Annotated in this window: 51 protein-coding genes (2 of these 51 cut by a window edge); 12 read left to right on the plus strand and 39 right to left on the minus strand. The window is 45.5% G+C overall.

Going from position 1 to position 57,671, the window contains the following annotated elements:
* The 3 genes in view from FHS16_RS07810 to FHS16_RS07820 are tightly spaced (at most 39 nt apart) and all read right to left on the minus strand, a layout consistent with a single transcriptional unit that may run on beyond the window.
* Window positions 1–1,078, minus strand: partial view of an extracellular solute-binding protein gene (locus tag FHS16_RS07810; protein WP_183560656.1) — the 5' portion only. Its footprint begins 266 nt before the window's first position; only the first 1,078 of its 1,344 coding nucleotides appear in the window; the start codon lies at window positions 1,076–1,078; its stop codon lies beyond the left edge, outside the window.
* Between the two features lie 39 nt (window positions 1,079–1,117).
* Entirely contained in the window at window positions 1,118–1,948 is an 831-nt protein-coding gene (locus FHS16_RS07815) for a carbohydrate ABC transporter permease (protein WP_183560658.1), read from the minus strand.
* Complete coding sequence (locus tag FHS16_RS07820) at window positions 1,945–2,907, minus strand: carbohydrate ABC transporter permease (protein ID WP_183560660.1); 963 nt, start codon at window positions 2,905–2,907, stop codon at window positions 1,945–1,947. Before FHS16_RS07820 ends, FHS16_RS07815 begins: the two co-directional genes overlap by 4 nt.
* Window positions 2,908–3,138: 231 nt before the next feature.
* On the opposite strand from FHS16_RS07820, the gene FHS16_RS07825 reads away from it, so the two are divergent.
* Window positions 3,139–4,044: an RraA family protein gene (locus tag FHS16_RS07825; protein WP_183560662.1), complete on the plus strand. Its 906-nt coding sequence runs from the start codon at window positions 3,139–3,141 to the stop codon at window positions 4,042–4,044.
* Between the two features lie 84 nt (window positions 4,045–4,128).
* On the opposite strand, the gene FHS16_RS07830 is transcribed toward FHS16_RS07825, so the two are convergent.
* Both FHS16_RS07830 and FHS16_RS07835 read right to left on the minus strand, forming a co-directional pair.
* The gene (locus FHS16_RS07830) at window positions 4,129–5,298 is read right to left on the minus strand and encodes a helix-turn-helix domain-containing protein (RefSeq protein WP_183560664.1); all 1,170 of its coding nucleotides are present in this window, start codon (window positions 5,296–5,298) and stop codon (window positions 4,129–4,131) included.
* Window positions 5,299–5,343: 45 nt separating this feature from the next.
* Window positions 5,344–5,991, minus strand: coding sequence for a GntR family transcriptional regulator (locus tag FHS16_RS07835; RefSeq protein WP_183560666.1), 648 nt, complete (start codon window positions 5,989–5,991; stop codon window positions 5,344–5,346).
* Between the two features lie 348 nt (window positions 5,992–6,339).
* On the opposite strand from FHS16_RS07835, the gene FHS16_RS07840 reads away from it, so the two are divergent.
* Complete coding sequence (locus tag FHS16_RS07840) at window positions 6,340–7,527, plus strand: ROK family protein (protein ID WP_183560668.1); 1,188 nt, start codon at window positions 6,340–6,342, stop codon at window positions 7,525–7,527.
* A gap of 97 nt (window positions 7,528–7,624) precedes the next feature.
* Here the strand turns inward: FHS16_RS07840 and FHS16_RS07845 are convergent, their stop codons facing one another.
* From FHS16_RS07845 to FHS16_RS07900, 12 genes are all read right to left on the minus strand, one after another.
* Window positions 7,625–8,062, minus strand: coding sequence for a DUF1801 domain-containing protein (locus tag FHS16_RS07845; RefSeq protein ID WP_221226291.1), 438 nt, complete (start codon window positions 8,060–8,062; stop codon window positions 7,625–7,627).
* 10 nt (window positions 8,063–8,072) lie between these two features.
* The gene (locus FHS16_RS07850; protein ID WP_246431661.1) at window positions 8,073–8,453 is read right to left on the minus strand and encodes a zinc ribbon domain-containing protein; all 381 of its coding nucleotides are present in this window, start codon (window positions 8,451–8,453) and stop codon (window positions 8,073–8,075) included.
* A 305-nt stretch (window positions 8,454–8,758) separates the two neighbouring features.
* Window positions 8,759–9,784 carry an acyltransferase family protein gene (locus FHS16_RS07855; protein WP_183560670.1) on the minus strand — a complete coding sequence of 342 codons (1,026 nt, stop codon included), beginning with the start codon at window positions 9,782–9,784 and terminating at the stop codon, window positions 8,759–8,761.
* Window positions 9,774–10,625, minus strand: a complete 852-nt coding sequence (locus tag FHS16_RS07860; protein WP_183560672.1) for a D-alanyl-D-alanine carboxypeptidase family protein — start codon at window positions 10,623–10,625, stop codon at window positions 9,774–9,776. Before FHS16_RS07860 ends, FHS16_RS07855 begins: the two co-directional genes overlap by 11 nt.
* Window positions 10,577–11,749 carry an alanine racemase gene (gene alr / locus FHS16_RS07865; protein WP_183560674.1) on the minus strand — a complete coding sequence of 391 codons (1,173 nt, stop codon included), beginning with the start codon at window positions 11,747–11,749 and terminating at the stop codon, window positions 10,577–10,579. Before alr ends, FHS16_RS07860 begins: the two co-directional genes overlap by 49 nt.
* 6 nt (window positions 11,750–11,755) lie before the next feature.
* Window positions 11,756–12,832, minus strand: coding sequence for a D-alanine--D-alanine ligase family protein (locus FHS16_RS07870; RefSeq protein WP_183560676.1), 1,077 nt, complete (start codon window positions 12,830–12,832; stop codon window positions 11,756–11,758).
* A gap of 107 nt (window positions 12,833–12,939) precedes the next feature.
* On the minus strand, window positions 12,940–14,157 hold the full coding sequence (locus tag FHS16_RS07875) for a VWA domain-containing protein (RefSeq protein WP_183560678.1): 1,218 nt from the start codon (window positions 14,155–14,157) through the stop codon (window positions 12,940–12,942).
* Window position 14,158: 1 nt separating this feature from the next.
* Window positions 14,159–16,480: a DUF5682 family protein gene (locus FHS16_RS07880; RefSeq protein ID WP_312890801.1), complete on the minus strand. Its 2,322-nt coding sequence runs from the start codon at window positions 16,478–16,480 to the stop codon at window positions 14,159–14,161.
* Window positions 16,477–17,568 carry an ATP-binding protein gene (locus tag FHS16_RS07885; RefSeq protein WP_183560680.1) on the minus strand — a complete coding sequence of 364 codons (1,092 nt, stop codon included), beginning with the start codon at window positions 17,566–17,568 and terminating at the stop codon, window positions 16,477–16,479. Before FHS16_RS07885 ends, FHS16_RS07880 begins: the two co-directional genes overlap by 4 nt.
* On the minus strand, window positions 17,544–19,352 hold the full coding sequence (locus FHS16_RS07890; protein WP_183560683.1) for a hypothetical protein: 1,809 nt from the start codon (window positions 19,350–19,352) through the stop codon (window positions 17,544–17,546). The genes FHS16_RS07885 and FHS16_RS07890 overlap by 25 nt, the downstream gene beginning before the upstream one ends.
* 21 nt (window positions 19,353–19,373) lie before the next feature.
* Entirely contained in the window at window positions 19,374–20,813 is a 1,440-nt protein-coding gene (locus FHS16_RS07895) for an SWIM zinc finger family protein (protein ID WP_183560685.1), read from the minus strand.
* 227 nt (window positions 20,814–21,040) lie between these two features.
* Window positions 21,041–22,045: an aldo/keto reductase gene (locus tag FHS16_RS07900; RefSeq protein ID WP_183560687.1), complete on the minus strand. Its 1,005-nt coding sequence runs from the start codon at window positions 22,043–22,045 to the stop codon at window positions 21,041–21,043.
* Between the two features lie 180 nt (window positions 22,046–22,225).
* Here FHS16_RS07900 and FHS16_RS07905 point away from each other — a divergent pair, with 180 nt between their 5' ends.
* Window positions 22,226–23,026, plus strand: coding sequence for an AraC family transcriptional regulator (locus FHS16_RS07905; RefSeq protein ID WP_221226292.1), 801 nt, complete (start codon window positions 22,226–22,228; stop codon window positions 23,024–23,026).
* Between the two features lie 44 nt (window positions 23,027–23,070).
* Here the strand turns inward: FHS16_RS07905 and FHS16_RS07910 are convergent, their stop codons facing one another.
* A complete protein-coding gene (locus FHS16_RS07910) occupies window positions 23,071–23,493 on the minus strand; it encodes a GNAT family N-acetyltransferase (protein WP_183560690.1) in 423 nt (140 codons plus the stop codon).
* A gap of 225 nt (window positions 23,494–23,718) precedes the next feature.
* Between FHS16_RS07910 and FHS16_RS07915 the strand changes: the two genes are divergently transcribed.
* Both FHS16_RS07915 and FHS16_RS07920 read left to right on the plus strand, forming a co-directional pair.
* Window positions 23,719–24,558: a sugar phosphate isomerase/epimerase family protein gene (locus tag FHS16_RS07915; RefSeq protein ID WP_183560692.1), complete on the plus strand. Its 840-nt coding sequence runs from the start codon at window positions 23,719–23,721 to the stop codon at window positions 24,556–24,558.
* A 101-nt stretch (window positions 24,559–24,659) separates the two neighbouring features.
* On the plus strand, window positions 24,660–25,460 hold the full coding sequence (locus FHS16_RS07920; protein ID WP_183560694.1) for a hypothetical protein: 801 nt from the start codon (window positions 24,660–24,662) through the stop codon (window positions 25,458–25,460).
* Window positions 25,461–25,555: 95 nt separating this feature from the next.
* On the opposite strand, the gene FHS16_RS07925 is transcribed toward FHS16_RS07920, so the two are convergent.
* The 6 genes from FHS16_RS07925 to FHS16_RS07950 all read right to left on the minus strand — a co-directional run bounded on the left by FHS16_RS07925 (window position 25,556) and on the right by FHS16_RS07950 (window position 34,460).
* Window positions 25,556–26,485, minus strand: a complete 930-nt coding sequence (locus FHS16_RS07925; protein ID WP_183560696.1) for a tyrosine-type recombinase/integrase — start codon at window positions 26,483–26,485, stop codon at window positions 25,556–25,558.
* A 165-nt stretch (window positions 26,486–26,650) separates the two neighbouring features.
* Window positions 26,651–27,865: a Ger(x)C family spore germination protein gene (locus tag FHS16_RS07930; protein WP_246431662.1), complete on the minus strand. Its 1,215-nt coding sequence runs from the start codon at window positions 27,863–27,865 to the stop codon at window positions 26,651–26,653.
* Window positions 27,840–28,958 carry a spore germination protein gene (locus FHS16_RS07935; RefSeq protein WP_183560698.1) on the minus strand — a complete coding sequence of 373 codons (1,119 nt, stop codon included), beginning with the start codon at window positions 28,956–28,958 and terminating at the stop codon, window positions 27,840–27,842. The genes FHS16_RS07930 and FHS16_RS07935 overlap by 26 nt, the downstream gene beginning before the upstream one ends.
* Before the next feature lie 19 nt (window positions 28,959–28,977).
* The gene (locus FHS16_RS07940) at window positions 28,978–30,432 is read right to left on the minus strand and encodes a spore germination protein (protein ID WP_183560700.1); all 1,455 of its coding nucleotides are present in this window, start codon (window positions 30,430–30,432) and stop codon (window positions 28,978–28,980) included.
* Between the two features lie 337 nt (window positions 30,433–30,769).
* The gene (locus FHS16_RS07945) at window positions 30,770–32,710 is read right to left on the minus strand and encodes an ATP-dependent DNA helicase (protein ID WP_183560702.1); all 1,941 of its coding nucleotides are present in this window, start codon (window positions 32,708–32,710) and stop codon (window positions 30,770–30,772) included.
* Window positions 32,711–32,852: 142 nt separating this feature from the next.
* Entirely contained in the window at window positions 32,853–34,460 is a 1,608-nt protein-coding gene (locus FHS16_RS07950; protein ID WP_183560704.1) for a glycosyltransferase, read from the minus strand.
* A 98-nt stretch (window positions 34,461–34,558) separates the two neighbouring features.
* Between FHS16_RS07950 and FHS16_RS07955 the strand changes: the two genes are divergently transcribed.
* A complete protein-coding gene (locus tag FHS16_RS07955) occupies window positions 34,559–34,909 on the plus strand; it encodes a DUF5658 family protein (RefSeq protein WP_183560706.1) in 351 nt (116 codons plus the stop codon).
* A gap of 82 nt (window positions 34,910–34,991) precedes the next feature.
* Window positions 34,992–36,221, plus strand: a complete 1,230-nt coding sequence (locus FHS16_RS07960) for a voltage-gated chloride channel family protein (protein WP_183560708.1) — start codon at window positions 34,992–34,994, stop codon at window positions 36,219–36,221.
* Between the two features lie 38 nt (window positions 36,222–36,259).
* On the opposite strand, the gene FHS16_RS07965 is transcribed toward FHS16_RS07960, so the two are convergent.
* Window positions 36,260–37,102, minus strand: coding sequence for an undecaprenyl-diphosphate phosphatase (locus FHS16_RS07965; protein WP_183560710.1), 843 nt, complete (start codon window positions 37,100–37,102; stop codon window positions 36,260–36,262).
* A gap of 222 nt (window positions 37,103–37,324) precedes the next feature.
* Window positions 37,325–38,200: a radical SAM/SPASM domain-containing protein gene (locus FHS16_RS07970; protein ID WP_183560712.1), complete on the minus strand. Its 876-nt coding sequence runs from the start codon at window positions 38,198–38,200 to the stop codon at window positions 37,325–37,327.
* Window positions 38,201–39,312: 1,112 nt separating this feature from the next.
* On the opposite strand from FHS16_RS07970, the gene FHS16_RS07975 reads away from it, so the two are divergent.
* Window positions 39,313–39,885 carry an RNA polymerase sigma factor gene (locus FHS16_RS07975; protein WP_183560714.1) on the plus strand — a complete coding sequence of 191 codons (573 nt, stop codon included), beginning with the start codon at window positions 39,313–39,315 and terminating at the stop codon, window positions 39,883–39,885.
* A gap of 369 nt (window positions 39,886–40,254) precedes the next feature.
* Here FHS16_RS07975 and FHS16_RS07980 read toward each other — a convergent pair whose 3' ends face one another.
* The gene (locus FHS16_RS07980) at window positions 40,255–40,731 is read right to left on the minus strand and encodes a hypothetical protein (RefSeq protein ID WP_183560716.1); all 477 of its coding nucleotides are present in this window, start codon (window positions 40,729–40,731) and stop codon (window positions 40,255–40,257) included.
* Between the two features lie 326 nt (window positions 40,732–41,057).
* On the opposite strand from FHS16_RS07980, the gene FHS16_RS07985 reads away from it, so the two are divergent.
* Window positions 41,058–42,470 (plus strand): chymotrypsin family serine protease, encoded by a 1,413-nt coding sequence (locus FHS16_RS07985; RefSeq protein ID WP_183560718.1) that lies wholly within the window; start codon window positions 41,058–41,060, stop codon window positions 42,468–42,470.
* Between the two features lie 464 nt (window positions 42,471–42,934).
* Here FHS16_RS07985 and FHS16_RS07990 read toward each other — a convergent pair whose 3' ends face one another.
* The 8 genes from FHS16_RS07990 to FHS16_RS08025 all read right to left on the minus strand — a co-directional run bounded on the left by FHS16_RS07990 (window position 42,935) and on the right by FHS16_RS08025 (window position 48,704).
* Window positions 42,935–43,567, minus strand: a complete 633-nt coding sequence (locus tag FHS16_RS07990) for a response regulator transcription factor (protein WP_183560720.1) — start codon at window positions 43,565–43,567, stop codon at window positions 42,935–42,937.
* The gene (locus FHS16_RS07995) at window positions 43,564–44,904 is read right to left on the minus strand and encodes a sensor histidine kinase (RefSeq protein WP_183560722.1); all 1,341 of its coding nucleotides are present in this window, start codon (window positions 44,902–44,904) and stop codon (window positions 43,564–43,566) included. The genes FHS16_RS07990 and FHS16_RS07995 overlap by 4 nt, the downstream gene beginning before the upstream one ends.
* A 145-nt stretch (window positions 44,905–45,049) precedes the next feature.
* Entirely contained in the window at window positions 45,050–45,265 is a 216-nt protein-coding gene (locus FHS16_RS08000; RefSeq protein ID WP_183560725.1) for a cold-inducible protein YdjO-related protein, read from the minus strand.
* A gap of 46 nt (window positions 45,266–45,311) precedes the next feature.
* Complete coding sequence (locus tag FHS16_RS08005; RefSeq protein ID WP_183560727.1) at window positions 45,312–46,397, minus strand: lactonase family protein; 1,086 nt, start codon at window positions 46,395–46,397, stop codon at window positions 45,312–45,314.
* 108 nt (window positions 46,398–46,505) lie between these two features.
* On the minus strand, window positions 46,506–46,919 hold the full coding sequence (locus FHS16_RS08010; protein WP_183560729.1) for a VOC family protein: 414 nt from the start codon (window positions 46,917–46,919) through the stop codon (window positions 46,506–46,508).
* A gap of 3 nt (window positions 46,920–46,922) precedes the next feature.
* On the minus strand, window positions 46,923–47,138 hold the full coding sequence (locus tag FHS16_RS08015) for a hypothetical protein (protein ID WP_183560731.1): 216 nt from the start codon (window positions 47,136–47,138) through the stop codon (window positions 46,923–46,925).
* Window positions 47,139–47,160: 22 nt separating this feature from the next.
* The gene (locus FHS16_RS08020) at window positions 47,161–47,880 is read right to left on the minus strand and encodes a DsbA family oxidoreductase (RefSeq protein WP_183560733.1); all 720 of its coding nucleotides are present in this window, start codon (window positions 47,878–47,880) and stop codon (window positions 47,161–47,163) included.
* Window positions 47,881–48,047: 167 nt separating this feature from the next.
* On the minus strand, window positions 48,048–48,704 hold the full coding sequence (locus tag FHS16_RS08025; RefSeq protein WP_183560735.1) for a cell wall hydrolase: 657 nt from the start codon (window positions 48,702–48,704) through the stop codon (window positions 48,048–48,050).
* A 317-nt stretch (window positions 48,705–49,021) separates the two neighbouring features.
* Here FHS16_RS08025 and FHS16_RS08030 point away from each other — a divergent pair, with 317 nt between their 5' ends.
* Both FHS16_RS08030 and xerS read left to right on the plus strand, forming a co-directional pair.
* A complete protein-coding gene (locus FHS16_RS08030) occupies window positions 49,022–49,651 on the plus strand; it encodes an NAD(P)-dependent oxidoreductase (protein ID WP_183561360.1) in 630 nt (209 codons plus the stop codon).
* Between the two features lie 211 nt (window positions 49,652–49,862).
* Window positions 49,863–50,957, plus strand: coding sequence for a tyrosine recombinase XerS (xerS, locus tag FHS16_RS08035; RefSeq protein WP_183560737.1), 1,095 nt, complete (start codon window positions 49,863–49,865; stop codon window positions 50,955–50,957).
* Between the two features lie 25 nt (window positions 50,958–50,982).
* On the opposite strand, the gene FHS16_RS08040 is transcribed toward xerS, so the two are convergent.
* The 3 genes from FHS16_RS08040 to FHS16_RS08050 form a co-directional block, all read right to left on the minus strand.
* Complete coding sequence (locus tag FHS16_RS08040; protein ID WP_183560739.1) at window positions 50,983–52,794, minus strand: ABC transporter ATP-binding protein; 1,812 nt, start codon at window positions 52,792–52,794, stop codon at window positions 50,983–50,985.
* A gap of 15 nt (window positions 52,795–52,809) precedes the next feature.
* Window positions 52,810–54,555: an ABC transporter ATP-binding protein gene (locus FHS16_RS08045; protein ID WP_183560741.1), complete on the minus strand. Its 1,746-nt coding sequence runs from the start codon at window positions 54,553–54,555 to the stop codon at window positions 52,810–52,812.
* Window positions 54,556–54,871: 316 nt separating this feature from the next.
* Entirely contained in the window at window positions 54,872–55,414 is a 543-nt protein-coding gene (locus FHS16_RS08050) for an ADP-heptose synthase (protein WP_183560743.1), read from the minus strand.
* Between the two features lie 213 nt (window positions 55,415–55,627).
* Between FHS16_RS08050 and FHS16_RS08055 the strand changes: the two genes are divergently transcribed.
* Window positions 55,628–56,632, plus strand: coding sequence for a YpdA family putative bacillithiol disulfide reductase (locus FHS16_RS08055; RefSeq protein WP_183560745.1), 1,005 nt, complete (start codon window positions 55,628–55,630; stop codon window positions 56,630–56,632).
* 94 nt (window positions 56,633–56,726) lie between these two features.
* On the opposite strand, the gene FHS16_RS08060 is transcribed toward FHS16_RS08055, so the two are convergent.
* Window positions 56,727–57,671 carry the 3' portion of a DUF4129 domain-containing protein gene (locus tag FHS16_RS08060; protein WP_246431681.1) on the minus strand. The gene runs 381 nt beyond the window's last position, so only the last 945 of its 1,326 coding nucleotides appear in the window; its start codon lies off the right edge, out of view; its stop codon occupies window positions 56,727–56,729.

The raw sequence follows: 57,671 nt of genomic DNA on the forward strand, positions 1-57,671 counted from the left end.
ATAAGCCAAGTGCCTGACCGGCTTCTTTGTCCGTAATAAACCATCGTAGGAACTTTTTCGCTTCGTCCTTGTTCTTCGAATTGGCGCTAACGCTTAGAAAGATCGTTGATTGCGCCCAGCCGCCGCCTGAAGGGCCAACCGGCAGGTTGACGACGCCAACTTTGCCTGGCATTAGCTGCTCCAAGGCACTGACCGAGCCCGTTGTTGCGCCGCGCGTCATGACGACACCGGAAGCCATTGGATCTGCCTGGGGATCGTTTTCGAGGAAAGCGGCTGCTTTCTCGGCTGGCGGAACGATTTTGGCTTTGCGGAATTCCTCGTAGGTTTGGTAGAACGTCATGAATAGTTCTTTGTCGAGCGTAAACGTCTTGCCGCCATCCGACATCACCGCGGGTTTCCCCATTGATGTTTGATAATAGTTATAGCTATCCCAAGTTGTTGTATCGCCAATCGGGTATTTCCCTTCCGGAAGCTTGGCTCTTGCATCTCTGGCCCATTGGAAAAACTCATCATAGGTCCAATCCTTATGCGGAAGCGGGATGCCATATTGCTCTAATTCCGGTTTGTTGAATGCAAGGCCTTGCGCGTTCTGGCTAAGCGGAATGCCATAGAGCTTCCCATCAATTTGCAGGTTGGATATGACCGTCGGATCAACTATGCCGGTTAAATCGATATCAGAGAGATCCTCTAATTGACCGCGTGATACGTATTCTTGAAGATAAGCCGCATCCATTTGGAGCACATCCGTGATCGATTTGGATGCCGCAAGCGTCGGGAGCTTCTGCCAGAACGCATCCCATGCCATGAATTCCGGCTTGAATGTTACGTTTGAATTTTGCTTCGTGTAAATGTCCAGCGCTTTTTTGGTCGCCTCGTGACGGGCGTCAGGACCCCACCACATGATGCTGAGCGTCGTTGCAGCGCCCGCACCCTTATCGCCCTCGTTACCCGGCTTTTCCGTGCTTTGTTCACCTTCATTTGCCGGCGTATTGCTGTTGCTTCCTCCGCTGCAAGCTGTCAGCACTAACAGCATGACCAACATCAACAATCCAAAGCTCTTTGACCAACCTTTGACCATTCGCATTCATCCCCTTTATATGGTTGAACTGTGAAACCTTCATCCTTTTAAGCCGGTCGTAGCGATTCCTTCGACAAAGTGCTTCTGCGCCAAGAAAAATATAACGACAGATGGTAAGATAGACAGCAATGACATGGCTAGCAGCTGCCCCCATTGAATATCGAACTGGTCAATGAACATCCGCAGCGCGAGTCCAACAGTGAATTTGTCTACTGAGCTCAAATAAAGCACCTGGGCGAAAAAATCATCCCAGCTCCATATGAATGTAAAGATCGCAACCGTCACGAGCGCTGGCTTCAGCAGCGGAAGGATGACGCGTAAAAAGATGCCATATACGCTCGCTCCATCGATCGTTGCGGCTTCGTCGAGATCTCGCGGAATGCCCCGTATGAATTGCACCAGAAGAAAAATGAAGAATGCTCCTCCGCCAAAAAAATGCGGAAGTACAAGCGGAACATAGCTGTCTACAAATCCTAGCTTGTTGAACAAAATATATTGGGGAACGACAGTAACCTGATTGGGAAGCATCATCGTAAGCAGCAATATGGAGAACCAGACACCGCGGAATTTGAAGTTCAATCTCCCAAACCCGTAAGCGACGATTGCAGCTGTAGCTACCCCGCCGAGCACATTTCCAAGCTCCATCAGCAGTGTGTTGCCGAAGAAATGAGCGAAGGTATACTCCGAAGAGAAATGCCAGCCATTCCAGTAATTGCTCCACATCGGCTTCGATGGCCACAGCGTCGGAAGACTAAGCTCCTCCGTCTTTTTGAGCGATGCCCCTACCCACCAGATGATGGGATACAGCATGAGGAAGGAAAACACGGTTAAATACAAATGGCTCGACAGTCTCGCGCGCACCGAATTCATTTGGTCTTCCCTCCATCCGACTCATAGAACACCCAGTATTTCGATGCCATGAAATTAATGATTGTAAGAAGCGCGACAATCGTAAGCAAGATCCAGGCAAGGGCTGAAGCATAACCCATTTGGTAATGCTTAAATGCTTTTTCGTAGAGGAACATGGCATACATGTACGTGGAGTTGATCGGTCCGCCCTTCGTAATAATAAAAGCGGACGTAAAAGTTTGGAAGGATCCGATAATGCCCAGCACAAGATTGAAGAACATGACAGGCGAGAGCATGGGCAGCGTGATGCTGATAAACTTTCGTACCTTGCCTGCCCCGTCTACAGAAGCAGATTCATAAAGCTCCTGCGGCACCTGCTTAAGGCCCGCTAGAAATATAACCATCGTTGATCCGAATTGCCAAGTGTTAAGTAGAATCAAAGTACCTAGCGACGTATCGGGATTTGAGATCCAGCCGACGCCTTCTACCCCAAACCAAGCGAGTACTTGGTTGATATAGCCGTCAATTCCGAACATATTGCGCCATAACGCAGCAACAGCAATGCTTCCGCCGATTAATGACGGGAAGTAAATAGCCGTACGATAAAGGTTCATCCCTCTAATGCTTTTGTTCAATGCCAAGGCGACCATTAATGAGAAAAACAGCTTCAGCGGCACGGAGAACAGAACGAACATAAACGTTACACTGAGCGATTTCGTAAATGTCGTGTCGCTTGCGAATATTTTGGTATAGTTGTCTGCTCCTGTCCATACGGGATCCTCTAGCAAAGAGTATTCGGTAAAGGACAAATAGAACGATTGTGCGATAGGCCAAAGCGTAAGCAGCAAAAAGCCGATCAGCCATGGCGAAATAAATAGATAGCCGGCAACATGGTGTGTCCCTTTCTGCTTTTGCCTAGGTTTCGTTGGTTTCGTTGCTTGCAATGAAGGAATCGCGGTTTCTGTTTTCACCCGAATCATCTCCTCCCCTTTCATAGATAATGTTCCCTTACTTTATACGAAAGCGGTTACATGGTTGAAGGGGAATATATTATGAATTCGTTTGTTTTTATATAGGGTGAAAAATTCATACTGCGTCTAAAAATGCCTTAAGAAAGTCGCATCGACAAAATAACGATTGTCCTTAACAATAGACGTATGATGCAAGTCATATTTGGACTTCCACTCTACATTGCGAAAGAGGTGCTCTTGATGAAATTTGATAATCCGGAAGACATTATTCAGCTTACTCCCCAATGGGATGGTGAACGGTTCCCTAACGGCCGCCCCAAAGTATCCGAGGACGTTCTTCGCCGCATGCGTAAAATTACGCTCGAGGAGGCTTGGGGCCCTTTATGGAATAGAGGTTATGCATTCCAATTTGAAGGCGATTTCAAAATCATACACCCGCAAAAAGTGATGGTCGGACGCGCCGTCACGGCCGTCATGGTCCCTAAACGTCCGGATCTGCATGAAACGCTGCTCAAACACGGCCATGAGCAGGAAGGCAGAAAAGGATTTTTTAATCAATGGGTCATTGATGAGCTCGTGGAGGACGACGTTGCCGTTGTCGACATGTTCGATAAGGTCCATTTGGGCACCTATGTTGGCGGGAATTTGTCGACAGCAATCTCTACCCGCACCAAGCGCGGCGGAGCAGTCATCTGGGGCGGCATACGCGACAATCAGCAGGTTGTTGAGATCGATAACATTAACGTATTCTACCGGGGAAGTGATCCGACAGCCATCGCAGATGTGACGATGGTAGGCATGAACGTGCCGACACGCATCGGAAAAGCAATATGCATGCCGGGCGATGTCGTCCTCGGCACGCCTGCTGGCGTTATATTCATCCCTCCCCATTTGGCCGAATTAACGGTTGTGCAAGCGGAAAAATCGCAGGTTCGTGACGTCTTCGGCTTCGTTCGCCTCCGCGATAGCGTCTACTCGACGGCTCAAATTGATGCTGCCTGGGATACGGCGCTCTGGACCGATTTCTTGGACTGGTTCGAGAACGATGGTGCTGCAAGCGACTACCGTCATCTCACTTGGGAAACCGAGCTCGCTGAAGCGAAAAAGAATGAACGAAATGGGCCGCAAAGCGATGTTCGTCTATAACTAGAAATTCAAAAAGCATAATGCACAACAAAAAAAGGACTCCAATTGGCAGCAGCTAGCCGATTGAGTCCTTCTTTCTTCCCGTTATCGTCCGATGGATTCCCTATATTCGCTTGGCGAGAGGCCCACCTTTTTCTTGAAGATTTGACTGAAGTATCGCGGATCCTGGTAACCGACCTTCTCGGCTACTTCATAATTTTTGAAGTGGGTGCTTCTCAGCATATCCTTCGCCTTATCGATCCGTATGTCCGTCAGATGCTCGATAAAGGTTTTCCCCGTATTTAGCTTGAACAGAAGGCTCAAGTACGTTGGGGTCATATACACCTTCTGAGCAACGCTTTGCAGAGAGGCATACTGGCATTCCTGTTCCATGTGATGAATGGTTTTTTTAATGATGCTGCGATGGCTCTCTTTCTGGCTATGTGAAAGCACATCCCTCAAACCGACCAGGAAATGAGCCACATATTTTTTCGTCTCAGCCAATGTTTCAAGCTTTACGATCGACATCACGTCGAATCGCTCATACGCAATGACATTTTCCGTTTCGGTGAGCACCCGCTTCTCAATGCCGACGAGCAGCCTGACCGTCAGGTCATAGACGCTTTGGGCGTCTAGCGGACCCTTCTGCAGGATTCGTCCATAAAACTGTTCTACGCAGATCTGAATCTCTTCTATTGTCTCCGAAGCTTTGAAAGCATCATACAAATCCTTCTCATGCTCAGACGGATACTGCTTAAGCGATTCGAAGCGACCAAGCTCGCCATAATAAATAATCGAGCCTGTACCGCGGTAAAATTTGAATTGCAAAGCTCTTGCCGCTTGCCGGTAGGAATGGACGACATCGCATAGATGACTGCAGGGCTTTCCGACTCCAATGTTGACCTGCAGGTGCAATTGCTCTTTCAGCATGCTTTGAATCATCTGAATTTGATCCTTTGAAACCCAGGAAAACAGGAGCCCTACTCGTCCTTCTTCATCTACGAACACAACGCTGCCATTTGAAATGTTTTTCTGCAAGTGATCGCGCATCCGCTCCAAGTACAATACCTTCTCATGCTCGTCGGAGAAATGGGCTGTAGGTTCTAACAGTGCCATTGCGGGGAACGTATAATAAGGGTTTAACTGAAGCTGAGACAAGCTGTCCTTCAAATCCATTTTAACCGGGCTTGCTGAAGCCACTAGATTCCGAAAAAAACGATCCCTCATCCAAGTCATAATCACATCTTCTTTGAACAGTAATCCCTCGCTACGCATACTCCACTTCCCCTTTTGTAAGGTTAACTTGCGAGATGCATGACACTAATTCAGATGAATGCTTTTGTAAGAATGCATGTGCTCGATAAAGGTTTTCTCCGCCAATTCCGAATTGCCCTCTCGAAGCACCTCGACCAGCCTAAGATGCCAATCAGCAAGCCCATCCGTTGAATAATGGCGGTTGGAGATTGCCATGAAGCGCATAACCTTCATTCTCATCCGTGTCCAGAGCTCAAGAATCATATGATTGTCGCAGCGCTTATAAAAAAATCCGTGGAACTCCATATCCAACTCCAAAATGTTCAGAATATCCTTTTGCTCGTGAGCCGCGTGCATGTGCCGAATGATGCGTTCCAAATAGCAAAAATCGTCCTCGTCTAGAAATTGCATCGATTTTCTAACCGCGAATCCTTCCATAATTTCTCGGAGCTCGAATATATCCTTGATTTCCTTGGACGTTATCGTGGATACGACTGAACCTTTATTCGGTATGCTCGTGATATAGCCGGCAGATTTCAAGCGCTCAAGCGCTTCTCGAACGGGTGCTTGGCTAATATTGAACTTCTTTGCGATTTCAAGCACGAGCAATCTTGCGCCTGGCTGCAGGTCTCCAGCGAGTATGTCTTTCTTAATTGCGGTAAATACCTGTTCACTGATGGAGCTTACTGATGTTATCGGAATATTGTCCAGCATCTCGCTCACGTCCTCATTTGATATTATCGATTATCGATAATGTCTATTAAAAAAAGAAAGCGTTATCATATGGAGTTAAAAAAACGTTATTTCCCTCCTCGCTTCGGATTATCGATAATGCAGCTCATACCGTCATTATAGAACTTCTTTATCCATCTGACAACGGTGTTAATTGTCGAAATTTAGGAAGTTATCTTATGAAAAGCCGTTTTTTCACAGCAATCCATATTTCGAAACCGTTTCTTTCTTGAAAATTCGCTCCTTAACTAGTCATGCCACCGTCAAAAGCATATAATAGAGAATGATCTATATCCGATATAATTACTTGGACAAAATGGAGATAATAGAATGAATATGAAGCATCCTACAATAAAGAAGCAGGTTTTTGAATTTATAATTCGCAATGGTTTGGTGTCCAAGGCCGCTTTAATGGACAAGATGACCGTCACGAGCACCAGCTTGTCCCGCCTGCTTGAAGAGTTATTGACCGACGGCTTGATTCTCGCATCTGAGTTAGGACTCTCTACCGGTGGGAGGAAACCGATTCTATACCGCGTAAATCCAGACCATCGCGCGGTGTTCGGGTTAGAAATTTCACGTTTCTCCTCTTCCATCGGCCTGTATGACTTGAATCTTAAACCGCTCTCTTTCGAGCGCTGGAAGATGGACGAGAAAATGACGCCTGAGGCACTTGTTGCCAAAATTACGAAGCTTGCCGAACAAATGCTCATGGATTGCGGAATTGACCGGGAAAAGGTTATCGGAATTGGCATCGGCGCTGTAGGCCCGCTTAGCCGCGAAGACGGCATTATGCTGAAGCCGCGTTATTTTCCAGCTGAGGGATGGAGCAATGTTCCAATTTGCGAGTGGCTCGAGCAGCGTTTAGGGCTGACTGCCCTGCTCGATAATGGTGCCAATACCGCCATTATCGGGGAGCATTGGGCGCTTCGCAATGAGGAAGTTAAACATATGCTCTACGTTCACGCTGGGGTCGGCCTTCGAACGTCCATGATCGCGAGTGGTCAAATCGTTAGAGGTGCTGTAGATATGGAAGGCTCATTCGGCCAGATGATCATACAAACGGATGGACCAAGGCTGGGAGATGAGGGCAATTATGGCGCGCTTGAAGCGCTTGTCTCCATCCCTGCTCTTGAGAAGAAAATACGTTCACAGCTCAAGCTAGGCCGTGCAAGCTCACTCTCCGGCATCCCGCCGGAGCAAGTACAGTTCGATGCGCTGCAGAAAGCCTACCGTGCAAAGGATGCATTCATTACCGAGCAGTTTCTGCAGACTGCCACTTATTTGGGAATCGGAATAGCCAATCTGATCAATATCTTGCATCCCGAAGCAGTGATCCTAGGCGGGCCGTTAGTAAATGCTCACAAATCCATTTACGATACTGTTATACAGGTAGCCCGCAGCAATATTTATTACTCACCTCAATATGAGCCAAAGTTTACGCAAGGCCAGTTGACCGAGGATGCTGTAACGGCTGGAGCTGCACTGATGCTTCTCCAGGAATGGGAACTTAATTAGAATAGAAAAGCCAAAAAGCGATGCACAGGACTGCATCGCTTTTTGGTTGTATTTGAAACTTTTATAGATTGAACTTTACGGTGTATCGTCTCTTCTGTTACTTATTTGCTGCAGCGAGCCAAGCGGCAGCCACTTCCTTGAGCTGCTCTTTCTTCATTTGTATATCATTCCAATCCGTCAGCTTTATAATTGCTCTATCATTTGCAGCCCATTCCAGCAAGCCTGTTTTATCGTTAATGATGCGATCATTCTTCGGTTGCGACTTTACCTTCGCTCCACAATGAAAAACAATTCGAAAAAACCCTTTTCCTTGCAAATTAAGCGTTATACGATCCTCCTGATTGTAGCAGAAGCTTGGCGCATTCCATTTAATATGCTCCGTAATGGATTCATCCACACTCAATATGAGCTTCCGTACCTCCTCCACTTCCTTCTTGAGCGGATGCTCAAGCGTACTCAAAAAATCGATGACCTGCTGATGGCCAGCCTCTATGTTTTTGCTTTCTTTATCTGAATCCATTCGTTTTACAGTCATAAGCTTTAAATTAATCCTCCTCGTTCACATGATTGCCGCCAGTCAACTGGGACAAATACATGGGGTTATATATTTCGACATAACCGCATTGCGTGCAGGACACAAATAAATAATGATGATATTGAACATTGAACAATTTGCTTAAACCAGCGCCGGTAGTCGCTATTTCATCGATATCGCATTCCGTGTGCCGACATTTTACGCAAGTATAATGATTCGCGATTATGGTCTCTTTACCTAAATCCAGAAGATGGATATCAGAATGATTCAAGGATTGGTCTTGATCGGTTGCGTTTGAATCCAAATGCTCAGGCATTACCTCATGTTTGCATTCCGGACAGATGGTTCCATCCAATATGACTTGATTGCTGCACCACGGGCATTCGATCATAAGGCAGCTCCTTTCCTGTATCCATATTTGTATCGCTTGTCCTATACATTCGCTGAAAGACAATCATTTCCTTTATATGCGACTCATTTCAAAACAAAAAGGCAAAACACCGCTAGGATGCTTTGCCTTTCATCATTACGAATCTTTTGATCGGTTAGCCATATCGATGATCATTACGATAAGCATGAGCAGTTGAATGAGCAGTTCGACACTCATTGCAATCCCTCCCAGCTGCAGGTAATGCTCCTTCGCCTTGGCTTCTCCTCTCGTTTTTCTTGCTTAACGAACATCTCCCACTATCATATCTATGGCCGAAGTTTGAATTTTATGACGGATATTCGCACAGCGGCTACAGCCATTATAATGGATGCCACACAGACAGCGGTGAAATGAATCAAATGATTGGTTATCAACCATTTTTCAAGATGCGCTGCTTCCGCTGTTCCACGGACCAGCACAATCGCTAGCGGATGGAGGATATATATCCATACGCGCCATTCACGGTATTCCTTGTTAAAGTTCCATTTCCAAGTCAGTGCCCATTGAAACAAATAATAAGTTGCCGGAATCGCAAAAATATACATGCTATCATGACGAGGGAAATCGGCTTCATGCAGCAGAATGGCTTCGGCAAACATGAAACCGAGAAAGACGAGAAACAGCCCCGCTGAAGCAATCGGCTTTCTTTCCGGCTTCGGATGTTTCGCTGCCCATGCGCCAAGAATAAGAAATATAGGTGCGTAAAATAAACCGTTGCGGGTATAATCGAACGCTTGGAACATGGCGTCATACATTAGCTTTAAGCCAGCTGCATTTTCGGTTACCGCATAATAGCTGTCACCCAGCAGACCCAGTATAAATAGCAAGGAGCCGACAGCCGCCAGCCATCGTATGGAGAGCTTTTGGTACAGCACATAGACTAGGCATAGACCGACAATAAGCGCAGGCAAATACCACAAATGATAGAATGTACCATCAAAAACGAGATCCTTCATAAAAGAGTATACCGTGAAATCTTCCAAAAAATAACCGTTATATACGTTCAATGGAACATATAACAAGATGGAAATTCCATATAAATAAGCGATTTTTTTCACATATTTCATGAGTGCTTTCTGGTCGACTGCTGGATCGCCGGTTAGCTTTCGAAAGAAAAAATAGCCGGAGGACATGAAAAAAACGGGTACGGCTACGCGAGATAAAATGCCGCTAAATAGATAATCAGCATATTCGTCAAATGACAGCAGCGGACCCGTATGATTGGCGATAACGAACAATGCTGCCACGAATTTTAACCAATCCAGACCGCCTTCGTTTCGCTTATTGTTCACGGACTTGATGTCCCTTTCCAGTAAACGCCGAAATGATAAAACCGTCACTGTTATTGCCGGAAATTCGATATAGATCGCAGCTTGTGATCGGAACAGTCGTCGATGGCGCATCTTCGGCAGGTACGTAATAGATGGCAACCTGCAGCGACTCATTTTCATATCTGAATCGTTCACCGGCATACGAGTAGCTTCTAATCCATTCGATGTACTCCTCTAAGCAAAAATCATTTTTCTCCATGATTTCCGCATGCGGAAAGCCAACGTAACGAAAATGCCAGGGCTCGCAGGAAATGTTCGTTATCGATTCTTTCCCTTTTTTATAACGCTGGATAAAACCGAATTGTGCCGCTAGTTGCTTGAAATGCTGATAAACCCCGCTGTCTGGGAATGATGGCGCAATGAAATCAACAAAGTTGTCACGTTTTCCAACGTCGATGGCAAGACCGGTCTGATGCTCGCTTTGATCGGGTTTTGCCACATAACAAGCCGTATATTCAGGACCGTTCTCTATGAATGAGCTGGCATAAATCTGTTCTTGTTCATCCTTAGATCGGTAGCCGCTTACCGCTACGATGTCTTCTAAGCCTTTGCAGGCTTCAAGAAGGGCGACCAATTGCTGGAGACAGTTTTTCTCGAGTAGCATGCCATCATGCAGCTCGTTGAGATTCGGATATATGCTTAATGCCTGCAGCTTGTCCGTTGAGAGTGGTTGCTGAATCGGATTGGTGCGATTCACCAAGACGAGCGAGCCTTCATGTATTTCCCTCCGGCTTGCTTGTACCGCGGAATGCTTTACATAAGGACGTTGTTCGATCTGTATGAAAGGATTTCTTTGCCCCATCTGGCTTCCGCCTCCTTTTTGCCTGTGTATTCTCTAGTAACTCTTGCTGTTAATGACGTTGATATCTCCTGTGGAACCGAACCGATGTGGGCAGCTAGCTCGCTGAATGTGATTTCCTCATCCCCTTGCTTGCCAATCAAGGTTACCTTTGCGCCTTCTTCGCAGTACTCCGGCAATCTCACCATGAGCTGATCCATGCAGATTTTCCCAACGATCGGAGCACGCTTTCCTTCTATGAGCACCTCGGTCTGTTGCATGCGCTGCGACCACCCATCCGCATATCCAATAGGTATGGTGCCAATCCATTCGTCCGCTTCAGCTTGATACAAATTGTCATAGCCTAGGAATTCGCCTTTCATCAGCCTTTTCACCTGAATCAGTCGACTGTGCAGGCTAAGCGCCGGTTCAAGCCGCAAGTGTGAAATCAGCTTTTGAGGATAAAAGCCGTACATCGCTGCACCGATACGCACCATGTCAAGCGCTAAATGCGGGAAACGCAGAGCTGCGGCGCTGCCTGCACAGTGGAAATGATTAATCCGGATACTTGAGCGCTCGCTCCAAGCCATCATCGTCTTGAACCGATCTGCTTGCTGGTCAAGAAAAGCCGTTTCCTCTTTGCCAGCGGTTGCGAAATGCGTGTAAAAACCATCAACCACCATGTCTGCCGCACGGAGCCATGGCACTATTTCGTCCCATTCCTCTTTCGTTTTGATGCCGATTCTACCGAGTCCCGTATCCATTTTCACATGCACTTTCAGCTTTGAGCAGGATGCTTCCGCTTTAAAGGCTCTCATTGCTTTGAACCATGCGGCGCTTGTAACCGTCAGCATCAAATCAAAGGCGATGGCCAGCTGTACATCATCAGGCTTTATCGGAGTCAGAATAAGAATCGGGAGTATGATTCCTTCTGTACGCAGATGAATCGCCTCTTCCAAATAAGCAACGGCTAGATAATCAGCGCCTGCTAGCTCTGCGCTGCGAGCAGACTCGACATCGCCATGGCCATAACCGTTTGCTTTCACGACGGCCATGAGCTTAACCTGCGCGGGCAGCGTTTGGCGAATAATCGTCAAGTTGGCACGGATTTGTTTTAAGTTGATCTCAGCCCAAGTATCTCTGTACATCTGGCATCACCTCTGATAAAGAATAGATTCTTTTTCTGCATGGCGTGTGAAAGCATAATCAATGAGCTTCTCAATTAAGGCTGAATAAGGGGTACCGTCCGTTCGTTCCCACATGACGGGATACATGCTTTGATTCGTGAACCCGGGCAGCGCGTTAATTTCGTTTACGTACAAACGGCCTTCTACGTCTAGAAAACAGTCTACGCGTGCAAGGCCGCAGCAGCCATGAAGCTGATAGGCTTGAATGGCTATTTTTCTAATTTGCGAGGTCAGCTCTTCGGAAATTTGTGCAGGAATCGACATGACCAGCTGCTTGTCCAAATATTTGGAATCAAAATCAAAAAATACATGTTCATGTATGAATTCACCAGGCAAAGAGGCTAACGGCTTCTCATTGCCCATTACCGCTACTTGAATCTCCCTGCCGGCAACCTCTTTCTCAAGCACGAGCTTGTTGTCATATTTGAAAGCTTCGGCAATTCCCGCCGCTAGCTCATGCTTATCCATGCATCTGCTTATGCCAATGCTTGAACCAAGTGAAGCTGGCTTCACATAGCAAGGAAATGCCAAACTCTCTTCCGCCCTTTCAAGCAGCTGTTCACGATCCTCAAGCCACTGCTCATAGCGGAAAACAACATAATCGGTTTGCCGAATGCCTGCTTCAGCGAGCAGCTGCTTGGAAATCGCTTTATCCATTGTAAGCGCAGAAGATAGTACGTTATTGCCTACATACGGAACGCCTAGAAGCTCTAACAAGCCTTGAACGGTTCCGTCCTCCCCGTTCGAGCCGTGCAGCAGCGGCATGACGACCTTTCGCCCTGGCAAAGACAATTGATTCATGAGAATTCGTCCCATGGATTCCGAAATTTTGGCTGCGCTTGGCTTTGCGATTAGATCGTCCGGCTGCAGGTTGCTCAAGTCCAATTTTTCAGGCACGGACCAAATGCCTTCGCGCGAAATATAAACAGGGAAAACCTCAAACTTGGATTCATCTATGGATTTAATGACGGTATATGCCGTTTTCAGCGAAACCTCATGCTCGACGGATTTGCCGCCGTATAGGACATACAGCTTTGTTCTCACAAAAAAACCTCCTAAAGTTGACTCGTTATCTATTACTAAAGATAACCTTCAACGTTTAAGAGGCTTGTAATTAAAGTTTAAATAAGTCTTAAGAATCCTTAAATTGTTTATATGCTTTTTCTGCCCGCATTCGTAATGGCTCCGGCAAGCGCAAGCAAATCCTGCCCTTGAAGCGCTCCAGCAATAAGCTCGGGAAGCCGGTCCGGCGTACAGCCGAAGCATGGAATGCCTAAGCTGGAAAACCGCTTTGCAAGCTCTGCATCGTAAGAAGGCACTCCGCCATCGGACAAAGCGAGCAAGCATATAACACTAACGCCGGATTGGCGCATATTTTCCATACGCCGAATGAGCGCGGATTGGTTACCGCCTTCATATAGATCAGAAATTAAGATGAACAGCGATTTCTTCGGATCATGGATGAATGGCTCACAATACTGAACGGACTTATTAATATCTGTACCGCCGCCGAGCTGAATGCCGAACAGCATATCGACAGGATCATTCGCGCACTGCTCGCTTAGATCTGCAACTTCCGTATCGAAGGCGACGACATGCGTATCAAGTGACGGCAGACTGGCAAATATAGAACCAATGATCGAAGCATAGATAACGGAATCAGCCATAGAGCCGCTTTGGTCAATATCGAGGATGACAGTCCATTCCTTGCTGCACTTCGCGCGTTCGAAAAAATAAAATTTGTCCGGAATGAGCAGCTGCCGTTCTGGGTCATAATGCTTAAGATTGCGCCGAATCGTCGTTTTCCAATCCAATCCGGAAATGGAAGGCAGCGGTGAATGCTTCCGACGATTGAGAGCGCCTGTAACGGCACGACGGATTTCATGGGCAAGCCGCGCTATAATCTCATCCACGACCTCACGAACGAGTATTCTTGCCGTATCCTTTGTTTTCTCAGGAATTCTTCCCTTTAGCGAAAGAAGCGTAGCCACCATTCGGATGTCCGGTTTTACCTGACTTAATGTTTCCGGCTCGAAAAACAACTGCGTCAATCCCTTTCGTTCAATGGCATCGGATTGAATGACCGACACGATATCAGAAGGGAAAAAGCTGCGGACATCCCCGAGCCACTTAGAAAGCTTGGGCGATGAGGAACCAAGGCCAGCCGACCTTGCCGAATTTCTCCCGTTGTTGTTGGATACGTCATCCGTTGTATCATCATAAATGGCTGCAAGTGCTTCATCCATCAACGTTTGCTCTTCGTCAAGAAGCTGCCGTCCATTGCCCATGCCAGTCAGCTTATCATTTGCCGCTTGCCCCAGAATTAGCCGCCAGCGCTTTAATTGCTCGAATTGCTCTTGATCTCTCATATCATAGGTCTCCAAAGTCGAACTCATTGAGCTCTTCCAATTTTTGTTGCTCCTCGCCGGTAAGCGGGCGCTGCAAGGCATCTGCGGATTCCAATGCGCCAAATCCCCATACATCGCCAAGCAATTCGGCGATCGCATTCTTCTCCCTTGGCTCGAAGGCTGCAAGGGCTCTTCTAAGAAAGACTAGTGAGCGACGGAATTGCTCATCATCCAGCGATGCGGTGTAATGATTGAGCTGCTCCCATAGCTGCCTGCGAGAGAGCAGCACGTAACGGTTTCTTAAGGACAAGCCTTCAAACCATCCGGCTCCGATATCCGCGGGTATGCCTGGCGATAGCCTGCGGGATACTTCCCTCGCCAAACGTTCATTATCGATTAGGCTTCGCTCAAGTAGCAGTGCGAAAGCTAGGCCGGACAGCTTGGCATTTCGATCATCGCGGTAAGCGAGCTCCTCTAGCTGCGTTATCCATCTGACATCATCCACAACGTCATAATGCTGCTGTGCTACGGCATGCATATCGATGATGGCACTCGACATTTCCACTGCAGCATCGTCGCTGCATGCAGCAGAATCAACGAGCAGCAGCGTTCCTCTCAGAAACAGCTGCTCAAGCAGCGGGACTAAGATCGCCGTGTCCATTTTTCGTACATCGCCAAATTGCACCAGAAGAGACAGCTCCCTCAATGTTCTGGCAACCTGCGCATAATCTCCTGCATCAATAGCCAGCTCTTGCAGCATCTGGCGTGCATCCTCCATGGAGGATGGGAGTCCGCAGTGCCAAGCTGCTTTGACAAGCTCAGCCGCTTGAAGTGTATTCTTACACTGCGACAGCGATTCTTTAATAAAGAAAGCTGCGGCCAGCTCTATCGTCTCGCCTTTCATGATGGATTCAACTACTTCGATTTCAGCTTCAGGCGTCCATCGCAGCACCCAGATTTCAGCCCAGGTTGCTCCGTCCTGCCTGACTGCCCGTTTTTGGGCAAAGCTTATTGCCAGCAATTGAAGTCTCTCCAGAAAAAAAGACCTTCTCAGATCAAGGAATGCTGCCTCCTCGGATTTCACTCTGCGGTTTTCCCGCAGATCCAGCTCGAGATCCGTCGCAACCGTTGTTTTATATTTCTCCAGCTTCAGCAATTTCAAGTTTCGATTCAGATCATCCTGAATCGGTGTTTGGCTAACCCCTTCGGGCAATGAGCCAATTGCAGTGCCTATATCCGTTCTTGCAAGTGCATCCGCTACGTTCGAAAGCTCGCCGTACCCGAGGCAGGTAATTGCAGCGTCATGAAGATCCTGTAGAGTTGGCAATCTGCCGCCATGCAAGGAAGCTAGTGATTCCGCAAGGCGAACTGCTTCAATAACAGATGCTGCCGAACGAAAGTTGCCGCTGGCTCGCATATGTCCGGCGATCGACGCCAAGTAAAGGGAAGGAAGCTTCTCGGTGTCACGGTCTTTTGCGCATTGCCAAGCTAGCTCGAAGTAGGAAGGTGCCAAATTGCCTGCACCGTATCCAGAATGAGTGGAAAGCTTATAATACGAATAAGGCATTAACGTAAGCTTCGTTGGTACGGATGGCAATGAAGCTTCTTCCGACTTCGTCATCAAAGCATGATCTGCTTGCAGCGCAGATGCATGATAAGCGCCAGTTACGACGACTATGCGATCTGCCGAAACTCCGCTAGCGATCGCTTCGGCGATTCGAGTTCGCATATAGGCCTCGCGAATTTCATTATGAGCCGATTCAAGAGGCGTATGCATCCGTTCTTCTGATTCAGAGAGCTGACGCATTTCATGAGAGAAGGCGTGAATGGCATTCCGATACGCATTGTAAGAGGTCATGTGCTCGAAATGCCGCTCCCAGTACGTGTCGTAATCAGGCTCTCCGGCTAGCGCCGCCACCTTCTTATACCGTTCATTTGATTGTTGGTAAAACTCACGTGCATTTTCTTTCTCAACCCTGACCGCTGCTCTCCTGCTGGCATGCAGACTGACAGATACATCGGAAGGTAAATCAATGAACCTTGCTTCAGCGCCATGTGCCGCTGCCCAATGAAAAGCTTGATATTCAGGAGAATATTCAGCCAGCGGGAAAACAACGGTTCGAATCGGCAGCTGCTCGGTATAGGCAAGTATGGCTATCGGCGGCTTCACGCCGCTTAGCGTTATTTGACTGATTAGCTTCGTCGCGTCTGACGGGCCCTCGACTAAAACAAGCTGCGGCTTGGTCTCATTCAGAAATTCAATTAAATGGATAGCGCCGGCTGGCGATAGATGGCGAATGCCAAAAATGTGAACGCCGCACTTTGCTGCGGCACCTACGCTCACGAACTCAGCTCACGGCAAGCTCGATATAGCCCTCTCCACTCGGCTCCCCGCTTCTTCATCACGTTTTCCAAATACTCTTTCCAAACGGAGTCATCCTTCGCTTCGTCCTTGACGACGGCGCCAAGCAGTCCTGCGGCTAGATCCTCCTCCGCAACAAGTCCGTCCCCGAAGCTGCTTGCAAGCGCCATGCTATTAATAAGCAGAGAAATTGCCTCTGCCGTGGAGATTGCACCGGAAGGCTGCTTCAGCTTTTCCTTGCCGTCGAGCGTCATGCCGCCGCGCAGCTCTCGAAATATAGTGACTACCTTACGGATTGCCTCCTCCTCTGGAACGGCCTCCCCAAGCCGATAATTGGCTGCGATTTCACTGACGCGCTTGCGAACGATCGAGACCTCTGTCTCCAAGTCCGACGGAGCCGGGAGTACGACGATGTTAAATCGGCGTTTCAGTGCAGCCGACATATCATTGACGCCCCGGTCTCTTGTATTCGCAGTCGCAATGATGGAGAAGCCCCTTTCTGCTGGAACATCTTTGCCCAGCTCCGGGACGGAGATCGTTTTCTCGGAGAGGATCGAAATAAGCGCATCCTGAACTTCTGAGGCACAACGGGATATTTCTTCGAATCTCGAGATGCCTCCCGCTTCCATCGCACGGTAGATCGGACTTTTCACCAAAGCCTCTTCGGTCGGTCCATTAGCCAATAACATCGCGTAATTCCAGGAATACCGAACCTGCTCCTCGCTTGTCCCCGCCGTTCCTTGAATGACTTTGGAGGAATCGCCATGAATAGCAGCAGTCAAGTTTTCGGATAGCCAGGACTTTGCCGTTCCAGGCTCACCGATCAGCAGCAGCGCGCGATCCGTTAACAAAGTAGCGATTGCGATTTCAACCAGACGGGTATGCCCAATATATTTGGGAGTAATGGCAACTTCGCCTGCTTGACCACCTATGATGAAATTGAGCACTGAACGCGGTGAAAGCTGCCAGCCTGCCGGTTTCTCTGCTTTGTCATGTGCCTTTAACGCCTCTAATTCATGGGCGTACAGCAGCTCTGCGGGCTGCCTTAAGATAGTTTGCTTTTTATCCATGATAGAAATTCCGCTCCTTCTTGGTTCTGCACGAATTCCGCAGGTTTTGAGGCGATATGCTCGGCTAGCTGCTTAAGCTGGTTTTTCCCGTATTCATAAGTGATTTTATCTGCGATCATGGATACCTGTTCAGCATACCTGTTTGGAAGCATGGCAACGATAAATTGTGAATCACGATCCAAGTAATAATAGGATTTCTTCGTAGCAAGCTCTAAGGCGGACAGTACTAATTCAGGTGTGTCTCTATGTCCAAGTCTGAATAAAGCATAAAAAATGTGCAGCGTGCGCGGCTTAAGAAGCTGTGGTGAAACCTTAGCCTTTTCAAGCAGATAGGCGATTACTTTTTCACTTGGCGTTTTCACAATGCGACACACCAATTCCTCTTCATTTAAATCTATAAAACGATCCACCCACCGCTCGTCCCATGAAAACGACTTGGTTATCTGGTTGTCGAAAGAAATCGAGATAAGCGGATTCTCGGCATACTGATATACGGCTTGAAGGAGATCACTGACATACTTGCTCTTTTTCGTAGTGAAATATCCTTCATACATGTTATAAACTTGGACTGAATCATAAATATGTAGAGCTGCTTTTAGTGAATATCCGATAAAATATGCCTTGTTTTCTCTCAACTCGTGAAGGTATAATAACGCATTCTTGTCATTGGAGTGCAATAATAGATTCGCGGCTTCGCCAGATAATGATTCTGTCCCTTTGAACTCCAGCTCATTGTTGTCCATGGCTTTCAATAAAAATGCGATAACCGAAGGCTGGTCAGCTCTAGGCTTGAGACCATGCAGCACGCGAGCGAGATTCTCGCGTACACCGATTACATGGCTATCGTGCACTGATTTTTCAATGAGGGATCGACCATAGTCCAGAAGCTTCTCTGTCAGCGGCACGGAATCACTCACTTGAATAGGCCATAAGGCAAACTCAGCATCCTTGCCCATTAACGCTTCCATGAAGCGATCATCGATTTCAGGCGATGTCCAGCTGGATAGTGTGTTCAGCGCTGCTTCACGTATTTCTTTTTTCCTTGAATAAGAAAGTTCAAGCAGCTCCTTCTGGAAATGAGGCGAATCCGACATTAACGAAATGGCCGACAAGCGAACGGGAAGCGCTGCTTCTTTCGCAACCGATGAGAGCAATGGCCATAGCTCTTCGGGATTATCGCTGAGTTTGTAGCGTGCAATCAAAATTCTCGCATCCCCGCTGTTTCCGTCACGATTGAATGCATGTTGTAGTACGGGGATCACTGCTTTGCCTAAGGCTGGAATTACATGCACCGCAACATAATCGGCAATTTCTGCATAACTGTCACGCAAGGCAAGGACAGCTGGAAAATATGTTCTTAGATCGGCGAATGAGCCCTCTTCCTTGCCCTGCCTTATTATTTCAAGCCGTCCAGACCCTCGCAGTGTTAACGCATCCAATAATGGTTTAAGCTTGCGATAAGTAATCGTTGTACCTGCCTGCCTGCTTTGCGTAGTTCCGACAGGAACTACCTCTCCTGGCGTATCAGTCGAGCTTTGCGTGTGAAGCACCGCTTGAAGCAGTACAGCCAGATCAAGAAGTTTGCCTGCGGCATGCTCCGGCCGTGATTCGGTAGTGCTGCTCACCTCTTCAGCTACCCGTTTGAAGATTGGCGCTTTTTCGCCCAGCAGCTGAAGCTGCGGCAATGCTCTTTTCAGACGGGTGTCGTCCATTGCCATACTTGCTCCTGCAACCATAAGCCTGCGTACATCCTCATGCAGTTCTCGCAATAGTAGAATACTCATCATTTGCTCCTTCGACTTCAGTTAATAGAATAAACGAATCGTTTCTCTCTCCTTAACAAGAGCTAGCGGCTGCGCTACCAGCTTGCCCTCTGCGATATGATCCTCGAACATCACAAGTACCGCGGCATCGATCAAGCTTTCCTGATCCAAAATGGGAAGGAGCTCCATCGTCGCATCCTTTAATCTGTTAATCGTTGCAAGCGGCAGCCGATCGCCTTGTCCATCGATAAGGGCATATCCGCTATCCGTATGGGCAAGCTGTGCGGCATGCAGCAGCATAACAGGGTTTTTGTCTGCCAGCGGGCTCTTAAGCTGGTTTTTTACTGCTTTTATCGCTGCTGCAAAGCATGGCTCCGCGAAGGAGCGTACGGCAGTCCGATCGGAAGGAAGAGGCTCCCTCATCGTCATCTCTTCCCAACGTACCCGAACGTTCATATCGCCGGGATAAGCATAGAGATCTTTTGTCTGAACGACAAGAAAGCAGCTATCCTCTTCCTTCATATGCTTAGCTGCGCGGAATGGTCGATAGTTTCTGGTGATGACGATTTCACCGTCCTGCAGCTGCAGCCAGAAGCCCTCATCTACGTATTCTCCCCGTGCTTCATCCGCATAGGAATGGAAAGATAATTGGATGAGCTCTATGTCGTTTCGAACACGTCCAACCTCACGCAGCTCGCTAAGCTGCCAAGCATGTCCAATCTTCTCCTCCAGTACCGAAATGGTATCCATTGGTTTTTCAGGATCCTCGAGTCTTGCTATCAAATGGTCTCTGCTCCGTTTGATTAATCCATGTATGGAAGCTAGCTTCTCGGCTGCTTCCGAATATATAGACTCGATTGACTCAGCGGAGACTGCTAGAATGAGAATCTCACGTACTGCGGCTTGAAGCCCCTGTACATAATGATTGCCGAGCTGCTTCGCTTGATCCTCATACATACGAATGGAACGTTTATCCAATGACGCAAGTCCAGTTTGCACGATTTGCAGCACGAGCTTGTGTGCAAGCTCGACACCTTCTAGTTGAGCGGCTAGCTTTTTGGCCAACGCATTTTTATTGACCTTCTTCTTGCTCTCCGAGCTTGCCGGGGCGGCGATCGTTTCTTTCTTTTTCTCATCCCGCTTGTCCGCCTTTTCCCGTTTGTCAGCAATATCAGTGGGCAGCTCCTCTACGGCAAATGGTTTATCGGACGCATAAGCGTACATCAAACCTAGAATATGCTTACATGGGAATTGGCGGCTCGGACAGGAGCACCGGAAAACAGGCAGCTCAGGTTTGATGAAATCCGCTGAACAGATGTAAGGTTCCTTGCCGCTGCCTTTGCATTCCCCAAAAAGCAGTGTTCCGTCCTCCGTGCAGCACAATTTTTGAAAACTGCTTTTCCGAACGAGATCATTTCCGTTTTTAATGGCCCCCGCGTTCAACGCGAGAGAATCAATATAAGCTGCAGTTAATTCGGTCATCTTTTCCCTCACCTACCCTGTTGTTTTTCAACTAATATTTCCACAATTAACGCTTCATTTCCTGCTTTTAGGAAGAGATTAAGCATTTCATAAGGTGATACGGCTATCGATGTCCTATGGGGGTACGGCGCGTTTCATTCCGAGAAATATAGATTATGTATAGCCTAAGGATTTGTATTCCTATATTTATTAAAAAAAAGCCCAGGCAGCAGCGCCTGGGCTTTGTCTTACCATGGAATATCTCCGATTTGATGCATAATTGCGTCAATCTCGGATATTTCTTGCTTCGTTAACGGTGCACCTTCGAGTGCTTTTACATTTTCTTCGATTTGACTGACGCGGCTTACGCCGATAAGAGCAGAGGTGACGCCTCCTTCGCGAAGTGCCCAGGACAAGGCGAGCTGTGACAAGGTTTGTCCTCTTCCAGCGGCAAAGGCCTCAAGACTGCGAAACTTTTGAACTCTTTGCGCGGCAATCGCTTCCGGCTTCATCGTGCTGCTCGACAGCTTGGACTCAGCTTCAATTTTATCTACGTATTTATTAGTCAATTGTCCTCTGCCAAGTGGACAATACGCAATGGAGCCAATCCCATGCTCGGTAAGCACATCCTGCAGTCCATCTTCAATCCAACGGTTGAGCATCGAGTAATTAGGCTGATGAATGAGGCAAGGTGTGCCAAGCTGCATAAGAATGGCAACGGCTTCTAACGTTTGCTCAGCGCTGTAATTAGATAATCCGACATAAAGCGCTTTCCCTTGTCTTACCGCATGGTCAAGGGCACCCATCGTCTCTTCCATCGGTGTTTCCGGGTCTGGGCGGTGAGAATAAAAAATATCTACGTATTCAAGACCCATGCGCGTTAAGCTGCGGTCTAAGCTGGACAACAGATTTTTACGGGAGCCCCATTCGCCGTAAGGCCCCTCCCACATGTAATACCCTGCCTTAGTTGAGATGAGCAGTTCGTCACGGTACGGAGTAAGATCCTTTTTGTAAACAGCGCCAAAAGTTTCTTCAGCGGAGCCCGCAGGTGGTCCGTAATTGTTCGCAAGGTCGAAATGGTTAATGCCGAGATCAAAAGCTTTCAATATCATCGCCCTTGAATTTTCAATCGGCTGATTGCCTCCAAAGTTTTGCCAAAGCCCTAGCGATATGGCTGGCAGTTTAATTCCACTTTTCCCGGCACGTTTGTATTGCATTTCGGTATAACGAGATTGACTCGCAGCGTATGGCATCTCATTCAGTCCCCTATTCATATCGTATTCAATCATGCGAATGACATGCAATGATGTCTGTTCACTTCTATGCTTGCTTACACAGTATAGTAATAAATAGTTGAGGAAGGAATGTCCGCAAGCAAGATTTATATGTCATAATGTAAGTTGTATAAAAACGAGTAACAGGAGCTGAGCTGCATGTGCGAACCTATCGACTTAATCTATTATTATCACGGGAAACAATTTTGCGAGCCTAATTACAGCTGGGGACCTGGTGTAAAGGACCATTATAAAATTTTATTTATTCATGAAGGCAAAGGCAGCTACCTTATAAATGGCATAACGTACCATTTGAAAAAGGGTCAAGGCTTTATGGTTTTTCCGAATGTCATCTGCCATATGAAAGCGGATGAGCAAGACCCATGGGTCTATTCTTGGATCGCCTTTCAAGGGACAAGCGTGGACAGCCTGATTGATCAGGTGCATCTCAGCAAAGAGAAGCCTTTTTTCACATACTCCCCTGCATCTTGGTTCGACCCTTGGCTCGATCTATTATCCAAAGCAGAGGCGCTCGAAAAGAATTGTGAGCTTATTCTGCATAGCCTGTTGTTCCGACTATTCCCGGAGTGGATTGATATGTTAACGGCTCCTCACCAAATGGGTTACATTCCGAGACAGAAGGATGAATATGTACGCAAAGCCGTTGAATTTATAAAAGCCAATTACTACACCAAAATAAGCATCACCGAGCTAGCCAAACGAATCGGAATTGACCGTATCTATTTCTCTTCTTTGTTCAAGGAGGTAGAACAGCTTTCACCGCAAATGTACCTGTTGCAATACCGAATGGATAAGGCATGTGATTTAATGCGCAATCAACAGCTGACAGTCTCCGATATCTCTCATTCCGTAGGTTACGCGGACCCGCTGCTATTCTCGAAAATGTTCAAAAAAGTGAAAGGCGAGTCCCCTTCCCTTTACCGCCGGAAACTCATCTAAATAAAGAAAAGAGCCTGTATGCACAGGCTCTTTTTTATTTAATGCTATAAATCTTTAACCATCTTAACATGAGGAATGTTCTCTTCCATAAACACGGTTGAAGTCACTTCATACCCTTGTTTTTCATAAAATGGAGCTGCTTGTACCTGTCCATGTAGCTTCGCTTGTTTAACACCTTTGTCGCGAGCGATGGCTTCTAGCTCATCCATGATCGCTTTGCCCAGTTTATGCATCCGATGGCTGGCTAGTACACAAATCCGCTCCAGCTTTGCATAGCCGTCAACGATTCTTACTCGACCTGTTCCAACTGGTTCATTCTCGAAATAAACAAGCACATGCTCAGCAGCATCTTCGAATTCGTCTAGCTCTATTTCCTCTGCTACCCCTTGCTCCTTTACGAATACGGTTTTGCGAATGCGAAAGGCCTCTTCTAGTTGTTCTTCATTCGTAATGCGTTTGGTTTCCATGCTTCTCTTTCCTTCCCTATCCAAACTCTTTTTCTCTGCCCACGAGCAGACTATACCTCTTATTATAAAGCATAATGATTATTAAGCAAAAAAAGACAGTCAACTTGATTAGCATAAAAAAACACTATCCCGTGGAATTATAGAACAATATCGGAACGTTTTTATCCTCTTTTTAATGGTATGCTAACATGAGTTGAACCATCAATATAAAAGGCGGGATGAATCATGTCATACCTATCGATTAGCACATGGAGTTTGCATAGACTGCTCGGCCCACTTCGTATGACCGCGTGGGATTCCGAATCAAACAGCCATACCATTAACGAGCAAGAACAGCCGCTGGTCCTCACTTTGCTGGAATTACCGGGAGAAGCTGCTGCAAGAGGTTATCAAGCGCTTGAGATTTGCCACTTTCATTTCCCGTCAACGGAAGCCGCTTATTTAGAACAGCTCAAAGCAGCATTTGAAGGAGCTAATATGAAGTTTGATACTCTGCTTGTCGACTATGGCGATTTAACATCCGAGAACGAGATTAAGCGCGCAGCCGATATTCAATACATCAAGAAATGGATCGATATCGCTTCACTCTGCGGCGCAAAACAAATCAGAGTCGTGGCAGGCGAAGCCTCCCCCACCGATGATAAGGCAATCCGGTTATCTGCTGCCGCCTTGACTGATTTGGCACTTTACGGGCAATCTATTTCGGTTCATGTCATTACGGAAAACTTCAGACTGCTCACTTCAACTGCCGAGAGCAGCATCAAATTACTCGAGCAAACGAACCATCAGATTGGTTTTATTACTGATTTCGGCAACTATCACGGATCAGGAAAAACGGAAGAAATCGGTGCTACTACTCCCTTTAGCGTTTCTATCCACGTGAAGCCAAACTACGATTCAAATGGGATTCCCGATAAAGATGAGCTGATCAGCTATCTTCGCAAGGTTGATTCCACTGGATTTAATGGTGCTTATGTTCTTATTTACGATGGACCGGGAGACATGTGGGAAGGGCTTGACCGAGTGAAATCGATTGTTACGCCATTTGTATTGACAGCACACTAGCACCCTCCTATACTGAAATAGTGAATATAATGATAATCATTATCGTTATTTCATATTCATAACTATAATTGATTTCATTATGATAAATGAGGAGCAAGCTAATGCCGAATCAAATGGACTTTACGCTGGTCGATATGTTTTTTCATATTTCACCGAAAGGTGCGGAGCATCCGCTGCTCGAGCTTCCGGCTACCGATTTCCGAGACCGGGAGATCGCGTATCATACTCTCATTACAGCAGGAAATATGGTTCAAGCGACTAGCATTCAATTAGCGGCATCGTTTGTGGGCATATCCTTTTTCAACCTTTGTATCACAAACCTTATTTTTGCCGCTCAATACAACCGTTATTTGGATTTGTCGCTCGATAATTTAACGTATCAGCTCGAATCCCATGATGATCACGCACATCTAGGCTTCAAAATAAAGGAGCTCCGTTGGACAGAGGTTCCCCTTGCCGTCGAAGAGCGGAAAGCGTTTCTGGAAAAAGCATTCAGCTCCTCCTTTCAGAACGAAATCAATGATATCGTTGAAGCGGTTGCAGTCGGTGCTGACGTGAAATCCGGCATGATCTGGAGCCAAGTTGGCGGGCAAATTAATGAGGTACGTCATTATGTGCTCGAACAAATTAAAGATCCAGCATTGGTCGAAGCTTTTCTCCGGGACCTGGATGTCATTCTCAGTCTTCCAGCTGAGGTTTTTAATCGCAAGCGCAACCCATTTGTCCATAAACCACGTTTTATTGATAACCCGTGGGCTCCTGAAGGCGGCCAGCTCATGCTTCGTTCTTCATGCTGTATGTATGACTGCAGAGTGGATGGCCAAAAATGCTACAATTGCCCGCGAATGCTTCCTGAAGAAAGAGACGAAAGAAGAAAGTTGGTCGTAGCCGGCGCGCATTAACAAAAAACGCTTGACAGATATCTGCTCGGTATCTGTCAAGCGTTTTTTTTGATCATTTCATTTTTTCTTAATATGTTTACATAATTATAATTACGTTATCTATTCTGAAACTGGACTGGTATTTTACTGGATATATTATTCATCGCGCTTCGAAGCTGTTTATTATCGATATGCGTATAAATTTGAGTCGTCTCAATGCTAGCATGTCCTAGCAGCTCTTGGAGCGTGCGTATATCGGTACCGCTGCGAATTTGCATCGTCGCAAAGGAGTGCCTGAGCTTATGACTGGATATGCGCTTATCTGCAAGAGCAGGCATCGATAGCTTGAGCTGTTTGATCGTTTCGTCGGCAACCGTCTGAATCATCCGAATAGACAGCCTCCGTCCGAATTGCGAGACAAAAAAAGGCTGCTCCTTGCCCTGCTTCGATTCTCTTCGGTCAGCGAGCGCTTCATTCAGCATTTGCCTTAATGCATCTGGGAGCGGTACGACACGCCATTTCCTCCCCTTTCCTAATATATGTATCGACCCGTCCTGCTGTAAATCCTGTACGTTCATTCGATGGATCTCGCCTACCCTTAATCCTGCATACGCCATCAATAATACGATGGATACATTACGGATATAATACTTCCCTTTCATCGCGTGCAAGAGCGCTTCCAGCTCATTTTCCTCCAAATATACAGGTATCCGATTTTTCTCCTGCTTTGATTTCGCTATAAGCGCTGCCGGATTGCTATCCATATGCTCCATCTCGATTAACGCTTTGAAAAAAGAGCGTAGTGATGACAGCTTTCGATTTCGCGCTTCATCCCCTGCTCCCTTCTCTCGGCAAGCAGCCATGTATCGCATAATTTCCATCTTGGAAATTTTTTTGGTTTCGGCAGGATACACCATCTGAAGAAAAAAGCTAACATCACTCATATAGGCACGGTGGGTAGATTTCGTCATTCCTTTATTTTTCATCCAAATAGAGAAGAGCTCCATTTCAAGACCGTAACAGTCGGCAACCTCATGCTGTCCCATTCTCGTTCATTTCCTCCATAAATATCCATAATTATGATGCCAATCAAGTGATCACTAGTCTAGTATATCAGCTAAAAAGTCGATATAAAAGCAAATTGCGTGAAATATGTATTTCATGCAGTTTTTAGAATCCGTTTTTGTCTAAAATGAAGGGAAATAAACGAGCTAATGTCCTTGCTTTGAGCCCGTTTCCGAAATGTTCAGCTTTACATCATACGTGATAGGCACTTGGCTAAACGTTTCATCCCAATTTTCCTTCACTTGCTTCCATACTTTTGGATGTTCGATGGATAAGCGTGAACCGAACCCGACGACATCCGTTTTGTATCTATTTTGGATTTTATTTAATCCAAGCTTAATCAGTCGTTGTACTTCTTTGGATGTCGCTTTTTCTGACCGAATAATAAACTCGTCATCGATCGTCTCGTTTCCTTCCATCCACTCCTCGATGAGCCGGCCATCCGATTCTATGCTTACATGAAAGCTAATCTTTCCACCCACCACACGAGATTTTATTTTGCTTTTCATTGATTTAAGCTCATAAGTAATCACTTGCTTCGTCTTGGGATCGTAACTTTTGACGACACCGCCTTTTCCCTCCCCAGTAAGCCATATGGTTCCCAGTAGCTCCTCTTCCGATAATCGTCCAATAAATTTCTGCGTCTTCCCGAGAATGACTGCAGCTCCAGACAATTTCACCTCACCATTGACCGCTATTACGTTTTGCAGCAAATAGCTTGCGTGTGCATTCATTTGACTCTCCAGTTTGGACAGCGAAACAGGCGGAATGATTTTTAACGTACGATAGCGGTTATCCACCATCCCGTTTAATCGAAAAGAAGGAATAATCGAATTACCTTTCGCCTCCATCACTTTCCTTGCTGTACCGCTGCTCATCATAACGAGACAGTTAAGCCTGATGTCATTATCACGCAGCATAAAGCTAAGCAAGTTATTCATGCTATATCGCCTCGACAATGCTTCATTGATAACGATCACCTTCAAATGATGCCCGATAACCGGTCTTTCCAGCCTCGTGGCAAATTCCCGTATCATTTCGAATAGCGAATCGCCCGTTTCCGATATATTCAAATAAGGTTTAGAAGTCGGGTCGTCTTTTGTATCCCCGCTTTTAGCTTCCGATTGCTTATCTACAATCTGCAGCGTAAAGGAGATATGGTTTCTTTTGCGATAGTCGGAGCCAAGCTGATCCATCTTTCGTTCCAGTACGGTTTCATATGGAAGATCGAGTGCCATTCCCACATAAATACTAAGATCTTCAATTTCGTCTTTGCTCCAGCATCCCGTTTGAAGAAAAAGAATCAAGGTGGCCATGCAACCTGTAATCCAGCGTTTATGATCCACTTTTCTCCGCCGCATCTTTATTGGCTCCTTTCCTCCACTTTGTTATGATCAACAATAATAAAGGAATGGGAACAAATAAGAAAAAAGCGGATTTGCCCAAAAAATCGCCTAAAGCAAACAAAACATCAATATTTTGAGGCAGTGTTGAAAGAGTGAATACAATAGGCAGCAGACCATATAAGCAAGTTTTAATATCGAAATGAAAGATTTGCGATAACCCTAAAGCTGATGCAAAATAAGTGATCGTAAATGTCGAATAGATTTGCATGATCCATATGACCAATAGCAATGATTCGAATCTCTCGAATATTAGCCCTGTATATTCATAGCTTCGGATAAGATCGAGTGTCGGCCACGTTCTTGTCAGCACGCCATCTAGAGATAACCCGCCAATTACAATGACGACCGTTAGCATATAGATGACAAGCGGGATGCTCGTGCCGATGACTACCGCTTTAACAGAATGATTAGGATTGCTCATGAAAGCTGTAATAACCAATATGATTTCCACGCCAAGAAACGAGAGTGCCGTTGAACGTACGCCATCCAGAACAGGCAAGATGCCTTGTCCGAGAAACGGTCGCAGGTTGTCCCATTCGAATAACTTAAGAGACATTAACATGACTAAAAGATAAATGACGATCGTTACCGGCAGGATAAGCTCAAATAATCGTGCAATCGGGTTAATTCCCCCAAACATTAAGTAAAGACTCACCCACATGAACACCATGACGATTGCCCAGGATGGCGTTCCTTCAAGTAAAAATAGCTGTGTGACTTCCGAGAGCGCACGTACCTGATAAGCTGCCGTCATAAAGAAATAGATCACAAAAGCAAGGCCGATTGTCCCTCCGATCCATTTGCCAAGTAATTTTTGATTATACTGAAAGACGGTTTTCCCCTTATGCCATTTCGATAATACCGCCATAAGAATGCCCGCTCCAATGGCTACAAAACCTCCAAGCAGTACAGAGAACCAGACATCTGGTGTTCCGACCACTTCCGCCGAAGCTCTCGGCAGCGTTAAAATTCCCGAACCGAGCAAAAAATTAGAGACGATAACGGCTGCTTGCACGGTCGTAATACGATCTTGAGCCTTTTGTGTCATGGTCTACTCCTTCCGTCTGTCATTCATTCTTTTGCCGGCGTTTACTTTCCTGGTGCATCATTTCTGGCCTTTTTCTCATCATAAATATAGGTGCCCGTACAAAAAAATCTTTCCAATCCCCTAACCGATAAGGAGCTCCTGGACTTGCATATGGTACACCAAAGCTTTTAATCCGGCATACATGCGCGCTTAACAGCAGAACAAACAATACGACGCCGTATAACCCGAATGCTGCCGCGCAGAACATGGCGCCGAACCGAAGCATGCGCAGCGCAATACCTGCGCTATACTGTGGGATAGAGAAGGATGAAATCGCTGTTACAGCAACAACGATAACTAGTATCGGGCTCACAATACCTGCTTGTACCGCAGCTTCCCCTATGATCAAGCCTCCTACTATTCCCATCGCAGGGCCGATGGGCTTGGGCAGTCGCAGACCTGCTTCCCTCAATATTTCAATAGCAACCTCCATAATCAAGGCTTCAATGAGCGAGGAGAAAGGTACGCCAATTCTTGAGCCAACAATGGATATGGCAAGCTTTGTCGGTATCAATCCTGGATGAAAAGAAATAAATGAGATGTACATGGCTGGCGTAAGCAATGCGATCATTGCGGCAAAAAATCGAAGCAGTCTTAGCAAGGAGCCGGCTAACCAGCGCTCATAATAATCCTCTGGCGATTGAAGCAGCATGCTGAAGGTAACAGGCGCAATTAGGGCGAACGGCGTGCCGTCCAGCAGAATCGCAACTCGTCCTTCCATCATGGCGCCTATCACTCTGTCTGGCCTTTCCGTGCTCTGGATTTGCGGGAACGGGCTAAGAAAATCGTCTTCAATGAGCTGCTCGACATAGCCCGATTCCGGTAAATTATCAATATTGATTTTACATATCCGTGCTGCTACCTCTTCGACTAGCTCGGGTTCAGCAATCCCCTTCATGTAGGCAATAACGAGATCCTTTTTGGCGCGTGAACCTACCTGCATGCTCATAAATACCATGCTGTCATTCTCGCCGTGTCTGCGAAGCATAGCCGTATTGTCCGATAAACATTCGTTGAAGCCCATTCTTGGTCCTCTTACCAATGCTTCTGATATCGGTTCCTCAATGTTTCTTGATTTATTTTTGGTGGTCCCGGCCAAAAGAATTTCCGGAATGCCATCAATGAGGATGGCGGTTGCGCCCATAAGCACTTTGGCAACCGTTTCTTCTATATTCGGTACCTCTGAAAGCTGGCTGATCGTTAATACCCGTTCCATCACATATGATTTTGTTAACGGCGCACAGTCTTGCCTAAGCGTCATTAATGCTTTGAGAATATGCAGATCAATTAAATCACGGTCAGCTAGACCGTTTACGAATACAATCGCTCCTTTTATTTCAGTCGCGCCAAGGGTAATTTCCCGGATGCAGACATCCGAATGAAACGACATCCGTTCACGCATTTCAGTTAATTTGTTGTTTAGCTGACTGCTCATTTAAGCTGATCATCCTTCATTTGGCGCAGCCTTTTGAAAATCATGGAAATGATTAATGGGACAAAAAGCACAACTGCAGCCTCTATATATACAAATATTTCTGGCCTATTGAGTTCTATGCTTGCTGCCATCATGCTCTCTCTCCCTATGTTGGAAATTGTCGAATAATCCATATTTTCGCCGTATAATACCCTTTATAAACCCGTTAACGAACGAATGTAAAAATAATAAAAAGCTGGTTATCAGAACAACTGCTCTGATGAACCAGCTTGATTGGGTAACCGCATAAAAAAGAAGAAGGGTTTCCCCTTCTCCTGTATCCAACATCGATCATGTATTAATGGCTAAGCGCTACGCCTTTTGGCAGGATTTGCTCCACCTGCTCACGCACATAGCTTTCATTCATCTTCTCGCCGAAAATGATGATTGAACCGCTGTCCTCTCGTCTGCGGATCAAACGTCCGATCCCTTGCCTTAAACGCAGCAGCATATACGGCATGTCTACCTGCTCGAAAGGCTGCTCGGCATCGTTCCTCCTCGCGGCGAACAATGGATCGTTCGGAGGGAACGGAAGCTCCCATACGATGACCTGAGAAAGGGATGGTCCTGGAATATCGAGTCCTTCCCAAAGGGTTACCGCACACAAAATGCTAGCCTCATCATGTTGAAATTGCTCGATCAGATAACTGATTTCGCTGGACCCTTCATAATAGAAGGTAAATGATGCAGCCGCAGCGTGCTTCGCAGCTTCAGTCTTGAATTGTTCAAGCTGCTCCATGGATGGGAATAGCAGCAGCGATCTTCCGCCGCTTTTCGTAAGCAAGCGGAAGGTTTCCGCCATCTTTTCGTTTATACTCGGAAATAAACCCATATCAGGTGTCGCGACCGTCATCTGCTGCTCGTAGTCATAAGGTGAAGGAACAGAGAAGGATATTGCGCTATCCATCCCCAGAATATCCATCATATAGTCAAAAGATCCGTTTACCGAAAGCGTAGCTGACGAAAAAACGATTGGCATTTTGCGCGAGAATACCTGCTCCTTCAACACTTCCTTTACCCATTTGGGCATGATGACAAGGGATGTGCCTTCTTTGTCTTCCGATACCCAGCTAATGGGCTTGTCTTCCTTTTTGAATAGAGAAAGCGCGAATTGGATCATCTCCAAATGCTCTTCAACGATCTTGAGCTGATACGTATCGATTGTGTATAAACCACTCTCGAATACAAGCTCCTCTTCAATGACGGAAAGCGTGTCCTGCAGGCGATTGATTTCGCGAATAAGCTCAGTGCTCCAAATGATTTCACGACGGTCGGAAGCTTGTACTTTCCGACTATGCTTGTTCATCATTTTGAATAAAAATTCGCTTTGCGTGATCGCGTCCTCGACGGCGACTGCCAAAGATTCACGTATCTCCTCTTGCAGCAGCCGCGTTACAATGCCTTCGAATACCGCATGGTTCAGCTTATAGGTTAACGCTTGCTGTGCCGCTGTTTCCAATAGATGCCCTTCATCGAACACGACAGAGCTATGCTCAGGAAGCAATGGAAGCTGACCTTCGCGCTTGCGGGCCTCATACGTCCATACATGCTCCATATAGAAGTCATGGGAGCATATCACGACATCGGCCGCTTTTCGGTAATGGTCTCGAGACAACGTCTGGCCGCAGCGGTGGCGAACATCGCAGACCAAGCAATCTTGGAATACATCCCAACCCAGCTGGTTCCACTGCTCGTCATTCAAGTTCGGATATTCCTTGCGGTTTCCGTACGGGTGGAAGCTCTGCATCGAATCCTGCTTGTGCACAAAGCTTGGGAGCTCGCGGTAGATGCTGTCAAACAGCTCGGCATCATCTTGTCCGGAACGGGCTTGGTCCAGCTTCTTTAAGCAAATATATTGATCGGCCGATTTTCCTAAACGCGCATCAATTGTAAGATCCAAGTAACGGGCCAGCTTCGCAATATCCCCTTCTGGCTTCACGAGCTGCTCGATTAACGATTCATCCGCGCATGCTATAATAGCCGGCTTTCTCGTATATCTTGCATAAGTGATCGCATATAGCAAATACACGAACGTTTTCCCGGTGCCTACTCCTGCTTCGGCAAAAATAGTCTGTTTGTCGGCATATGCGCGTTCAAGCTGAAAAGCCATATAAATTTGCTCGTCCCGTATTTCAAAACCAGCCTCGGGCAGTTTTTCGTAGAACACATCTGCGATCCAATCACTCGCTTGCGAAATAAAAGATTGTTTCGGGTCAAAATCAAACGGATATTTGTTCAAGGGTCGTTTGCCTCCATATAGTAGGCACAGCCGACTGCGTATGAATAAGCAGTCGGCTGTGAAATCTCCTTCACTTAACGTACATTCAAATATATCATTAGAATGTAAGCATAGTCAAAGTATAAATTATCCATATGCAAGGCTACTCTATCCATTTGACCAGATTCGGAGTTTCGTCGAGGATGGATTCATACTGCTCCTTCCAACCATAGACGGCATCCGGATCCAACAGCTTGTAGCGTTCATATTTGTATAAGCGGTCCTGCGGCCTCGCCCAGCCCATATGCTTGACGCGCAGATCAGACGTTTTATGAGGCACTGAATAAATGTTTTGCGGGAATCTCCCGCAATGCTGCGGAGTTTGCTTCCATTCATAAGAGTAGCCCTCGACGAATTTCAATAAGAAAGGCCGATAGACGGCATGAGCGTTCCAATACTGATCTTCGCGATAATGATCCTCTGACCAGAAATCATAGAGCCGGAACATATAAGCAAAAGTATTCGGCGCAGTCAGAAGTGCCGGCAGCTCATCCTTGAATTTTTGTTCGAAATACTCATCCGCATCCATATTGAGAATCCACTGCGGCTTCATTCGAATCGTCTCCTGCCATTGCTGCGTTCGAAGCTTAACTTCGTTATGAAATTGTGAGCTTTCATTCTTGATATAGGTTAAAGGGATGCCTGCAAGATATTCATGCACGATATCACCGGTATGATCCGTGCTTCCATCGTCAATAATGACCGCATGGTCGATATAACCCCGGTGATGCTCAAGTGTTTCACGCAAATACCGATCTGCTTCATTTTTGACGATCATGGAGAGCACAAGCTTCGGGCCGGCATTTGCCATATGAATGGTTAAGCCTTTTCCATGTGCAGGGGCAGGAGTATGAATAGGAGTATGAGTATGATTAAGGGCTACTGCCCCTCCTTCGACTAGGACTTGCGTTGTTTCCATAAACAGCTTCGCTCTTGTCAAATCTGAATCACGGTAAACATGAAATGCCGGGAAATGAGTGTCAACATGAAGTTTGATGCCAAGCGCAGCCGCTCGAATACAGAAATGCCGATCCTCCCCCCAGATCGATAAATTCGTTATCGTCTGGAACGATATTGGCTTCTCTAGCGCTGACCGATTAATGTAGGTACACGCGCCTAACCCGCCTACCTCATAAATGCCCGGCTTACGCAGCATGATAATGAAATTGGCAGCTACCTCCGCACCGAATCCATCCTTTATTGTGCCATCGGATTGAAAGGGCCAATAGGTGTCCTTAAGCCAAACCTGAGGAAGCTCCATCGTATTCGGCTGCCACTGCGTCCAAAAAATGGTCGATATAATTTCTTTGTTTGATGAAACTAAAGATTGCAGAGCTTGCGGATGCAGCAGCAGATCCGAATCGATAAGAAATAATCCGTCATAGTGCTGCTCTCTCGCCGATTGGATCATGTCATCCTTCCAATTCGCTACTTTATCAATGAGATCATTGCTCCAATAATGGGTAAACTCGTCTCTTGCGTACGGCGTTATCGAATCGATTCTTTTTAAGGTAACTTGACTGCCCTTCGAATGCTGCTTTGTCATGAAATCATTTATCAGCTGTGAAGATTCCTCATTATCATTGTCATCAATAAAATAAAAATCGATCGCTAGCGAATCGGTGAGCTGTCTCTCAAGCGAGGTTATAAAATAGCGCAAAACAGCCGGTTTCTGGCGTATGGGACTCCCAATTAAGATTCGCTTCAACATTATGCCTCCTTTTTTTCAACGGAATGGGCACAGGAATGATAATCCATATGAGGCATATGCATCTATTATGCGAAATTCTTTTGAATGGAGTGATTTCATTGATTGCAACGATTCAAAAATGGGACATGAAGGCAATGCTGCTAGGATTATTGCTGCTTTGCTTTTCGGATGCCGCTTTTACGGATATCGGGCTGCGGTTTTTTCTGATTGAAGAAATGAATCCCATTGTCAAACGCATTTATGAATGGAATATAGTTAGCTATTATGTTGTGAAGCTAGTGCTTCCCCTACTGCTTATTCTTATTTACTATCATTTGAAAAATAAGAAATGGATGAATCCATTCATTCTAGCTACTGTGGCGCTTTATTGTTTAGTAAATATTTATCATCTGATTTGGGTCTCTTTCGGCGTTCATGACGGGTGGTTCACCTTTCGTTCACTTCTTTAATGTGCTTTACCTATATAAGGAGACCTGTATAATAGCTTATAGATACATGTTTATGACATAGGTGAACAAGGAGTTTATCAGCATGGTAGAAGCTCGGAAGCTATCTCCACAGATGTTAGCGAAATACATGTTCAAATGGCTGCTGCTTGCTGGTGCTGTTGGCATACTGTCCGGATCGGCAGCCGCTCTGTTCTTAGCTTCCCTCGACTGGGTTACGGACACCCGCAGCAAACAGCCCTGGCTGCTTTGGCTGCTGCCCGCGGGAGGCGCCTTCATCAGCTTTCTCTACTTGAAGTTCGGGAAAGAAGCAGGACGAGGGAATAATTTAATTATCGAACAAATTCACTCGGGAGAAGGAGCCATTCCACTCCGCATGGCACCGCTCGTTCTCTTCGGAACGCTCGTAACGCATTTGTTCGGCGGTTCGGCTGGCCGCGAAGGGACGGCTGTTCAGATGGGCGGAAGTTTATCCGAATGGTTCGGCAAGCTTATCGGACTGAAGCCTTTGGATCGTAAAATCATTCTCATGTGCGGCATCAGCAGCGGATTTGGAGCTGTTTTCGGCACTCCTCTTGCAGGCACTGTTTTCGGCTTGGAGGTGCTCGCCATTGGCGTCATTAGCTATGAAGCGCTGCTTCCTTGTTTTATCGCCAGCTTTGCGGGACATTTGGTTACAAGCGCCTGGGGGATCAAGCATATTCATTATGCAATTGGAGAGATACCTAGCCTCAGCTGGCTGCTCGTTGCAAAGGTATTCTGCGCAGCCGTCTTATTCGGATTGGCCGCGTTTCTATTCACGCAGCTCACGCGCGCATGCAAGCAGCTTTTCAGTGAATGGCTGAAAAATCCAGTGCTCAAAAGCGCCGTTGGCGGCCTTATCATCATTGTGCTGGTTTATGCTCTGGGTACACGCGATTATTTGGGCCTTAGCCTCCCGCTCATACAGCAAGCCTTTCAAGAAGCGGCGTCTCCGCTTGCCTTTCTGCTCAAAACCGTTTTTACCGCACTAACGCTTGGCACCGGCTTTCAAGGCGGCGAGGTTACACCTTTGTTTGTCATCGGCGCCACGCTTGGCAGTGCGCTTGGAGGGCTTCTGCATGTTTCCGTTCCCTTGCTAGCAGCGATAGGCTTTGTGTCCGTGTTCAGCGGTGCGGCAAAAACACCTCTTGCGTGCTTTATTATGGGCATTGAGCTATTCGGCTCGGATGCAGCCATTTATCTATTTATTGGATGCGTCATTGCTTTTCTTTGTTCGGGGCGTATTGGAATTTACGAGGCGCAAAAACCGCATGCTTACCCATTAAACGAATAAAAATGGCTTGCTCCCTTCTACAGGAGCAAGCCATTTTTTTAGAAATAAACGATATAGATGACAGCTGCCAGCACGATTCTGTAAATTGCAAACGGAACCAGCTTGATTCGATTGATCAGCTTTAAGAAAAAACGGATAGAAAGCAGTGCGAATACAAATGCGCTTAGGAAACCTGCAATGAAAAACGGCAATGAATCAAGCGTGAAATATTCCCAGTTCTTCGCCAAGGACAGCAAGCTGGCACCTGCCATAATCGGAACTGCCATGATGAAAGTAAAGTCCGCTGCGGCGCGATGGCTCATTCCGAGAAGCACCCCGCCCGAAATCGTTGACCCGGAACGCGAGAAGCCTGGCCATAAGGACAAGCATTGAATCAAGCCGACGGAGAGCGCCTGCTTATATGTAATTTGATCAACGGTATCCACTTTGGTTTTGGCAGGTCGAAAGCGATCGGCAATAATCATAAATATTGCACCGATGACGAGACCAACCAATACGGTTTCAATCGAAAATAAATACTCATCAATGTAATCATCGAACAATAGACCGAACACGCCAGCGGGAATTAGACCGACGATTACATGCGTAAGCTTTAGCTTGCGTTGAGGCTGTGATGCGTCTTTGGATTCTGTTTGAGCGCCGCGCCGCAATCCTAGCAAGTCGATAAACCGATTTCTGAAGATGATGACTACTGCTAGAATCGATCCCAGCTGAATGACAATTTTGAATGTGTTCGCAACGTACTTCGTCAAATATTGCTCCGATTGGAGCCACATATCGTCGACGATGACCATATGTCCCGTCGAGGATACCGGAGCAAACTCCGTCAAACCTTCCACAATACCCAAAATAATCGCTTTTAAAATAGTAAAAAAGTCCATTTGTCGTCGAATCTCCTAACTCTTTTAATTGATAGCATGACGAAATAGAACGGCATGGAACAAATCATAACATAAAACAGCCCTCTCCAACAATTCACGTTGCAACTATGCTGCTCTGTTTGATAGATTCCCGAGATGTTAGAGATTTCGAACTTGCTTGGAAACGATGCAAATAAGCCTTCGCAGGAGCCGAAAGCTTATTGTGATCGTATTGGCGCATGATCACCCAAATCGTTGACGGTAGCCGCATTTCCGGCAAAGCTCTTCCACTGCTTCCCGTCTTGAGAATCCTTCATAAAGCTTAGTCGAACGTTCATTTTCGATAATGTCCGAGAAATGAGTCTCATGAATGTTACCAAGATTAATGACGCCTTCCCCGTCCAAGCAGCAAGGGATAACCGTGCCGTCAATAAGAATTCCTGCTTGATTGCGAAGCGCGTGGCAGAATCCCTTCCCGTTATACTCCGGCTCTTTCAAATCTGGCCATTTGAATTCAGGATCTTGATTTAAGTAGATGCGTTCCGCTATTTTGACGCCAGAACCGGGGATAAATTTTTCTTCGATATTATAGTCTAGATTGAATGCCTTCTCGATCATCCCAAGCAGCTCGCGATTTTTATTTTTCTGCTGGTTCGTTTCATTGTCCATTTCCAAGTTCCATAGCCGGAAAGATATTATAATATTGCTGGATGCGACCGCTTCCTTCACGAATGATAAAATCTCAGCAAGATAGCCTTCCTTGTTGGTAGAACCGGCATGCCCATCAAAACTATGCAGCGAGAAATTAATTTGCCGTAAAGCCGGTTTATTGAGCAGCTTTTCTTTGTTTTTAGTAATCAGCGTACCATTGGACGTTATGTTAACTTTGAAACCCATCTCATGGCTAATATCGAGCAGCTCATCCATCTTGGGATGCAGCATCGGTTCACCCTTTACGTGGAAATAAATGTAGTCGGTATGAGGCTTAATCTGCTCTAGCGTCTTTCTGAAATCTTCTACTTTTATAAAGCCCTTTGCGCGCAAAGTTGGCGGACAAAAGCTGCATGATAGGTTGCATATGCTTGTTGTCTCGATGTAAAATTTCTTAAACTTTTTCATGGGGTTTATACTCCGTTTCCTTCGGACTCAGCAGCCTGAGTCTTGTCAGCCTGAATCTTCTTATCTAGTCTACCGCTATTATACAACGCCATGCAAGCAAGTGACAAAAGGAATAAACGGCTTCCGCCATCTATTCCCTTCTTTCCTCACGTATTGGCTTTATCCCCACGGGTACCGCATTCGGTTTTAGCTTAATAAATTCGGCTTGAAACGAACCCTTATAACATTCCATTGTTCTCCTTGTAATCGATGTGAGACATGTATCCGTTCTTCTAAAGGAATGGAATTGATTGCGAGCCACCTCTTCATAAATTCGGTTTCTCAGTGATTGCGGTACTGCAATGAACAGGTAGCAGAGGCTCCATTGGAGTGGGTTTTGTTATTCTCTGCATCTAGCAACCATTGAACGCATTTGATTAATCCAGTACATTGATCGTCCTCGTTTCGAAGAAAGCAGTTCTTTCTTTTTAGTCTTGCGTGTATCTTCGTTTGTCAGTAAAACCGAAAATGTGTTTGGGAATTCTCTTTACAACGGAACATACGAGGTTAATGATTTGAGGAAGTGCTATTAGTGCTTAATCATATCGCATTAAAATCAGAAATTGCACTGGTATTAGGGGATTACTTTAAAGAATTAGTTCTATTTCAAATTTACGGTTTTCACATCGCAATGGAGACGCGATAATTGATCTGAAAAATTGTGCAGCCCATGTAACCAATTCAAATGATTTCGAAAGTGTTACTGTTTCAATTGAGAGATTAGTGATGTAATCACTTGCCGGAATAACATAATGATCTAAATCAGCAACCTCCTTAAGGATTTATTTACCTGTAAGAGGCGATTAGTAATCGCTTCTGCTTCGGCCGTAGTGTTTTTGTGCGTTACATATCTCAAACATGTTGTCATACCGATTTAACGTAGTCCGCGACTACAATATTAGAGTCTTTGAGTAGGTGTAAATATATACCAAAAATTACTAAAAGTGTTGTATAATTAGAAGGTCGTGTTCTGCTATTTTCCAGGTAACGAATCGTACACGGGGGAGAGAATCCAAGAAATTCAACTGTCATTAATAGCCCCTCTCTTCACAAAAATTCTTTGGGGGAGTTATATGGAACAATGGTTTAGTTTGCTGCGAAATCCAATTGGAGACTTGGACATAGATACACAGAAATGGGTTTATCGTTCCTTCTATCAGTTCGTTTATCACGATACCCTTTTTTTGACACATGACCGTACGTTGACCGAAGACATCATTCAAGATGCCTTTATCAAAGCATCTGCCAAAGGTCCCGGACTAGGTCCTGATACGCATTTGCCAGGCTGGACGAAAGCCGTGGCGCGGAATACCACCATTGATTATTTACGAAAATTAAAAAAAGACCGTAAGATATTAAGCACTTCCTCAGTTAATATAAATGAAGCTTCTGTACATGAGATCAGTGTTGCAAGTGAAATTGAAACCAAAGAGAGAAACGAACTGCTTCGTCAGGCCATTAACGAACTAAAACCAGAATATCGAACCGTTCTGATTATGTTTTATATGGAACGAAAATCCTACCGGGAAATTTGTAAAGAACTGCATATTATTGAGAACGTTCTCTCTCAGCGGCTGGTAAGGGCACGAAAAAAACTGCTTGTTCATTTTCTTAGAAAATGGACGAATGTAAATGAATTATTATAATGAGTATGAGAGTGTCATACAATAGACGTTAGTCACTGCCCTTGGAAGTTTTGACTCCCATTCCTTAACGGGTCAATCTAAACTCAAATCGATCCCGATGCCTAATTACTGAGCAGTAATTTTTTCTATGAATTGTTTTTGTTTGTCCTGAAATTAATACTTTAATATAGCGACCTTCAGGATGATGGGATTTATAGGGCTATGAACATTGAATTCTCCCATCATACCGAGGCGCTTATTATTGTCGCCGCTCGATCCGGATCAAACCAGTTCGAAGCGAACTTTTACCTATCACTGAGCAAAACCCGGATAATGCCGTGCTGCCGACTAATCCATCGTTCAACTGTAACAAACAAGCAGGTAGTCTAATTATTCATTAACCTTGATCTGCTTCCGAACCGTTTCCAATTTATAGAACTTACTGTCGTCTCCGAACTGAAGTGTAAACTCCGCAATTGCCGAAACTTCATATATACCTCTCTTTTTAAACTCATATAGATGCTTCTCAGTTATAACCTCATCCACTGACAGTGGACGTACAACCCCGACATCCGTTCTTGCAATCGTGTTAATTGCCTTCCCGGTACTGTCCCATATGACAAAGTAAAACAATGGCTCCCCGCTCATAATCTCGATTATTCGCTCAGCCTCATTTTTAAATTCAACCTTAATCGTAAAAGCCTCATTTGTCTTAACATGCTCTTGAACAGAAATATGAACGGAAAAAAGATCTTTTTCAGCACTTGACGTGATAGTCGAGTTAAGGATTGTCTTTGCTATAGATTCGGGTTCTATAGAATGACAGCTAAGCAATGAAAAAAATAGAATTATTACCAACTTTTTCAAAAATAAACACCTCCAACCAATCAGACGATAATAGCCATGCTTTTGTTTCAGTCAGGTTCATAGAGACTGAAAAGTAATTTATTAACTTTATTTTAGTGATATCGTAAGATTTTGTGATGAAGCATCGTCATATCTATTAGTAGCACCTTTAGAAAGGAGACTCAACAACTTGACCTTCATCGGCTACGACCGAGTAATTCAAAAATAAAGCAAAATAAAGACCGGAAAGGAACTGACATGGTCATACTGTCGTCTGCTTTTTTTGTGAATTTTTCCCAAACGCTACAATTTAGTAAATAGAATTACCGTGAAGGGATGATAAACGATTGATCAAAAGAAAAATTATTCTTGCAGTTATCTTGGCCGGCTCATTAATTTCCAGCTCCATCAGTACTTACTCTGTTAGTGCAGAGGGTACGTATGCTCGTGAGATGAAGGCTTTTAAAGGAACCATTTCGGAAATCGCAGCTGCGACTCAAAAAAATGAAGTGAACGAAATTCCTTTTCCGTATCATGTAGACCTTACTACACTTCATGGAGAACTGAAAAACAGTGCACTTCTTGATGATTATGCTAATAAACAACGGGTGAAACAAGACATCCCTACCATTAAAAAAATGATTGAAGAAGCACCTTCTCGATTTGCAGGCCACTATTACGACGCCGATACAGGAACAGTAACCGTTCTAATTACTGAAGATTCGGAACCCCTGAAAAAGCTTGTGAGAGAAGCAATAAAAAATAAAGATAAAGTCGAATTCAATGTGAGCAAATTCTCATGGTTGAATATTGTAGATGCAAAAGAGAAAATTAAAAAAAGTGTTAAACCTGGAACAGTACTTGCGCTCATCCCGGATATTAAAAATAACAAGCTGATTATTGCTTTAGACGAAAAATCGGATATAAAGGAGAAACTAGCCGTTTCATCCTTGCTTACCAAGCCAGATATGCTTGAATTTACAACGCTCCCCGCCTCGGCGCTTAAAGTAGAAACTGATAATACTAATTGGGGTGCCCTCATTCCGATGGGGTCTAAAATCAGCGGCAATATCCGTCCGAAACCAGGCGATCCGACAACATCAATCTATTCAATATGTACTGGAGGATATTATGGTATAAATTCATCTGACCAAGACGTTTTGGTTACATCCGGTCATTGTCAAACTGTTGGAACGGTATCTGCATGGTATCAGCCCACTTGGGTAACGAATACGATTGGTAATTACTCATTTCGAACCACTTCTCCTGGCGATGGTTCATCTGCAGTTTCCGATTCCGGTTATATTACTTTGAATTCTAATTATATAGGACGACCACGAGTGCCGTATCCCTCCTCTTCCAATATGGCAATGGTTACGGGAGTCTATACGAGCGATACGGTAGGCGATACCATTTATTTAAGAGGTGCAAATAGCGGCACAACAACTTCTGGTACAATCGAGTATGCCAATGTTGATATTTGGTGGGGAGGAGATGGATACGGCTACAAAAACAATGAGGTTATGGCTACCGGCTATACCTCAATGGGCGGTGACAGCGGTGGTCCGATATTAACGGATTATGCCTATAACAATGATCTTGAAGGTTGGACATTCGATATCGCCGGAATTCATACTGGTGTAGTTACGCTACCTGACACAGAAAGTGGAATTGAAGCAGGTACCTATAAAGTATATGAGCCAATCTGGACATCGTTTAACGATTTGAGCCTCTCCGGAATTTATCTTGTTGCCCCTTGATTTAGCTATCCTTTCATAATAGCAAATATAACTTTAACCAATAGCTCGGCTAGTACGAGCGTAGTAGACGCCTCGAACGAGTAACGGAAATAAACATGATTTTAGCATTAGCATTCATTGGTTATGTATTCACCAGTCCATCCGCCGAAAGTGCAGACAAGGAATGAGTCTATAGTGGCAAACTAATCAATAAGAAACCTCCATTTGCATAAAGTAAGAAAAACCGCCAGGGCATAAGTGAACTGCACCCCAAAAGTTAGACACCATCTAACTTTTGGAGGTGCAGTTCACAGCTGTGGCGGTTTATTGATTATTTGTGCAATATATCCGAGCTCCATTTAGGATTGTTACATCTAAGAAGAAACGTTCCTATCATTTGGAATATTGTTTCAATTGAACCTTCCATCTTCAAATAGTAACGGAGTTCCTAGTATACCCTGCATGGAATTGTGTTTTCGAACTCCCTACTCATCTTTTTGGAAGAGCCCTCTTCGTCTAACCTTCTCAACAGCTTCCTTGCTGCTGCGGACGCCGAATTTTTTCAGCATTTTATTTACTTGGTTTTTGAGTGTGCTCTCTGCCTTGTAAAGCCTCTTTTCAATTTGCGACTGTGTGTAGCCAGCTTCTATAAGCTCGAATACTTCACGTTCAGCAGGTGTGAGCAGCTGCAGCTGCTCCTCGCGCTTCAGACGAGCCAGCTCTTTGAGCAACGCTTCCATTGGTGCAGGATGATGTATCGCGCCTCGTATCGCTTGAGGCAATTCCCGGTAACGGGTTTTCTCCAAATAATGCACAGCACCAGCCGTAAATGCTTGTGTCATTGACCGCTCGTCATTTACGGAAGTTAACATGATTAGCTTTGCCTGCGTATGCTCATGCATTAATATCGCGGTTTGAATGCCATCATATTCGCTTTCTTCAAGTTGGATATCCATGAGTACAACATCTATGTGTATGGACTTGGCTATTTGAAGCGCATCTGTTGAATTTGTTGCCGTACCAACTATAAGCAGGTCAGCTTCACGGTTTAAGAAGGAAGACAACGCTTTTATCCAATCCTCGTCATCCTCAACAATAAAAACCTTTATCGGACTCACTCGGATGATCCTCCTTTAGAAAACGCAATAACTTTCCGCCTTGGCCAAATAATAGCAGCCGTTGTTCCTTCTCCAGCTTTGCTTGTCATTGTAATCTTAGCACCGCTTTTGTTGATCACATTATATACATAGGAGAGACCAAGCCCGAAATTCCTGCTGCTTTTGCCGCTGCTGAAAAACGGATCAAATACTTGGCCAAGCAGCTCCTCGGAGATGCCTATTCCGTTATCATGTACGGAGAGCTCGATGCCATACTTATGGTTTGACAATTTCACGGCAATGTTGCCGCCCGCCTGCATGGCTTCGGCTGCATTCAATAGCAGATTGCCGATTGCCTCGCTTATGTGAGTAGGATCGCAAAGGATCACCGGTTTTAGTGTATATTCAGCATGCAAAATAATGTTTTGCTTCAGCAGCAATGCTTCATGCTGCTTGAGCGTATTTTCAACTAAATAGGCCAATGAAACAGACTCCTCTTTCAATACAATATCCTTGATTTGGCTATGAATTCTTTCCATCATAGCCAGCATATGATTCGATGCGTTCATAATAATCTTAATATCCTGCTTTGCCTGTTCGTTCGAATCAGGCAGCGAGCTTTGCAAATTTTCGGAGCTAATTGCGATTTTGCCGATTTCGTTTTTAATCGTATGATTGAGCATCGATGTGCCAGAGTTTACCGCTCGCATCTTGCCCTCCATCGGATCATGTTCAATTCGAAGCCTCACGCCGAGCACGCCGTACATAAACGTACAAAGCAACGCCACAACAAGTGAATAAATCATAAACACCGAAATGTAATTGAAAAATTCGAAATCAGGCGATATCACTTTGGCAACGTAGATAAAAAATAATACGGCTAGAAGTGTCGGTACAATGATAACTGCCGTAATAAATCGGTTCCGTCTTAATCGCGAATCACGTTCTTTCCAGAACGAAATGACCAATATGTAACAGGAAACGAGATAATACGGAGCACTCCAAAACAAAAGCAGGTTAAAGAACCATTGTTGGTTGTTTGAAAGTACTGTAAAAACGAGCATCAAAAGAATGGGTAGTGCAGCGTAAAGCTTAGGCATGCCTTTTATACCGAGCAATTGTATTTTATTCGCATAAACAAGACTGAAAATAAGAACGCAATATGGCGTAACCGTATAATTTAAAAATTGCAGTCCATACGCGATTTGGGAAAAACCACTTTCATTCAATCGTGCAGCAATTCCTCCAATTGAAGCAGCAAGCAAGAAATAAGAGGCCCATCGATTCGACTCGCTTCTCGGCCGGTTGGCAAATACAATTGCGCCTGCGGTAAATAGTGCGATGAAATAAAAGAGCATGTATCCATACCTTCCTATCATTATTTGCTATGTCTATCCTAACATAAGGAAAGACACATACGCTCACACTGTCCATTGATAAAACAAAAAAAAATCTCAACCCGCGTTGAGAAACGCTGGATTGAGATTTATGAAAAACATTTCTTTAATAATCTGATTTAGGTTTGCGCGGCTGCGGTTTTGGCTTGTTTTGAACAGCTGGCAGATGACGCATGCTTCTAAGCATCGGTCCTTTGCAAATGGGGCATGCTTGCTCAGATGCTGCAAATTCATCTCTAACCCATGCTTTGCAGTCTGGATTTTTGCATTTAAATATTTTCGTCGCTTTTAATTTCGGTTTTTCGTCTTCGGTTGTAGCCACGCTTAGGTATTCCCCTTTTCATCTCTTTACTTATAGCATTAATTATTTATATCGTTAAATAAACAGGAACGACACAAACTGGCTTGGATACCTCTATACGATTTCCGGTAAAAGTCAGCTCACCGCTGGTTGAATCCACCCGGAACGTCACGATATTGTCTGAATCTCGGTTAGCCGCAAGCAAATAACGTCCGTTTGGCGTTAAAGCAAAATGGCGCGGATGACCGCCTTCTACCGAAATGTGCTGGACGAGCGAAAGCTGACCTGACGCACTAACCGCAAATACCACGATGCTGTCATGCCCGCGATTAGAGCCATACAGATAGCTGCCATCAGCAGATATCGTTATTTCTGCACAAGAGTTTTCGCCGTCAAAGCCAATTGGCAGCGTACTTACAGTTTCCAAAACATGTAATTGGCCTGTCTCATTATCATATGTAAAAGAAGTAACGGTTGAATCCACTTCATTAATGACAAAGACAAATTTTCCGTTCGGGTGGAACGTCAAATGACGGGGACCTGCGCCGGGATGCAATGCCACCTCGCTTTGGTAGACCAGCTTCTGATCGGCTGCGTCCAGCTTATACGTGACAATGCGGTCAAGGCCCAAATCGGAAACGAGTAAAAACTGACCATCTGGACTATAAAAGGAGGAATGCGGATGCGGACGATCCTGACGCTCTGGATGCAGGCTGTGTCCTTCATGCTGCTTAACATCGAGTTTTTGTCCGATCATGCCATCATCCTGAATGCTGAAGAGTCCTATCATTCCGCCGTGATAGCTGGTGACGGTCAAGAAGCGGCTTTCCGCATCGCGTTGGATGTGACAGGTTGTGGAATCTACTGTGATTTCACGATTCAACTGCTTAATTGCACCTTTTGCAGGGTCGATAGCATACGAAGCTGCCTCCCCTACCTTTTGCCCGGCATCGTTAACCGTTTCGGCGATCGCGTACAACAGGTTGCGCCCCGCATCCACATTTAGAAATGTCGGATTTTTGAGTCCTGCTACTGAGTCCGTTAAATGTAATGTGCCCGATTCCTCATCGAATGCATACACATAGACGCCGTTATCTTCTGCCTCTGCATAAGAACCGGCGAATACTAGCAATCGTTGTGATGTAGATGACAAAATGATTTCCCTCCTTAACAATTGCAATTCATTGCTTAATCAACGATACATATTCATACCGTAATCTATTATAAGTCTTGATTGCCCATCCGACAAATGGATTATTTCTTAAAGCTGATCCTCGCCAGTGCTCTCAAAAAGCTCGATAATCTCTCCATCTGGTCCCTTGAAAAAGGCGATTCGCACAGGTATGCCGCCTAGCACAGCGTCCTTCGGCTCAACCGTAATTTCCATCCCAGCCGCTCTTGCGTGCTCGATTGCTTCGGTTACATTGTTAGAGCGAAGTGCAAGGTGCAGAAATGCGCCTTCCTCTTTTTGCCCTTCCTTGCCGCCTGCGAATACTTCCAAATAGTTGCCGTCGCCTGTATCGAGCATAATCGCACGCCCATCGCCTTCGCCCCAACGAACCTTTTCCGCAAAGCCTAGAACTTCCGTATAGAATGCAACCGTCTTATCGAAATCATACACGCGAATCGCAATATGGTGAAACCCGCCCCCGCCAATTTTAGTGTTCATGCCCATTGTTCATTGCTCCTCTGATTGAGTATTAGATTCTATGGTCCACATACTTCCGGCCCAACAGACTAGATCGCCATTCTCAACCTCTGCAGCGATCTTGGATGCTGGAACCTTGATTGCTTTCCCATTAATCGAAATAGTTGCCGTTAGATGATCAAGTTCGATTATTTTGCCGGATCTTTTAATCTGACATTGCGTCTCTCCCTGGCTCATATCCTTCATGTCGAGCTCCAATCATTCGAAGTTAAGATTTGGATGAGTCTGGCGCGCAATAACCATCCGTACATAATACATCAGGATCGGATTCTTCCACTTGGATGAATGCAGGATGCTTTTCTTCCCATGCTTTATTGAGCGTATCTAAGAACACTGCAGGCGATTGGGCACCTGACACGGCATACTTTCGATCAATGACATAGAATGGAACTCCCTTTATCCCTAGTTGGCTTCCTTCCGTCTCTTCTTCCCTAACCTTAGCGGAATATTGATCCGTTTGAAGCATAGCCAGCACCTCGCTCGCATCGAGTCCAGCATCTGCTGCCAGGCTAGCCAACCGTTCGTGATTGCCGATATTCTCGCCTTCTGTGAAATAAGCTTTGAATAAACGTTCCGACAATTCTATGTCCTTACCCTGCTGTGCCGCGTATTTCACGAGGCGATGCGCATCAAATGTATTGGTTGACACTGCTAGATCGAAATGAAAGCTCAACCCGACTGCTGCTGCCTGTTCCGCAACATTACGCGTCGTTTCTTTCGCCTTTTCCACGCTCATCCCATATTTGGCGGCAAGCATGCTGTATGTGCTCACATTCGAATTCGGATCCGCGCTTGGATCCAGCTCAAAGCTTTTGAATGCTACTTCGATTTTATCTTTGTGGGCAAATTTCTCAAGCGCAAGCTCAAACTTTCTTTTTCCTATATAACAGAACGGACACACATAATCCGACCAAATTTCCACTTTCACTAAAAAACACCTCCGATAATAGTTGAAAAAAAGTGTGATGCTATCTTTGCTATTGTAACATGATTGTTTTCAACTTTGAAAACAAGTGTGCATGATTTAATCCGGAAATAAAAAAGATTCTCATGACAAGCCGCAAGCGCGACTTATGCATAAGAATCCACCCTGAACTATATGGCAAAAATATGGCGGCCGATCTTCGTCGTCTGCTTTCTCGACCAAATCCAATCCGACGTAGCTGTTTCGGGATTGAAATAATACAGCGCGCCGTTTGTCGGATCATATCCCTTCACAGCTTCCTGTGCGGCCTGGTAAGCAAGCTTGTTAGGCGTCAGCTTGTATTGACCGTCATCTACTGCCGTAAACGCCTGAGGCTGCTCAATGACTTCCTTGATGGAATTCGGGAAACTAGAGCTTCCTAATCGGTTCATCACGACCGCACCGACAGCAACCTGTCCCTTGTAGGATTCGCCTCGTGCTTCCGCATAAATGATCCTTGCAAGCAAATCAAGCTCGGTTTTGTTTACTGACACTTTTTTGAGCGTTTCCCAAGTTCGCTTCCCGGCAACGCCATCGGCTGCTAATCCGTATTCCTTCTGAAACCGTTTAAGCGACTGCAGAGTGGTCGTTCCGAAGTAGGTTGTTACGTCTGTATTGAAATATCCGATCGTTTTTAACCGATATTGTAGATCCGGAACATCAGGACCGGAACTTCCTATCTTCAAGGTAGCCGACTGTGCGGCATAAGCTGCTTCTAGTGGAGCGCTAAACACCATCATAAACCCGAGAATAAGCGACATACTATATGTGATAAATTTTATGTTCATTGTGTGGAATGAACCTCCCTTTTCATTTGCGCGTGCACGTTCCTTCGCAAATTGGAATAAGTTTGGCAACCTGTCGACTGGCTCGTTCGAGTTTAGCACAGTTACTATGGAAATGTAACCGCGATATCGGAATTACATACATTTACTAATTTACAATCATCCAAAAATCTGAATCGAATTCTTGACAATTCACCAGAGTTGTAACTATAATTGTTACACTAGCGAGTGGTCGTCACTATTTTTTTATAAGCAGTCGCAACTATCTCCATTACATCGTTATTCACTACTAAAAAATGAATCTAAAAGGAGTTATTATGATGAAAATAGCTGTTATTGGCGCAACTGGGCGTGCCGGAAGCCGAATTGTTGCGGAAGCGAAAGATCGTGGTCATGAAGTTACTGCGATCGTGAGAGATGCAACTAAAATTTCAAACGCCGATGGAATTAGCGTGCTAGTAAAGGATGTATTTGAGCTTGGTTCCGAACTGAACGCATTCGATGCAGTTGTAAATGCTTTCTCTGCCAGACAAGGTTTTGAGCATCAGCATGTTGAATTGATCAACCATTTGATTCGCATACTTAAGCAAAGCAACGATACGACCTTGTATAATGTCGGCGGTGCAGGCAGCTTGTTAGTCGATGAGAAAGGTACCAGGCTACTGGATACGCCCAAATTCCCGCCACTATTTTACCCGACGGCAAAAGCGCAAAGCGATCAACTGGATGCGCTTCGCGGCGAAAAAGAACTCAAATGGACTTATTTAAGTCCTGCGGCTCTCTTCGAACCTGGCGAAAAAACAGGCAAAGTTCAACTGGGACAAGATCATTTCATAATGAATGAACAGCATCAAAGCAAAATCAGTATGGAAGATTATGCAGCTGTTCTGCTCGATGAAATCGAAAATCCGCAATTTCTCAACCGCCGATTTACAGCCATCAATGTTTAAACTGTCTTTTCTAAAACTGCCCTCTAATCATCTTTCATGATAGAGGGCAGTTTTTTGCTCGTAGTACATGAATGGGCTGTCTTCCTTTTGATAGAATTGGTACAATAATCATGAAAGGGTTAGAGGTTTCGAATTTTGTTAACATAATAATATTTATGTTATTTTAATCACCTACATATTTTATGACATTAATCATAGGGGCTGGACAAGCATGAATATACTGAAACAAAAGGATCGCCTGGAGCTCGATAAGAAGCTCCCAGCAATGCCATGGTATATAGAAAAGTTTATCAGCTATAAGCTTCCCGATTTATCTCCTTCCTCCTTAGTGGAGTACATTCGCGATTATGAAACCTTCTTGAATTGGTTAATGGCCGAAGGATTATCACAAGCTCAGCTTATGCGGGAAGTGACATTGTTGGAGCTGGAAAAGCTTCATATGGACAGTATAGACGGCTTCCGCATGTACCTCTCCACATACAAAGCGGAACGAAACAGCAAAACCACAATATCCCGTAAACTGTCCTCCCTTCGTTCTTTATTTCATTATTTGAGCCAAATTGCAGAAGACGAGGAATTTTACCCGCTTCTCAAACGGAACGTAATGGCCAAGGTAACGATAAAACGGACGCATAAACCTAAGGATACTGCCGCAAAGCTAGAGGGCAAGCTGCTGCAAGAGGAAGAAATCACGGAATTCATGGCCTATATCAAACAGCATTACGGGACGGATGTGGCGACAAACAAACAAGCTTTATATGCATACGAGCTTAATAGGATAAGGGACGCCTGTATCATCAGCTTTATTCTTCATTCCGGCTTGCGTGTTTCAGAGCTTGTCAATTTAAACGTGGACGATATTGATTTGAAAAAAAAGCTCTCTTACGTTTATCGCAAAGGTAAAAATGACGATACGTTCAAGACCCCAGTGTACTTCCGGCAAGAGGCTGTTGAGGATTTGCAAGCATATTTAACGCTGCGAGACGTACGCTACAAGGCGCCAAAACGCGAGAAGGCACTGTTTCTGGCCATTGCCAACGGTAAAAATGAAGGCTCCCGCATGACGAAACGCGCCATTCAAGAAATGGTCATTAAATATGCGAAGCGATTCGGAAAACCTTATTTATCTGTACATAAGCTTAGGCACAGCTTCGCGACCGACTACTATTTGCGCAACGATATATATAAAACCCAAGAACAGCTTGGTCATGCTTCACCGGAAACGACGCAGATTTATGCCCATCTGACGGATAAAACGATGGCCAAAGCGATCGATCAAACAAAAAAAGAGGAAGCGCCGCAGTGATGCGGTTCTTCCTCTTTCACTTTCCTCAATTCATGTTCGTCTGCAGCATGACTGATTCCTGCATGGACAGCTGGGTATGGACCAAATTCGCATACAAACCGCCTAGCTTCATTAATTCCAAATGAGAGCCTTGCTCGGCAACCTCCCCGTTCTCAATAACAAGAATAAGATCAGCATCCTTGATCGTCGATAAACGGTGGGCAATAACGAATGCAGTTCTGCCTGCCAATAATTTCTGCAGAGCCTCTTGAATATGCTGCTCCGTCTCCGTATCTACGCTTGAAGTCGCTTCATCAAGAATGAGTATTCTTGGATCGGAGAGCAATACCCTGCCGAAAGCAAGCAATTGCCTTTGCCCAACAGAAAGCTTGGAACCGCGCTCTTCTAGCTCCGTTTGATAGCCGTCAGACAGCTTGCTCACGATTCGGTCAAGTCTGACGCTTTCTCCAGCACGCTGCAGCTCCTCATCGCTTGCCTCTTCGTTTCCATAACGCATATTGTCTTCCACGGTACCTGCGAATATGAACGAATCCTGCAGTACAATTCCCATCTGTTTCCTTAACGACTCAAGTGTTGCTTGCTTGACATCCATACCGTCTATAAGCACCGAGCCTTCGCTCGCATCATAAAAACGCATCAATAAATTAACGATGGTGCTCTTCCCGGCACCGGTTGGACCAACGAGGGCAACACGCTGCCCTGCTTTTACCTCAAATGAAACGTTTTTAAGTACGTCTGGTTTATTCTCCTCGTAGCGGAATGATACGTTTTTGAATGATACGTCGCCTCGCACTTGCGGTAATTCACGCGCCTTAACTTCATTTTTCACCTCTGGCTCCGTATCCAATATTTCAAAAATCCGCTCCGCGGAAGCCATTGCGGACAGAAGCTGGCTGTACACTTTGGACAACGCGCTAAGCGGTCCCCAGAAGCGCCATAAATAGTTGATGAACGCCATAATAAATCCAAGCGTGATCGCCCCGTCAATTACCCGCATCGCACCATACCAAACGACGATGCATGTTCCCAGCATGCCAATCATTTCAACTAAGGGGTATACGGTAGATTCCAATGTAATGGCACGCATAAAAGCTTGCTTATTACGAAGATTAATGCCATTAAATTTTTCATTGTTCTTCTGTTGGCGAGAAAATGCCTGAATGACGCGAATGCCTTGTATCGTCTCGTTCAAATTCCCGTTGATGGCTGACATCGTTGAGCGCGAACGCGACCATGAGCCTTCTATTTTGGGCCTCAGCTTCGAAACGATCAGGTACAGCAGTGGCATCATAATAAAGGAGAGCAGCGCAAGCTGCCAATCCATCCAAACGAGAATAATGACGATGCCAAGCAAATGAGTGAACTCCATGACCATCGTAATTAACCCGCCGTTAATCAACTCACCAATGGCATTCGTATCGTTCGTAATTCTGGACATGATCTTTCCGGCTGGTCTGCCGTCAAAAAAGCGAAACGACAAGGTTTGCAAATGATTGAACAGCTGCTGGCGCAGATCAAATAATATCCGTTGTCCCGTGAAATTGATCCATCTCGTATGCATCCAGCTTAGCAGCCAACCGATTAGCTTCACGCCAAACAGAACACCTGCCAATATATGAATAACGGTGAAGTCTTTCATGCCGATCCCTTTGTCGATGAGATAAGCAAGAATGATCGGTTCAGACAAGCTTAAAAGCATATTGATAAAAACAACAACAACCACAAGTGTCATTAGTTTGCGATAAGGCAGCAAATAGTGCAGCATGCGCTTCATGTATTTACCGTTAAACGGCTTCTCTTCCTGATCCTCATCAAGGTCCCACTCGGTTTGGCTCATGCTCCCACCTCTTTTCTATTGCTTCGCGAATTGGTTCTGTCTATCGAACAGCTGTCGGAAAAACCCGCTTCCTTCATTTAGCTCTCTATGCGTTCCCTCTTCGATTAATCTCCCGTTCTCAAGAACAAGAATACGGTCCGCATGCTGAATCGATGATAACCGCTGCGCGATAATGAACGTTGTACGTCCTTTCATAACACCGAGCAAAGCTTCATGGATGGCAGACTCGGTTGCTGTGTCTACGCTTGCCGTTGCTTCGTCCAGTACTAGGATCGGCGGGTTCATCAGTATGGCCCTTGCAAGAGCAACCCGCTGTCTTTGACCGCCGGATAAGCCTACCCCGCGTTCTCCGATGCGGGTATCGTAGCCATTTGGCATACTCTGAATAAAGCTGTGAATTTGCGCTTTTTGAGCGGCATTCTCGATCTGCTCCTGCGTCGCTTCCGGATATCCGTAAGCGATATTTTCCTTTATTGTCGCTGAGAAGAGAAAGGTTTCTTGCGGCACGATGCCAATGCTCCTGCGCAAGCCGTCCAGCTCATATTTCCTCACGTCTATCCCATCGATTTGTACGCTTCCGCTGGTCACGTCATAGTATCGAGACAGCAGGCCAATTAAACTGCTTTTTCCTGAACCCGTTGACCCAAGAACGCCAATGACTTCACCCTGCTTTACCTTGAACGACACCTGATCTAGTATCGGCTTATCCATCTCCTTGTCTTGATCTGCGAAATGAAAAACGACATGATCAAAAGTGACATGGCCTGACATATGCGTTGAATCATTTCCATTTGAGGGATTTTCGATATCGACCGGCGTATCAAGCACCTCAAATACGCGCGGAGCAGCCTTAATGGCCTGCTGTAAAATATTGATTTGCCAGCCAAGCATATTAAGCGGCCAAATAATACCCCATGTGTACCATTGAAACGCCATAAACGTCCCTATTGACATTTCGTCGCGCACTACAAAAACAGCACCGATCCAGATCATCAACACAAAAGTAAGGCCGCCATAAAAGTTCATTAATGGAAATGCTTTGGCTTCCAGGCTTGCGCGGTCCATATTGGTCTCAAAGTTTTGCTCATTTCGTTCAGCGAATTTCCGCTGCTCGACAGACTCTGTAGCGAATGCTTTTACTACACGGATACCGGAAATGTTTTCTTGAAGCGTCGTTGTTAAACGACCCATTTGCTCCCGAATTTTAGACCAAGCTGGTCCAACCCGGTGATTGAAACGGAATAAGACAAACAAGATAAACGGAATTGTAATCAAGCTGATAAGCGTGACTTTCCACTGCATCGTCATCATGAAGATGGTCGTTCCCACAAATGTAAGCATGCCTGTAATCAAATTCATGGCTCCGAAGCCGACAAAGTTTTTTACCGCTTCGATATCCCCGGTCATCCTGGACATGAGCTGGCCAGTCTGTGCACGGTCGAAGTATGAAAACGACAGGCGCTGCAAATGACCGTATAGCTCCTTCCGGAGCTTGAACACGACATTCTGTCCTACCAGCTCTTGCGAATAGCCTTGAACGAACATTCCTAAGCTCTTCAAAGCTTGGATACCAGCTAGCGCGAGCGTAAGACCAATTACGACAGACATGTCGCTCTTTTCGATTCCTTCATCAAAAATGCGTCCCAATATCCAAGGTGCTGCCAAATCAAAAAATGTGGCCAAAATCATGATTGCAATGGCAATAAATACCCATTTGGCATTCGGTCTGACATAAATCATAATTCTTAAAAGCGTTTTCATCAGACTAACCCTCCCTCAATTGGAAACAAAAAAAAGATCTCAAGCCAAAAATGGCTTGAGATCTCCGTATGACAGTGTGAAGCGGCAATTAGACAAGCTGCGCTAACACACTATTGAACGAAGGCTGGCCAGTAGGCATGTTTGTTTGACACTTTGGAATTTGATGCTATTCTGCTCATTAGCGTCAATCATTCCAGTCCAAATGTTAAACATACCCTAGCCCCCCTTTAGCTTCCGTGTTGATCATAACTTCCTAACCCATCCAAATCTTAACATCGAATTCCTGATTTGTGCAATAGGTCTTGCAAAAAAAAAATTAAAATCGATCCGACTCAATCGGCAAATCCAAATCGCTCGCGGAAATGCCTTCTTCAACGGCAAACTCAAAATCCTCAATATCGTAAATCTGGACAGGTACCTCCGCCTCGATTAACTTATCCTGAAACTCAAACTGGTCTGAAAGCAATGGAACATTAAACTTCAAGCTCGTGAGCAGCAGTTCTGTTTCAATTGGATCAAACAACTCGCCATAATGCGCGTTATCAACGGCGTGAACGACCGTAAATTGAATCGAATCATTAAGCAGAAGCGGAGAGCTTTCCCTCCATGGGACCTGCATCGCTTTTTCAATTTTTTTACGGTTGAGTGAATCTTCAAAAAAAGCGATCAGCTCATTAATTTTATTTTTCACATGCCCATCATCGTCAGGATCATCCATAACGGGTTCGGCACCATCTCTCATTTCGTACAGCTCAGCAATGGAAGAATAAGGAATGACATATTCAATGGGACGGCTTGGAACTAGAAGATGCCCATACGTTGCCAACAATACTGCCTCTATTACAAAACGTCTCCGCATGTGATCTCCTCCTATCTTCATTCGATTATACTATCATCATAGTAATTAACTTACTTATTATGAACGCTTCCACATTATTATACAATATTCGCATGCCTGTACAAGATAGCCATTCATCCAAATTTGCACAATATGTGTGCGGAGAAGTAAAATGATCGTTAAGCAGTCTATTAAATAGAAAGACAACAAGACTATTATGGGAGGTTTACATCGATGCAATACGAAGACGCCATTATCATCGGAGCAGGTCCGTGTGGATTGGCTGCGGCCATAGAGCTTGGACGCATAGGTTTAAATCCACTTATCATAGAGAAAAGAAATATCGTTCACTCCATTTCCCAATATCCAACTTACATGCATTTTTTCAGTTCGCCGGAAAAGCTTGAGATAGGCGAGATCCCCTTCACGACCGCCAATGACAAGCCCTCCAGGCTTGAAGCGCTGAACTATTACCGAACAGCAGCCCAGCGGAAGCAGCTCCGAGTAAAAGCATATGAGTCCATTACAGCGATTACACCTGACAATGATACTTTTATGCTGCATGGAGAAAATCGTTTTGGTGAGAAATCGCTCTATAATAGCCCCTATGTGATTATTGCGACAGGTTATTTTGACCATCCAAACGAACTAGGGATTCCAGGTGAAAAGCTTGAAAAGGTAAGCCACTTCTTCCGAGAATCCCATCCTTACGTGGGGATGAAGGTTGCAATCATTGGCGGCAGCAACTCGGCAATTGATGCAGCGCTGGAGCTCGAGCGCGTAGGAGCAGATGTAACGATCATCTATCGCGGTGAAGACTATTCTAAAAGCATTAAACCCTGGGTTAAGCCCGGGCTTCAAGCTAAGGTCACAAATGGCTCGATACGCATGTTGTTTCAATCTACCGTAACTGCTATCGACAATCAATCGATAACGATAAACGGACCTGAACGCGATATACGGATTGACAATGATTTTGTTCTAGCGCTGACCGGCTTTCACCCTGATCGCCAGTTCCTGAATGCCGCTGGCGTAACGATGGAGGAAGAAGGTTTCCCTACTTTCAATGAGGAAACAATGGAAACGAATGTTCCTGGCATATATTTGGCTGGGGTGGTGGCCTCCCGGCACGAAGCAAACGAAATATTTATAGAATCAGGAAGATACCATGGCTGTAAGATAGCCGAGCATATCAAAAGCCGCGTCCAGCAGTCAAAGAAAGGATTAGCCTTTCCATAAAAAAAGCGAACCAGCTGTCGTTGCTGGTTCGCTTTTTTTCCTAGCCGTTTTAACGAAAGTTGTTTTAGCAGACGACTCATCGCCGTTCGACTTCTTATTCTTTGCTGTTTTTAACGAATGGCTGCTTTAATCGGTCAACCAACTCGTCCTTTGCGCTTTTATCACCATACCGCACCTCTTCATACACTTCAACGAGCTGCTTCAATCCGCCTGCATCCAGCTTCCCTGCCTGCCACTCAGCCAGCTCCTCGGCCGTTTCCCTAGGTGTTAGATGCGCTTTTGCAACATATCCTTGCTGAGCACCCGCCCGTACATTACGAGCATACAAAAATCTGATTTTTTCCGCATTGGTGAACAGTTCGTCCCACTCCTCGGCAAAATTCCGTTTTTTCTGGAAACGTTTCTTCAGCTCGTTTCCGAGCTGTTCCCGCCAACTGTTTAATGACGTTAACTTTTCAACCTCATCGATGTAGCCACCATTATTGCCGCGATTTTCAGCTCCGCGCTCCTGCAGCTTGGCGATCACAAGACGTACCCACTTGATGACCTTTTTCGCAATAAAATAGATAAGGATGCAAGCAGCCGCAATGGCAAGCACGATCCCTACTATTTTGGCAATCTGCTCCAATAGCAGCATCCAATCGGAAGGAGGCTTAATCTCTTCGACGGGCATCTGTGGAGGTGCCGCGTCAGGCAGCTGCTCTGCTGGAGAAGTTTCCTCCTTCGGACGGTTAAGCCAGCTCATGATGAGATCAGCAATCTGATGAAAGAATCGCTCGATCGCTTGCTGGATTTGCCGGAACAAGGCGATGATGGCGATTAATAAGACAATGACAATCATCATGATCCTGTTTTGGCGCTTAAACGTAACCGTTGCCGAAGATTTGCCCATTTCGGAGGTCTCGCTATTCAGATGGCGCTCGTTCGCAAAGAAGAAAAAAAGGATAACGCAAACGATGCCGCAGACGATTAATAAACCGTTAAGAGGGATGAGCTTTTTGAAAACCATAAGCTTTAAAGGCTGTATGGCTACATACAT

Source organism: Paenibacillus endophyticus (assembly GCF_014192395.1).
Lineage (GTDB): Bacteria > Bacillota > Bacilli > Paenibacillales > Paenibacillaceae > Pristimantibacillus > Pristimantibacillus endophyticus.

Bases quoted from the DNA above. Each gene is read 5' to 3' on its own strand.
- FHS16_RS07840 (WP_183560668.1), top strand. From the start codon at position 6,340: ATGAATATGAAGCATCCTACAATAAAGAAGCAGGTTTTTGAATTTATA.
- FHS16_RS07860 (WP_183560672.1), bottom strand. From the start codon at position 10,625: ATGGGGCAAAGAAATCCTTTCATACAGATCGAACAACGTCCTTATGTA.
- FHS16_RS07930 (WP_246431662.1), bottom strand. From the start codon at position 27,865: ATGCGGCGGAGAAAAGTGGATCATAAACGCTGGATTACAGGTTGCATG.
- FHS16_RS07905 (WP_221226292.1), top strand. From the start codon at position 22,226: ATGTGCGAACCTATCGACTTAATCTATTATTATCACGGGAAACAATTT.
- FHS16_RS07895 (WP_183560685.1), bottom strand. From the start codon at position 20,813: ATGACCGAATTAACTGCAGCTTATATTGATTCTCTCGCGTTGAACGCG.
- FHS16_RS07830 (WP_183560664.1), bottom strand. From the start codon at position 5,298: ATGCGTAGCGAGGGATTACTGTTCAAAGAAGATGTGATTATGACTTGG.
- FHS16_RS08050 (WP_183560743.1), bottom strand. From the start codon at position 55,414: ATGCGGAGACGTTTTGTAATAGAGGCAGTATTGTTGGCAACGTATGGG.
- FHS16_RS07815 (WP_183560658.1), bottom strand. From the start codon at position 1,948: ATGAATTCGGTGCGCGCGAGACTGTCGAGCCATTTGTATTTAACCGTG.
- FHS16_RS08030 (WP_183561360.1), top strand. From the start codon at position 49,022: ATGAAAATAGCTGTTATTGGCGCAACTGGGCGTGCCGGAAGCCGAATT.
- FHS16_RS07935 (WP_183560698.1), bottom strand. From the start codon at position 28,958: ATGACACAAAAGGCTCAAGATCGTATTACGACCGTGCAAGCAGCCGTT.
- FHS16_RS08015 (WP_183560731.1), bottom strand. From the start codon at position 47,138: ATGAAGGATATGAGCCAGGGAGAGACGCAATGTCAGATTAAAAGATCC.
- FHS16_RS07820 (WP_183560660.1), bottom strand. From the start codon at position 2,907: ATGATTCGGGTGAAAACAGAAACCGCGATTCCTTCATTGCAAGCAACG.
- FHS16_RS07965 (WP_183560710.1), bottom strand. From the start codon at position 37,102: ATGGACTTTTTTACTATTTTAAAAGCGATTATTTTGGGTATTGTGGAA.
- FHS16_RS07960 (WP_183560708.1), top strand. From the start codon at position 34,992: ATGGTAGAAGCTCGGAAGCTATCTCCACAGATGTTAGCGAAATACATG.
- FHS16_RS07890 (WP_183560683.1), bottom strand. From the start codon at position 19,352: ATGAGTATTCTACTATTGCGAGAACTGCATGAGGATGTACGCAGGCTT.
- FHS16_RS07970 (WP_183560712.1), bottom strand. From the start codon at position 38,200: ATGAAAAAGTTTAAGAAATTTTACATCGAGACAACAAGCATATGCAAC.
- FHS16_RS07920 (WP_183560694.1), top strand. From the start codon at position 24,660: ATGCCGAATCAAATGGACTTTACGCTGGTCGATATGTTTTTTCATATT.
- FHS16_RS07845 (WP_221226291.1), bottom strand. From the start codon at position 8,062: ATGACTGTAAAACGAATGGATTCAGATAAAGAAAGCAAAAACATAGAG.
- FHS16_RS07825 (WP_183560662.1), top strand. From the start codon at position 3,139: ATGAAATTTGATAATCCGGAAGACATTATTCAGCTTACTCCCCAATGG.
- FHS16_RS07875 (WP_183560678.1), bottom strand. From the start codon at position 14,157: ATGAGAGATCAAGAGCAATTCGAGCAATTAAAGCGCTGGCGGCTAATT.
- FHS16_RS07910 (WP_183560690.1), bottom strand. From the start codon at position 23,493: ATGGAAACCAAACGCATTACGAATGAAGAACAACTAGAAGAGGCCTTT.
- FHS16_RS07900 (WP_183560687.1), bottom strand. From the start codon at position 22,045: ATGCCATACGCTGCGAGTCAATCTCGTTATACCGAAATGCAATACAAA.
- FHS16_RS07915 (WP_183560692.1), top strand. From the start codon at position 23,719: ATGTCATACCTATCGATTAGCACATGGAGTTTGCATAGACTGCTCGGC.
- FHS16_RS08040 (WP_183560739.1), bottom strand. From the start codon at position 52,794: ATGAGCCAAACCGAGTGGGACCTTGATGAGGATCAGGAAGAGAAGCCG.
- FHS16_RS07995 (WP_183560722.1), bottom strand. From the start codon at position 44,904: ATGCTCTTTTATTTCATCGCACTATTTACCGCAGGCGCAATTGTATTT.
- FHS16_RS07835 (WP_183560666.1), bottom strand. From the start codon at position 5,991: ATGCTGGACAATATTCCGATAACATCAGTAAGCTCCATCAGTGAACAG.
- FHS16_RS07950 (WP_183560704.1), bottom strand. From the start codon at position 34,460: ATGTTGAAGCGAATCTTAATTGGGAGTCCCATACGCCAGAAACCGGCT.
- FHS16_RS07925 (WP_183560696.1), bottom strand. From the start codon at position 26,485: ATGGGACAGCATGAGGTTGCCGACTGTTACGGTCTTGAAATGGAGCTC.
- FHS16_RS08055 (WP_183560745.1), top strand. From the start codon at position 55,628: ATGCAATACGAAGACGCCATTATCATCGGAGCAGGTCCGTGTGGATTG.
- FHS16_RS07885 (WP_183560680.1), bottom strand. From the start codon at position 17,568: ATGGATAAAAAGCAAACTATCTTAAGGCAGCCCGCAGAGCTGCTGTAC.
- FHS16_RS08025 (WP_183560735.1), bottom strand. From the start codon at position 48,704: ATGAACATAAAATTTATCACATATAGTATGTCGCTTATTCTCGGGTTT.
- FHS16_RS08045 (WP_183560741.1), bottom strand. From the start codon at position 54,555: ATGAAAACGCTTTTAAGAATTATGATTTATGTCAGACCGAATGCCAAA.
- FHS16_RS07850 (WP_246431661.1), bottom strand. From the start codon at position 8,453: ATGATCGAATGCCCGTGGTGCAGCAATCAAGTCATATTGGATGGAACC.
- FHS16_RS08010 (WP_183560729.1), bottom strand. From the start codon at position 46,919: ATGGGCATGAACACTAAAATTGGCGGGGGCGGGTTTCACCATATTGCG.
- FHS16_RS07940 (WP_183560700.1), bottom strand. From the start codon at position 30,432: ATGAGCAGTCAGCTAAACAACAAATTAACTGAAATGCGTGAACGGATG.
- xerS (WP_183560737.1), top strand. From the start codon at position 49,863: ATGAATATACTGAAACAAAAGGATCGCCTGGAGCTCGATAAGAAGCTC.
- alr (WP_183560674.1), bottom strand. From the start codon at position 11,749: ATGTACAGAGATACTTGGGCTGAGATCAACTTAAAACAAATCCGTGCC.
- FHS16_RS07975 (WP_183560714.1), top strand. From the start codon at position 39,313: ATGGAACAATGGTTTAGTTTGCTGCGAAATCCAATTGGAGACTTGGAC.